Genomic DNA, 57,671 nt, shown 5'->3' with positions numbered 1-57,671 from the left:
CCGGTGCTCGAAACCTGCTGCTTCGGCCTTTCGGCAAGATTCGTGTCAGCCATGGCTGTTCCTCCATGCGTGTAGGGTTCCACTGCGAAGGCGCGGGACCTCTTCAACCACGTTGCCGAGGTGCGGACGTTAACGTGGATCAATGCCGGAGCCGTTTCCACGGTGCACGCTGCCGGTGATGGGGCGGCACACCCCTGAGCTTCGGGAGGATGCCATGATCAAGCACGTTCTGGTGCCCGTCGATGGGTCGCCGCTGGACGACCCTGCGCTTTCCGTCGCGTTCAGTCTCGCCCGTCCCTTCGGAGCGCATGTGGAAGCGTTGCACGCCCGATGGGATCCGCGGCAGAGTGCTCCGCTGGCAGGTTCGGGCCTGACCGCGGACATGATCGCCGGCATATTGGAGGAGTCCGACCGCATGCTGCGCGAAGCGGCGGAGAACGCCCGCAGCGCCTTCCACCGGTTGGCGTCCCAGGCCGGCGCGGAGCAGGTGGAGCGGTCGCGAGGCGGAGAGGTGATCACCGCCTGGTGGAGGGAATTGACGGGCCGGCCGGACCGGATTTTGGTGCAGGAGGGCCGCTATGCCGACCTGATTGTCCTGTGCCAGGCACCGACGAACCCGTCCCGTGTCTCGTTCGTCGAGACTGGTCTGTTCGAGACCGGGCGACCGCTGGTCCTGGCCGCTCCGAACGCCGTGGCGGACGGATTGCGGTTGGTCGCCGTTGCCTGGAACGGCAGCCCCAGCTCCGTACGGGCGGTGGGCGCCGCGTTGCCCCTCTTGCGCATCGCCACGACGGTAACGGTGCTGACGGTATCCGAGGATGGTGTTGGCCGGTCCACGATGCCGGGTGAAGCCGCCCGCCTCGCCGAGCACCTGTCGTGGCACGGCATCGACGCGCTCGTCCGGCCGATCGAACGCCAGGGCCGTTCGGTGGGCGAAGCCCTGGCGGATGGGGCGGCGGAACTGGGCGCCGGGCTCCTGGTGATGGGCGGCTATGGCCACACCCGAATCCGCGAGATGATCCTCGGCGGTGTCACCCGCTATATGACGAACAACGCGCCCGGCTGTTCCGTCTTCATGGTCCACTGAGCCGATCCGCTTGGGCTTTGCGCTTGCGCGAGAGCGGGCGAACCGACGGCCGCACCATGGGTGGCGGACCTCGGAACTTCTACCTCGGCCAAACGGTGGGGAGAAGGCGTCTTTGACAGGGCACTTAACAACTAAAAGTAAATTACAACCCTCCCGGGCACGGGGTGTTCGCGCAACGGCTATGGTCGGTTGGTAGCCGACGGGCGTGTGTTGCTGGCGGCACCCCATTGCAGGCATCGATCCATTCACGCTTCTCACGCCAACCAAAGGCGGCGCTTTAACCTGGGTTAACCGCACTCCCGTGGAACCGTTGTCTAATGGTGTCGGCTTTGTGTGGAGGTCACCATGACGGCATCCGCTTCATCTCCGCGACCTCTGACCTACGACGATATCATTGCTACGGTCGGACGTATCGACGCTGCCAGTGTCGTCGCCATTCTGGACGCGGGAGCCAATCCGGAGGAGTTGGCCGAGGCCTTCGCGTGGTACAGCCTGAGCGACGATGTCGTGTCGGAAGTCCGCCGCTCGCTGAGCGGCCGGGCCGAGCGTGTCTACCGCATTCTCATCGGCGACGATGAGTTCCCGGACGAACGCTAGCGCGGCACACAGGAGGCAAGGCACATGCCGCGACAAAGCGGATGGTGCATCGCGTGGCCGGCCCGATGGATGGTCGGCGGTGTGGCCGTGCTGTCGTTGGTGGCCGCTTGCACCCTGGGTAGCGCCGGCAACACGTCGCGGGACGGAATGCCCACGCTCGCCCCCATGCTGGAACGGGTTCTTCCAGGGGTGGTCAGCATCGCAGCGAGCGGGCCGCTCTCGGCGGAGGAGATGGCCCTGGTGCGCGACCCCGAGTTCCGCCGCATGTTCGGCCTTCCCAAGCGCGTGCGGCCGGAGGAGCGGAACTTCCTCAATCAGGGTTCCGGCATCGTCATCGATGCATCCGGCGGCGTCATTCTCACCACCCACCACCTTGTCGACGGGGCCGACGTGATCAAGGTCCAACTGGCTGACACCCGACGTCTTGCCGCCCTGCTGGTCGGTGCCGACGCGGCCAGTGACATCGCGGTGATCCGCGTCGAAGCGAGCGACCTCGTTGCGGTTCCGCTGGGTAACTCCGACGAGCTGCGTGTGGGTGATTACGTCGTGGCCATCGGGAACCCGTTCGGTCTCGCCCAGACGGCGACGCTCGGGATCGTCAGCGGCCTTGGGGTGCGAGTTCCCGGAGAACCCGACACTGCCCTCATCCAGACCGACGCATCCATCAATCCGGGCAACTCCGGCGGAGCCTTGGTGAACCTCAAGGGCGAACTGGTCGGCATCAACGACAGCGTGATCGGGTCCGTCATCAGCAACAGCGGCATCGGCTTTGCCATCCCGATCACCCCGGCGACACGCGTCATCGACGGGTTCCTCCGCCACGATGCCGCCCAGTCCCACGAGGATTCACGATGATCCCTCCGTTCCGCGACCGGGCCGACGCCGGCCGGCGATTGGCCAAGCGCCTGATGGGTTACAAGACCGGCCTTCCGGTCGTGCTCGCCTTGCCACGCGGCGGCGTGGCCGTTGCGCATCCGGTGGCGGTCGCGCTCGGCGCGCCGCTCGATGTCGTGCTCGTGCGCAAGATTGGAACACCCCTCCAACCAGAGCTGGCCGCCGGAGCCGTCGCCGAGGGCGATCCACCGGAACTGGTGATCAACGACGAGATCGGTGGCGCCATTTCGCCGGCATGGTTCAAGGCGGAAGCCGACCGACAGATCAAGGAGATCGCGCGGCGGCGCGGGCGGTATCTCGGCACGCGCGCCCGCGCAGCCATTGCGGGGCGCACCGCCATCGTCATCGACGACGGTATTGCTACCGGCGCCACCATGCGGGCTGCCTTGCGCGCCGTACGGAAAGCCCAGCCGGCCCGGATGGTGCTGGCGGTGCCGGTGGCGCCGCCGGGGGTGATCGCGCGGCTTCGCGACGAGGTCGATGAGGTGATCTGCCTGACCATATCGGAACTCTTCGGAGCGGTCGGTCAGTACTACAAGAGCTTTCCCCAGCTTGACGATGCCGAGGTCGTCGCGCTGCTGGACGATGCCGCCTCCCGGTTCAGCCCGTGACCTTGCCAGGCTCCGACTGCCTTGAACCGATGGGGTGATGACGGCTGCCCGCTGGTGGACCCAAGCGGCCGATTCCGGTGACACTAGCCTGCGGTGGATGTGGCAATGGCCCGCTCCCTACCCTTGGCCACACCGTGCGCGGAAATGGAGAGTGCCGATGAGTGCCTGGACGCTGCGCGAAGGGTCGCCCTCGCCACTTGGTGCTTCTTATGTCCTGCAAGATGACGCCTACAACTTCGCCCTTTACTCCAAGCACGCCACGGCCGTCACTTTGTTGCTTTTCTCCGCACAGAACCCGATCGATCCGATCGTCACCCATCACTTTGATCCCCGTTCCAACAAGAGCGGGCGCGTCTGGCACTGCCGGCTGCCTGCGACTGTGGTCGACGGTGCCGCCTACTATGCCTATCGCGTTGAAGGACCAAGCGCCTTTCCGGACGGGCAGCGGTTCGATCCCGATAAGATTCTGCTTGATCCCTATGCCATGGCTGTTTTCTTTCCGCCCGGGTTCAGCCGCGAGGCGGCCCGCCATCCTGGGCCCAATCTCGGCCGCGCCCCGCTCGGCGTCCTCCGCGCCGCTGCGTCCGGCTTCGATTGGTCGGGTGACCATTCTCCACGGCACACCCATGGCACGATCATCTACGAGTTGCATGTCCGTGGCTTCACCCAGCGGGCGAACTCGGGTGTTTCCACCGAACGACGGGGCACCTTCGCAGGTCTGATCGATAAAATCCCGTATCTGCAGAAGCTCGGCGTCACGGTGGTCGAACTCATGCCGGTGTTCCAGTTCGATCCCCACGAGGGGAACTATTGGGGATACATGCCGCTTAATTTTTTCGCTCTCCACCACGGCTATGCGGCGCATAACGAGCCGGGAGGGCGGCTTGATGAGTTCCGGGCGTTGGTCAAGGCACTGCACGCAGCCGACATCGAGATCGTTCTCGACGTGGTCTACAACCATACCGTCGAGGGCGACGAGAGCGGTCCGACCTACAGCTTCCGTGGCGTGGACAACACCACCTACTACCTTCTGACCGACGACCGCGGTCATTACCGCAACGACAGCGGCACCGGCAACGTCCTGCACACAGCCAATCGCTACGTCGCCGGCATGGTCATGGACAGCCTGCACCATTGGGCCAACGGATTCCGGATCGACGGCTTCCGCTTCGATCTCGCTTCGCTGTTCACGCGGCGCGCCGACGGATCGATCGACCTCGATGATCCACCGGTCATCAGCGCCATCCACACGCACTCCGACCTGGCTCGCCTGCGCCTGATCGCCGAGGCATGGGATATGGCCAGCTATCAGCTTGGCCGCTCGTTTCCTGGAACCACCTGGCTGCAATGGAACGATGCCTTCCGCAACGACGTGCGATCCTTCGTTCGTGGCGATCAGGGATCGGTCAGCGGCCTGATGCGCCGTCTCGGTGGCAGTGACGACCTTTTCCCCGATACATCAGAGGACGCCTATCACGCGTACCAGAGCATCAACTTCGTGACATGCCACGACGGCTTCTGCCTGTACGATCTGGTCAGCTATGACCGGAAACACAACGAGGCGAATGGCGAAGACAACCGCGATGGCCGTGATGACAACCGCTCCTGGAACTGCGGATGGGAGGGGGACGACGGCGTGCCCGAGGCGGTTGCCCGGCTGCGTCAGCGTCAGGCGAAAAACCTGTTCTGCCTGCTGATGCTGGCCAACGGCACGCCGATGTTCATGGCAGGCGACGAGTTTCTGAATTCCCAACGCGGCAACAACAATCCCTACAACCAGGACAACGAGACGACCTGGCTCGACTGGGATCTTCTGCAAACCAACGCCAGCTTCCACAGATTTTGCACGGCAATGATCGCGTTCCGCAAAGCCCATCCTTCACTGGGCCGCAGCCGCAGCTGGCGCCAGGATGTCACGTGGCATGGGGCAATCGGTGCCCTCGACCTCTCGGCCGAAACGCGGACGCTCGCCTTTCTCCTGGACGGAAGCGCGGAAGCGGATGTGGATTTCTACGTGATGATCGATGCCGGGTCGGCGGAGGTGGAATTTCTCATCCAGGATCCGAAACCACGCCGCTGGCGCCGGGTGATCGACACGGCTCGGGACAGCCCCGAGGACATCCTGTCCCTCGACGATGCAGTCCCCATTGGGGAGCAGGGTCATTCCGTAAAGGCTCGATCCGAGGTCGTGCTCGCTGACTGTTAAGGCGTTGACGCGGGCCTTTCCTCTTCTGGCCGTGGTCGTCATACGGCGGACTTCCCTGTGCCGTGCCGAGAAACGGCCCGGAACCTGCCCGGATTTCGGTTCGATGGACGATGCACGGGCTCCGTACTGTCACTGTTCCCCAGAGCCAGCGCTTGTTCGAGCCCGTCTCCATCAGTGCTGAAAGACGCGATTTCATTGTTTACATACTGTTGTGCGCCGAACCGGCCATCAGGGGGCGGCGGGATCGCTTTCCTGGCTGGCGGTAGCTTGCCCCAGGAAGTCGCGCAGGATGGTCTGCAGGTCAGCCAGGGACGCTTGCATCCGGTCGGGGTCTTCCGACCGACAGGCGAGGCACACGGCGCGAGCGGCCGCAACGATGCCGGTGTAGCCGAACATTCCCGCAGTACCGACCAGTTGGTGGGAGACGTCGTAAAGCTCCGTCGGGTCTTTGGCACCTCGCGAGAGAACATCCAGGGCGTCATTGACCCTTTCGATGAACATCTTCAACATAGCGGTGGCCTGCTCGGCACCGACCGACGCAGCGATGCTTCCCGGCCGGGGCCACAGCGATGCGGCATCCGGTCGGCATTCGCCGGGTGGCCCGCTTCGCATGGTTCCGGAATCGCTTGAGCACCGCAGCAGGCTGGCGACGGCTTGCAGAAGTTCTTCCGTCTCGAACGGCTTGGCGAAGTGTCCGTTCAACCCGGCCGCCAGACAGTTCGCCACGTCCTCATGGAACGCATCGGCGGAGAGGGCCAGGATCGGAATCCGCCCGCGCTCGCCCGGCATGGCGCGGATGGCGCGGGTGGCGGCAAGGCCGTCCATGCCCGGCAGATGGATGTCCATCAGCACGATGGCAAACGGTTCCCGCTCCACCGCCGCCACCGCCTCCTCGCCAGTCCCGGCGGTGCTCACGCCGTATCCGGCCTGCTCCAGGATCGTCCGGGTCAGCGCCTGGGTGATCGGGTTGTCCTCGACCACCAGGATCCGGGTGCCTGGCGGCGGGCACACATTCGCCTTCGGCGGCCGGCCAGGCAGCTCCGACGGGGCTTTTGCAACGGACAGAGGCACCGTGAAGCGGAAGGTGCTCCCATGTCCTTCTCTGCTGTCGAAGCCGATGGTCCCGCCCATCATCTCCACCAGCGCCTTGCAGACCGCCAAGCCCAACCCTGTACCGCCATGAGTCCGCGTCGTCGATGTGTCGGCCTGGCCGAAGCGCTTGAACAGCCGGTCGGAGCGGCTCGCCGGGATCCCGATTCCTGTGTCGCGGACGCTGACCTGCAAGTTCGCCCGCTCGCCGCCAGCCGGTCTCAGCGCGACCGAGAGGCACACCTCGCCACGTTCGGTGAATTTGACGGCGTTGTTCAGCAGGTTTCCGATCACCTGCTGCAACCGTGTCGGATCGCCATTCACCCGACCGATGGAATCCGGCGCGAATTCCGTCCGCAGAACGAGGCCCTTGGACTCCGCCATCGGCTTCACCAACGCCATGCAGCGATCGATCAGGCTTTCGATGTCGAACCCGATCGACTCCAGCGTGACATGGCCGCCTTCGATCTTGGAGTAATCCAGGATGTCGTTGATGATATTGAGCAGGATACGACCGCTGCTGACCTGGAGCTTCACCCATCCCATCTGCCGCGGGGTGAGGTCCGACTTCATCAGCAACTCGGAGAAACCGAGGATGCCAGTGAGCGGAGTGCGCAACTCGTGGCTGATTATTGCCATGAATGCCGACTTTTCATCGCTTTCCCGATGGGCCTGGGTCAGGCCGCTGGACAGGGTCTCCGTTCGCGCTTCCAGTCCACGGACCTTCAACCAGACGACCAGAGCCACCGCGGCGACGAGAACAAGAAGGATGAGCCCGCCATTGGCGATGAATCGCAGCCAGACCGGTCGGTAGGACTGCTCCGCGACGGAAACGGGAATGGCCATGGCCAGATGCCAGCCGGTCTCTCCCAGGGGGCTGGTTGCCAAGTACGAGGGGCGGCCATCCTTGGTGACAGACCTTTGGATACCAGTGCGCCCGATCCGGATCGTCTCCATGAGATCGGGGGTCGCCGGTGTGCCGATGAAGATTTCTCCCTGTTCGCTGCGTGCCGCGATCATGAGGGTGCGGTCGAGAAGGGCCGCAACCCACCCCTTGGCGGTGATGCTCGATCGCAGCAGGTCGACAAAGATCAGAGGGTCGCTCATCCCTGTCATGACGTAAGCGACTCCGCCGCCTTGGAAGACCGGAACCTGCAAGGGAATCTTCCCTGCGGTCAGGTTGCCGATCTCCGGCTTGCCGGATGACCAGACGGGTGACGGTTCACCCACGTCCGTACCCCCGGCTGCCGACGCGGTCGGCGGCCCGCTGAAGTCGAAGATTGTCCGCTCCCGATCATGCAACATGATGCCATGGATGGACGGGTGAAGCTGTTGGGCCAGTTCAGCCCGTGCCTGAAGCGTGTCCATAACGTCCGCGTCCGTCGTCTGAGCCATGGCCAAGCCGGTGAGAAAAGACGTCTCGCGCTGGATCAGTTGCTCAATAGAATTGACTGTATCTTCAAGTTCATCCTCGAGATGGGTTCCGAGGATTTCCTGGTGCAATTGTTCCACCGTGATCAACAGGAGTAGAGCATAGGCGGCCAATGGCAACAAAGCTGCAGAAATCCAACGCGAACGCATGGCGTCGGCTCCATTGTTTGGATAAAATTTCCTTATCAAAATGTATGTGTTTGAATCAATAGGCTGTTTGACGTATATAAACTAGAAATTTATCTTGGCCGTCTGGGCAGTGAAGACTTTACTGAAAGGATGCGACGAAGAGTCTCAGAACAACATTTTCTTGATATCCATTATATAAAATTAATCTAATATATTAATTCTGTGGAGAATGCCGTTTACGTGATGAATTTTCTGACTTATTGGATGAATCTCGTTGACCCAGGTTAAGCGGGTGCAATGAAATCGGGTTTGTGGGCGTCGGAAGGAATATGGCAGGCCTTCTTGATCCAGGCTCCCTGTCAGTGTTCATTGGGCACGGATCCCGCCTGGGCCGCCCAGGCCCAAGGGAGGACGGCCCCGACCGGACGAACGCGTCGCGCCGACCGCCATCCTGTTCGAGCCGCAAACCGGCAAGCGCATAGAGAACTGGCTTCCGGACGAGTTCCGCATTGATCCTCGGCCTTGCTGTGCGGAACAACGGGCGGTCGCTGCCGGCATTCCAGATTGCCGCCGCCTGCGGTGGCCCACGCAGGCAGTGGCGGCGTGCGCGTGGCTTGTGCTGGTCGTCGCGTCTTGGCTGACCAGTCTCCCGCCGCCTGGTCGCGGAAGCGCTGGCGGCGATACACACCAACATGATCGGCCCACGGTGATGGTCACGGCGACTGTACGGCAGGGCCGTCGATGCTGGACCGCATAATATTGCCCGGTCATGCCGGGGAGAACGTCTTGAAATTCGCCGTCTCCGGAAGTGACGGGGGGCTCATGCGTAACCCGTCGTAACGTTCACCTCGACCCATTTGTCCATTCACGTGATTACTGGAACTCTGCTACCGGAAGGCGACCTTGACGTCGAGGTTGTCGAGATCGAGAGGCAGGCCGACGACGTCAAAGGCGGGACCGAGCCTGTCGACAAGGGGATCGAGGTACGCTTCGCCGGAACGGCGGCATTTCGCCGCCGCCATGAGCCCTGCGTCGATCAGCGGCTCCGCCGGCCCGGTGGTCCCGACGACCACCCAGCCGACGAGCGACGTGCGGTCGGTGCGGACGACATCCACGGCCCGCCGGTACGGGACGAGGCCGCCGATTACCACGACGGGAAGCAGAAAGGCTGGGTCCATGAGGTCGCCGCGGCGGACCTCGACGCCTGCGACATGGGTCCGGGCGCCGCCAAGGCCGCGCAGGAAGGCGCGCATGTAGGAATCAATCAGAGCCACCGACTTGGGGCGCCAACCCGGCTTGACCTTGGTCCCCTGGGGTAGGCGGATCGGTTCACCCACCAACATGGGATCGTCCCACTCCGGAAGCAGCTCATGCATGGGGGGCCTCCCGCATTTCGACAACGCGCTCGACCTGGCGGCACAGAATGCGCAACGAGCGGTGTTGGGCGAGTGCCTCCCGCAGTGCCGCCATCTCCTCACCGTCCAGACGGTGCCAGCGGCGGTCGAGGCCGCGTGCCGCGGCGAGGTCGTCCAGGATCGAGGCGATCAACGGTTCGGCGTGGCTGGCATTCGGTTGCGGCACCCGCAAGACCCGCAGGCGGGAGCGCAACGGACCAGGCAGCGGCTCGATGCTGTTGGCGGTGCAGATCCAGCTCACCGCCGAGGCGTCGATCTCGCCGACCTACGGATCGAGCCAGCGGCGGCTCGTTTCCGGTTCCAGGAGGCCGAGCAGACCGTCCCAGAGACTTCCATTGTGGCGCGATGTCCCGACCTTCTCCAGTTCGTCCACAACAAGGCCGGGATTGGCCTTGCGATGGCGGAGGAACGCTTCCGCAACGACGCTGCCGTGCCCCGTCGACCACCCCTTGGCGGTTCCGAGGAGCCGCGCGTCGGCAGTCCCGCCGACCGGGGCGACGGTGTAGGGCAGGCCGAGGCGCTCGAAGACACGGCGCGCGAGCCGTGACTTGCCGGTACCCGCCTCGCCGACAAGGAGTGTGGGGCGGAGACGCAGCGCGCCATCGCGCGAGCAGCATCGAAAACGCCAATGAGAAAAGGATATTCGTCGCGCCACATCGGCCCGTCTCCGCGTCCAGAAAAGAATGCAGCGGGCGTGACGCCGTGTAATCTCGCGGATGGCCTCGTCGTCCATCACACCCCCGCTGAAGGCTTGGGCATCGCATCGGTGAATTCGCGACCGGATTGATGCTGGCCTGCCCCGGAGCAAGCCACGAGCCGTCGCAACTCGGTACGGACAAACTCGCCGATCAAAGAGAAACCGACTCTCTTGCTTTCCCCGAGCCCATACCAAGGCGAGGAGCAATCCACGGGAGGGAGGGCATCATGGGAGCGATCATCCAGGCGATCATCCGGGGCATGGCGGCGGCGGCCAAAGGCGCCCGGTTCGGCGCGCGCGGTCTGGCAGGCCGGACGCACGGTCATGGACGCATCGGGTCGCGTGGTCCAGGAGGTCGGACAGTGGATCATCCGTCCCTTCGGGGGTGGTGGTGGAGGCGACGGGTACGACGAATTGGCCGAGGCCGGGGCGGAAGCCGGACATGTCGCCGCCAACGTGCAGGAGGTGTTCCGGGAACTCAGGGCCGAGGAGAAGGGCCGGTTCGATCCCGATGCGGAACGGCACGAGCAGGACTGGCGGAAGGCGGCGCGGGCGTGCTACCGGCGAGCCTTGTACATCTGCGGCGATCTCCGGGCAGAGCCCCGGCTGCACACGCTGCCCCAGGGACTGCGTGACCGGGTGATGCCACTGCTGGCCGGAATGACAGAGGTCGAGGCGGCCGGGATCAAGGCTGGCGGGATGGATGCCGCCGCGGTCTACGGACGGGTGGATCGACGCCAGCGGCAGCAACGTTCCCGTCCCCTTCTCGCGGTGGACAACGCCTTGGAGCCGCGCGTCGGTGGACTGGCCCGGTGTGCGTGAGACATGTCCGATAGCGTGATGTTGGGGCGGCGACCAACCCGGTCGCCGCCCTCCCGTTTCTGATCGTGCCCGTCAATGGTTGCCGCGCGCCGTGACGAGCTCGCCCTCGAGATCGTCGATCTCGTCCCGCAGATCGTCCACCAAGCGCTCGAGCTGCGCGGCCCGGTGACGCTCGTCGCGCAACGCCACCAGCAGCGTCTCGATGACGGCGCCCTGATCCGCCAGGGCCCGGATCACCGCCGCGTCCGCTGTCCGGCGACTGGCCGCCGCAGCATTCGCGCGGGCACGGGCGGCGGACGCTTCCGCTGCGCTGAACGCGGCCAGGGCCAGGGTCTCGGCGAAGGCGACGGCATTCATCATGGTGGCTTCCTCCGTTGCTGCCGTGTATCGTGAACGATCATCATTCGGTTGTAGACGAATTTTGAGTGACTACGTCGACGTGCGGGCCTGCCGACTGCGCATGACGCGATTGGATGCCGGGGGAGTCAGAGTTCGTTTGGACTGGTCAGGTTCCAATGAGCCTCCAGCATGGCGGCGGTTCCGGTCTGTCCGTCACTCGGTACCGTGACGGTTTATCGATATCGCTCCGGCTTGGTCTCCCCCGTTACATCCTTGCTCTGAAACGAACTGGTGGATCTCGGAAACGAAGATGCAGACGTCGCGTGGCGCGCCTCATGGCCGCTCTGACGCGTGAACTCGCCGACCGTCCCGCAACGACTGTTCTCACGCACAGCTTGGCGCGACGGCTTCCCGTCCGCGATACTCGTGTGGCTCCAGCCATCTGGCACAACGCATGGACGCGTTCCGCGCGCCGGCCGGCTGCCGCGATTGACAGCCGAGGTTGACGTTTCGGAAACTCATTGGCGACTGCGTAAACGAATTACGGCGATCCGGAATCGATCCGATGACAGTTGGAAACAGGTTCACCGATGTCGGAAACGGACAATCGGAACTCATGTTCGGTCGTGGGCACGTTGCCCTGGATTGGGGAAGACTCGGTCTTGACCTGAATAGATGGAAGGGCGGCGACGTCGTCAGCTTTTATGTTCTATGAAGATAAATATCCACGTGGTATCGGATTATTTAATAAATGCAAAATAGAAAATATTGTCTAAAATTCTTCAATAATGATACTTATACTCTGTATAAGTATGGAAAACAACAAAAGCACCGTAAAATTTAACGACTTCGTAGTGTCAATCTGAGTTAAATTGATATATTGAGTTCGAAAATATTGGGGCATTATCAAATTTATCCCGTCATCTCCTTTTAATTCCTGTGACGCAGGACAAAAATAACCACAATGTATCGGGAGGAGGGTCGTCACAGGTCTTCCGCGAGCATGTTTTGACACGCTTCTATGGTTCCAGCACATAGTGGCCTGGTGCGGGGCACAGGGCCGGGTAACCCCGTTCCGGCGCACCAAGTATCGATGAGGCGGGCAACTCGTTGGTGGAGTGGCGGGCAAGCCAGTCCGCCCAGGCCGTCCACCACGAGCCCGGTTCCGCCGGTGTCGTTGCCAGCCATGTGTCGGGATCCACATAACGTGCGTCGGCATCACGCTCAGTTCGCCGGAAGATGCCGTCGGGTCGATTGCGCCCGGTGGCGATGCCGGCATTGTGCCCTCCACCGGTCAGCACGAAACTGACTGCCGTGTCGCTCAACAGGTGGATCTTGTAGACCGAACGCCAGGGGGCGACGTGGTCCCGTTCCGTCGCCACGGCGAAGATGGGAGTGCGGATGTCGGTCACCGCCACCGGCCGACCGTCCACGCGGTAGCGCCCTTCCGCCAGATCATTGTCGAGCAGGAGGTGGCGCATGTATTCGGAGTGCATCCGGTAGGGCAGCCGCGTGCCATCAGCGTTCCAGGCCATCAGGTCGTTCACCGGCGACCGCTCGCCCAGCAGATACTGGCGGACGATGCGGGACCAGATGAGATCGTTGGAGCGCAGCATCTGGAAGGCGCCGGCCATCTGGTCGATATCAAGATAGCCGGCATCCCACATGGCGTCCTCGAGATAGGCGACCTGACTCTCGTTGATGAACAGCATCAGCTCACCGGCCTCGGTGAAGTCGGTCTGTGCCGCCAGCAGGGTCACCGTCGCCAGCCGCTGGTCATCGTCGCGCGCCATGGCAGCGGCGGTGACCGCGAGCAGCGTGCCGCCCAGGCAATAGCCGCAGGCGTGCACCAGCCGACCCCCGCAGATCGCGGCGATGGCGTCCAGCGCCGCCATGGGTCCAAGCCTGCGGTAGTCGTCCAGCCCGACGTCGCGGAACTCCGTCCCCGGATTGCGCCAGGAAATGATGAAAACGGTGAAGCCGCTCTCGACCAGGAAGCGGACCAGCGAATTCTCCGGGGAAAGGTCGAGGATGTAGTATTTCATGATCCAGGCCGGCACGATCAGCACCGGCTCGGTATGCACGGTTCCGGTGGCCGGGGCGTATTGGATCAGCTCCATCAGTTCGTTGCGGAAGACGACCTGCCCCGCCGTCACGGCAACGTTGCGCCCGACCTGGAAAGCGTCGAGCCCGACCGGACGGCGTCCGGTCATCAACCGCATCGCGTCTTCCAGACAGTTGCGCGCCCCCTGGACGAAGTTCATGCCCGAGTTGGCATACGCGGCGCGGACGACCTCCGGATTGGTGAGGGGATGGTTGGAGGGCGCCAGCACGTCCAGCATCTGGCGGGTGACGAAGGGCACGATGCGCGCGTTCTCTCGGGCAATACCGGGAATGTCCGTGGTGGCGTTGTGCACCCATTGCTGCAGCAGCAGGAACGACTGGGCGTACAGGGAAAAGGGGAAGGCACGCCAGTCGGCGTCCACAAAGCGGCGGTCGGCCGGCAGTGGCGTGATGCACGGCGGGGCGTCCGGGTCCAGGCCGGAGGATGCCATGTGGACGAGAAGCCGCATCGACTTGCGCAGCGCCTTGTCGACCAGTTCGGCCTGCTTGCCCGGCGCATTGGCGAGGTGCACCGCCCAATCGGCGAAGGCCAGCATCGTGGCGGCCGGTGACACCGACAGTGTGAACCGGCTTTGCCAAGCATGCGCCAGGCGGTCGATGAGGTCACCGCGCACGGGCAGATAGGAGTAGCCGTAGACCGGGCTGCGTGCCCTCTCCGGGGCCGTACGGTCGGCTCGAGACACGGCCGGTGTCGACGGCGGGGCGGGAGGAACCGCTGTCGCGGTGATCGGCGATTGTTCAGGCAACGACAGAGCGTCCATGATCGTCGTCCTCCCGCGTCACCGGCTGGTTCTCCTGGTGCCGGACGTAGTGCGCCAACACCATTTTCAGGATTCCGGCCCGGCGTGTATCGCGTGCCGCCATGGCGGCGGTGATGTCGTCCTCGATCATGTGGCGGATGGTTCGCCGACCCTGGGGCGTCTGTTCAAGATAGGCGCCCAGCTCTGTGGCGACGATCTCGGGCAGGTGCTCGTGTGCGGCGATGGCGTCGATTTCCTCTTCCGTCAAACCGCTCAGTGCAATGCAGTCCTCGATGGTGATCAGCAGCATGGCGTGTCCTCCGTGCCGGGAGCCACCAGTGTCCCCGGCGTGGCAAGAGGCGCCTTAATCCAGGTTAGTGCCGCGGAGAATCATCCCGGTCACGCACGGATTTATGGCGGGGAGTCCGGAAGGCCGTGGATGTCGATGGCGACGCCGTACCACAGGATCGCCTCGGTTCCGTCGTCGTAGTGCGGCTCCGCCCGCTCGACGTGCCATCGATAGGTGCCGTCCGCCATGCGCAGCCGGTAACGGCCTTCGAACGGCACGTTCAGCAGGACGCTTTCGCGCCATCGCTCGCGGACCGGGGCGTGATCGTCCGGATGCAGGGCCGCTCCCCAGCGGCTGTCTCCATCCCGGACCGGATCCAGGCCGGTCAGGTTGTAGTAGCGCTGGTTGCGGTAGTCACAGCGACCGTCGGCACGATATACGAAAACCATGGCAGGGATGCGGTCGGCGTCGAACAGGGTTCGGTCGCTGGTTCCGGCACCGTCGCCGAAAAGAGGGGCGTTTGTCTTGTCATCGCCGGTCATGGCCTCGTCAACACTCCCTGGGCGGGCGGTTCGCGCCGGTTCATTGGTCTGACAACATTCGGCGCCTTGGAGACCAAATGTGCCAGTGCGTGCGAGACCGCTGCTCGGATAACATACGAGGCGAGTCGTGCAGAAGGTGGCTTTGACGGCACTTTGGGGTGCGCCATAGTTTCGCCCGCGTGGAACGATGCCGACAACATCGCAAGGGCGCACGAAGGACCCTGCATGAACTCCCCCTGCCTGACCTGCGATCTTCGCCGCAAACCGCTGTTCGAGCAACTCACGGATGATGAACTGACGGACATCATGCATTCGCGGTCGGGACAGGTCTCAATGCCGCCGAAGCAAGACATTGCGCCGTCGCCGCGCATCGGCGACGCTGTGTGCACCCTGATAGCCGGCTGGGCGTTCAAGTACCGCCGCCTGCCGAACGGCAGCCGGCAGATTCTCGACATCCTATTGCCAGGCGAGGCGATCGGCCTGGAAAAGGCACTGACCGGCATCATGGACCATCACGTGCAGTCGCTGACGCCGGTGACTGTTTGCGTGCTGGACAATGGCGCGGTGCAGGACCACCTGATCGGCCGTCCCACGCGATACCGGACGTTGATCCGCACGCTCTTCGCCAAGGAGCGACGTTATGAAAACCGCCTTGCTGCGATCGGCCGGCTGACGGCTCCGCAGCGCATTGGCTATCTGATGCTGGAGATCTTCGACCGTGTGCGCGATCTCGGCATCGGCAACGGGTCTTGGGTGCATTTTCCCTTGCAGCGGCAGCACATCGCGGATTCGCTGGGGCTTTCGGGTACCCATGTGAACCGGTCGTTGACGGAATTGAGGGATCGTGGGCTGGCCACGCTGGGCAGCAACATGCTGGTCATCCACAACCGTGACGCTCTGATTTCCTTCGCCTGCTACACCACGTCCGAGCCCACCGGGTGCCAGTTCATCCTGTGAGGCGCGCCACTGGCACATGTGTGCCGGCGTCAGCCGAATGGATGCTGCAAGTGCAAAAGGCCGGGTGAATCATCTGCTGCTCCCATGCTCTATTCAAGATCTCAGGTGCGGTCATCTCCGGTCAATGGGCCGCGCAGTATGCGGTCGAATAATTGCCGTCAGGTTCTGTGAAAACAGAGGATGTTTTAGGAGACACGCGTCATGAATTATCAGTTTTCGTGCTTCGGCACGCTTATGGATGGCGATGATGAAGGCCTCCAGCTCGAGCGCATTCTGATCATGGTGCGCGGCATGGAACAGATTTTGAAGGAGTTCAAAGCCGCCTTCACACTGGAGATCCGCGATGTGCGCACGAACACAATCGTGTTCCACTCGTTCCATTTCGTCGACCGGACCTGAACGGCCGTCAGCGGACAGCCGGAAGCCATGTCGCTGCACCCTGTCCAATGTTCAAAGACGCGGTTTAGGGATATCCATCAGAAATTGATCAACGTGCTGACCATTGTGACTCCGCAATGTCCGCGGCAACGTGCCGCTCTGTGCCAAGTCTATAAGACGGTTGATCCGATCAGTCTACGTTTCGGACCCTATGAGTCTATCTTTTGTTGATTGTGGGGATGTGGGCCAACTAAATCTTGTTATTATCGAGTTTAAGACAATTTTAATGTTCGGATCTTGAACAAGTATTTCGCATCTATTAAGAATCATATTACGAACCCAAAATTGAAATTTCGTGACAGAGGTCGTATACTTAGTTTGTTTGCAGATGAAGCGTCCCTTCCGAGGGGCGAGGAGATGGCGGATGTTGGACATTCGCAAATTGTTCGCGCTGTTCGTCCTGGCGGCGATGCCGATTTTCGCGTTTGAAATCCAAGGGAAAATTCGGCTTCGCGATGATCGCCGCCAGGAAATCGAGGCAGAAGCATCGCGCCTCCTGAATCTCATCGATATCGAGGCGCAGCGGACGTTCGACGGCATCCGGCAGATTCTTGCCACGCTGGTGCGAACAGACGTGCCGAATCTCGCACCGGAGCGTTGCCGGGATATCCTGAATCGGCTGAAGAAGGATTATTCCGAACATCTGGCGGTCGCCTTCGTGGACGATCATGGTGTGATGCGCTGCGCCAGCGCCCCGGCGTTGTTGGGCATGCAGGCCAACGCCTTTCCATCGCCCGGCGAGGCGACGGCGGCGGACAGTTTCGCGATCGGGGCTCTTGTCGTATCGCCGGCAACGGGACGGCCGGCCCTGACTTTTTCCCTGACCTTCCGTAATGCCGAAGGTACGCGTGTGGGCGAGGCTGTCGCCGTGCTCGACACCGCATGGCTGGAGCACCTGATCGCGCTGCTGCCCTGGCCTGACAACGCCGCCATCATGCTCACCGATCGCAATCGCGTGGTGCTTGCCCGTCTTCCGGAACGGCCGGGTGTGGTCGGGGCACCGGTCGCCACGTCCTGCCATCATCTGTTGGACGCCGAGGGCCCCGGTGTTGCGCGGATCGTCGGCATCGACGGCACCCCCCGCATTCTCGCCTATTCGCCCATCAAGTCCGGCACGAGTGGCACCTACACGGGCGTCGCCGTCGCTGTCGACGACGGGATGGACGGCGTGGACGACGCGGTAATGCGCTCGATGGTGGCCTTCTCCGTCATACTGCTGCTGTGCGCTGGCGGGGCGGCCTGCGCGGTGCGCAAGTACTGCCGCGTGCGCGAGCAGGCCAACGCGACACAGCGGAAGATGGCCGACGTACTGTCCACCATCACCGACGCGGTGGCGGAGGTGGATCGCGACTGGCGCATCACCTACGCCAACGCACGTGCGCTGGCGTTGGTGCCGGATGGCGTGGAGCTGGCCGGGACTCTCCTTTGGGGACACGTTCCGGAGGTGTCCGACACGGCCGTCCGGGAGCTCTGCCAGCGCGCGATGGACGAGCACAAGACCATCGAGTTCGAATTCTTCGGCCGGTGCACGGGGCAGTGGTACCTCGTCCGCGGGTTTCCGTCCCGGGAAGGGATGACGTTCTATCTGAAGGATGTGACCGAGCGGAAGGGCGCGGAGGCCGCGGTGCGGCATTCCGCCGAACAGCTCCGGCTGGCCGTGAGCGCCGCCGACGCCGGCACCTTCGACGTCGACCTGCGAACCGGGGAAGGAAGCGCGTCGCCCGACGCGTGCCTCATGCACGGACTCTCGCCCGCCGACGCCGGCTCCTTCGCTCGGGAATGGCAACGTCATCTGCATCCCGACGACCGCGACGCCGCGATGACGGAGCACGACCGCGTGATCGCCGAGGCCTGCGCCCATTTCATTCGGGAGTATCGGGTGGTGCACGGTGACGGTCGGACGCATTGGATTTCGACGCGGGGAAGCGTCCTTCGGCAAGTCGACGGATCACCGCAACGGGTGGTCGGCATCACCCTCGACGTGACGGGCCGTCGGCAACGGGAGGAAGCGTTGCAGGCCGCCATGAAGCGCGCCGAACAGGCGTCGCAGGCCAAGGCCCGTTTCATCGCCGTGGCCAGCCATGACCTGCGTCAGCCCCTTCAGTCGCTGTTCTTCTTCATGGAGGTGCTGCGCAGCCAGAACGTGGACGAGCGGACGGAGCGTTGCATGGCCGTGATCGAGAGCAACCTGACGACGCTCAGGGAACTGCTGGATGGTCTGCTCGATCTCTCCCGCCTGGATGCCGGCGGGGTCGAGGTCCATATCAATTCGTTCGCGCTCGACGGTCTCCTGACCGAAATCGCCACCGCATACACACCCGTGGTCCGGGGCAAGGGGCTCGAATTCCGGGCATTGCTGCACGGCGATGCGACAGTGCGCAGCGACCGGGTGCTGGTCGGGCGCATGGTGCGGAACCTGATTGAGAACGCCATCCGCTACACGTCCGAAGGGAACGTCACGCTGTCAAGTCACCAGATTCCGGCTGGCGTCGAGATCCGCGTCACTGACACCGGCATCGGCATTCCAGCCGATCAACTCGACCTCATTTTCGAGGAGTTCCATCAAGTGGACACCGCCGGGCGGCGGCGCGGGCAGGGGTTGGGGCTGGGATTGTCAATCGTTCAGCGACTGTCCGGGATGCTCGACCATCCCGTGTCCGTGTCGTCGGAGGTGGCGGTGGGGACCACGTTCACCATCCTCATTCCCTCAGTTGCGATGATCGGCGATCCCGCGCATCCGGTCGAAGACGACCGTCTGGTGGGCTGACCGCCTTGCCCCCGTTTCCGACAGCAAACTCATTCCAGGTTGGCGACGCGCTCGCCGACCGTGTGGTTTCGACCTGTTGGGTTGGCAGCGCTTTCATTCGGACGATGTCTGAATATTCCATTGCGCAGGCTTCATGCGCATTGCTGCTGAACCAACTACCGATAAACCCCCCTTCCTACAGCGATCCGCGCCATCAATCCAGATTTATGACACAGTAGAACTAGAAGCGCAGCCGCCGCAGCCGCAGCGCGTTGCCGATCACCGACACCGAGCTCAGCGCCATGGCGGCGGCGGCGATGACGGGGCTGAGCGTCCAGCCGAACAGCGGGTAGAAGACCCCCGCCGCGACCGGAACCCCCAACGCGTTGTAGACGAACGCGAGGAACAGGTTCTGCCGGATGTTCCGCATCGTCGCCCGGCTCAGCACCCGCGCCCGCGCGATGCCCGCGAGGTCGCCCTTCACCAGCGTCACCCCGGCGCTCTGGATCGCGACCTCCGTGCCGGTGCCCATGGCCACGCCGACGTCGGCCTCGGCGAGCGCCGGTGCATCGTTCACGCCGTCGCCCGCCATCGCCACCACCCGCCCTTCGGCCTTCAGGCGCCGGACGACCTGGTGCTTCTGGTCCGGCAGCACCTCGGCCTCGACCTCGTCGATGCCCAGGCGCCGCGCCACCGCCTCGGCCGTCGTCCGGTTGTCGCCGGTCAGCATCACGATGCGCACGCCGTCCGCCCGCAGCGTCGCCAGCGCCTGCGGCGTGCTCGCCTTGATCGGGTCGGCGACCGCGATGACGCCGCCCGGCCGGCCATCCACCGCGGCGTACAGCGCCGTCGCGCCCTCGCGCCGCAGCTCGTCGGCGCGTGCCTCCAGATCGCCCAGCGCAACACCCCGGTCGCGCATCATCACGGCGTTGCCCAGCGCCACCGCGCGCCCGCCGACCGTTCCGGCCACGCCCTTGCCGGTCACGGAGCCGAAATCGGCGACGTCCCGCAGCGGCAGGCCCCGCTCCCCGGCGGAGGCGACGATGGCGGCCGCCAGCGGATGCTCGCTCGACCGCTCCAGGCTCGCCGCCAACGACAGCAGCTCCGCCTCGTCGACGCCCGGTGCCGGAACCACGGCGGTCACCTTCGGCTTGCCCTCGGTCAGGGTGCCGGTCTTGTCGACGACCAGCGTGTCTACCTTCTCGAACCGCTCCAGGGACGCCGCGTCCTTGATCAGCACGCCCGCCGTGGCGCCCTTCCCCACCCCGACCATGATCGACATCGGCGTCGCCAGCCCCAGAGCACAGGGGCACGCGATGATGAGCACCGACACCGCCGCGATCAGCGCGTACGCGAAGGCGGGCTGCGGCCCCCACACCATCCAGCCGGCAAAGGCCAGGACGGCGACGACGATGACGGCCGGGACGAAGTAACCGGACACCACGTCGGCCATGCGCTGGATCGGCGCGCGGCTGCGCTGCGCCTCGGCGACCATGGTCACGATGCGCGACAGCATGGTGTCCGAGCCGACCTTGTCGGCGCGCATCACCAAGGCGCCGGTCTGGTTCACGGTTCCACCGATCACCGTCGCCCCCGGCTCCTTCCCGACCGGCATGCTTTCGCCGGTCACCATGGACTCGTCCACGGCGCTGCGGCCCTCCAGCACCTCGCCGTCCACCGGCACGCCCTCGCCGGGGCGGACCCGCAGCCGGTCGCCGACATGAATGACGTCGAGCGTCACCTCCTCGTCCTCGCCGTCGGGGCGGATGCGGCGCGCGGTGTTGGGAGCCAGGTTCAGCAGCGCCCGGATGGCGCCGCCGGTCTGCTCGCGGGCGCGCAGCTCGAGCACCTGCCCCAGCAGCACCAGCACGGTGATGATGGCGGCCGCTTCGTAATAGACCGCGACCAGCCCCTCGGCGTTCCGAAACCCGGCGGGGAAAATGCCGGGCAGGAATGTGGCGACCAAGCTGAACAGGTAGGCCACCCCGACGCCCAACGCGATCAGGCTGAACATGTTCAGCCTGCGGTTCGCGAACGACCTCCAGCCCCGCTCCAACAGCGGCCAGCCCGCCCACAGAACCACCGGCGTCGCCAGCAGGAACTGGAGCCACAGGGAAACCTGCGGCGGGATCAGCGCGTGGAGCCCCAGACCGGGAAGGTGGGCGCCGAGTTCGAGCAGGACGAGCGGCACCGTGAAGACCGTGCCAACCCGGAACCGGCGCGTCATGTCGACGAGTTCGGGGTTCGGACCTTCCCCGACGTTGGCGCCGACCGGCTCCAACGCCATGCCGCAGATGGGGCAGTTGCCCGGACCCTCCTGGCGGATCTCCGGGTGCATCGGGCAGGTGTGGATCACGCCCTTCCGCGGCGATGCCGGCACCGCCGTCTCGGGCGCGGCAGGCTCGGCCTCCGGCTTCAGGTACTGCTCGGGGGCCGCGACGAACCTGTCGTGACAGCGCGCCGAGCAGAAGTGGAAGGTCCGGCCGCCGTGCCCGGCGTGGTGGTCGGTCCGCCCGGGATCGACCATCATGCCGCACACCGGGTCCTTCACCTTGGCGTCGCCGGCGTTTCCGGCATGGTGGTCGTGCCCGCCGCGATGATGGTCGTGATGGTGCGCGTGGCTGCGGTGCTGGTCGCTCATGTCGGCTTCCTCCATTCGCATGCCCGGCGGCGGTCCGGCGCCCTTGGCGCCCCCGGTACGCGGCATGGCGGATCGTCCGGCCGGGCTCCACCGTCCAAGGACAGGAAGGCCGGGGCCCCCGTGAATGCCGCCGGCGCCCGCCTCTCACTTGCCGGCCCGCCCGCTCATCGCGGCGTGGCGACGGCGTGTCTCCTCGGCCCAGGTGCTCTTGATGAAGGCGAGCACCGCCCGGATCTCGGCGTCGCTCAGCACGTCGCCGAAGGCGGGCATGTCGCTCTCGTACCCGGCCGGGGCGAACGCGGCGATGCCCTGCTTCGTAATCCTGAACAGGTCGGCGTCCGGGTGGTGCCAGGTGTGTCCGGAGGCGTCGTGCGGCGGTGCCGGCAGGCGCCCGTCCGGTTTGCGGCTCCGCCAGTCCGGCTGGCCCTCGAGCTGCGCGCCGTGGCACGACGCGCACCGCTCGGCGTAGACCGCCTTGCCCCGGGCGACCTGCGCGGCGTCGTTCGGGTCGGCGCCCGCGCCCGAGCCGGCGGACATGACCACGGTCGCCACGACGACCGCCGCGCCCAGCGCCGACCCGACAGCGACCTTCAGCGTCATGGATGTCCGCATCCCGGTCCCGGCGTCACACGGTGTCCACGCCCCACGTCAGTGGCCGGCGTAGATCGTGTTGCCCTCCGGCGTGCCGAAGACGATGACGTCGTAGGGCTGGCCGGGCATGTCCATGCCGGGCGAGGACTGCGGCATGCCGGGTGCGCTCAGGCCCTTCGCCTTCGGACGTTTGGCGAGCAGCCGGCGGATGTCGCCGGCGGGCACGTGGCCCTCGACGACGTAGCCGTCCACGACCGCCGTGTGGCAGGACATCAGGGTGTCCGGCACGCCGTTGGCGGCCTTCACCGGGTCGACATCCTCGATGGTGTGGACCTTCAGGGTAAAGCCCGCGGCTTCCATGTGCTTCACCCAGCCACCGCAGCACCCGCAGGCCGGCGACTTCCAGACCTCGACCTCCTGGGCAGCGGCCGGGGTGCCGCCACCGGAGATGGTCACGCCACCCAGAACGGCCGCGCCGAGCAGGACCGCGCCGAACACCGCCGCCGGAACGCCGCCGCTTCGCTTCTTCGCCATGTCGATCTCCATTGAACCTGTTCGATGTGCGGCGGGAGCGCGGCACTGCCCGCTCCCGCCCTGCGCCCCGGATTCAGTGGCCCGTGCGGCCCATCTCGAACCGGGCCTGCACCGGCTTCCGACCCGGCATGGTCAGCGCGGTCACGACCTTCACGCTGTCGTGCGCGCCGCCGAGGTTCGCCCGCCCCTTCAGGGCGTTGCCGCCCGCCGGCTCCAGCACGACCTTCTGGGTCTGCCTGTCCGCCAGGATGGTGGCTTCGGCCTTGGCCCCGGTCACGTCCACCGGTTTGTCGGCGGCGTCCGTGACGTACAGCACGACATCGTTGCCTTTGAGGACGAGTTCGGTGTGGTACGGCCCGGCGTCGGTCCGCTGGCCGCCGTTCGCGCCGATCCTGGGGCCGTCGGCGAGGGCCACGGCCGGAACGGCGAACAGGACGGTGGCAAGGGCGAAAGTCGAGAACTTCATGTGCGCTTCTCCGCGGGACGATGGAAAGGGTCAGTACGCCTCGGCCGGATGCAGCGAACCGGCCTGGGCTTCGACCAGACGGTTCAGCGGCTTCCCGCCGAGCTTGAGGAAGAGGACCGGGGTCAGGACCGTGTCGAGCAGGGTCGCGCTGGCGAGACCGCCGAAGATGGTGACGGCCACCGGGTGCAGGATCTCCTTGCCCGGCGCGTCGGCGCCGATCATCAGCGGAACGAGCGCGACACCGGCCGACAGCGCGGTCATCAGCACCGGCGTCAGCCGCTCCTGGCTGCCTCGAATGACCATGGCCCGCCCGAAGGCCTCGCCCTCGTGCAGGACCAGGTTGATGTAGTGGCTGATCTTCAGGATGCCGTTGCGCGTCGAGATGCCGGTCAGCGTGATGAAGCCGATCATCGAGGCGACGGACAGCGGCTGTCCGGCGATCCACAGCGCGGCGACGCTGCCGATCAGGGCCAGCGGCACGTTTCCCATGATGATCAGCGCCAGCACGGCCGAGCGGTAGCGGCTGTAGAGGACCAGGAAGATCATCGCCAGGGACACCATCGACAGCGCGGCGATGGTCTTGGACGCCTCCTCCTGTGCCTGGAAGGTGCCTTCCAGGCTGGTGAAGTATCCGGGCGGGAGCTGCGACCCGGCGACCACGCCGCGGATGCCCGCGACGATCCGCGCCATGTCCGTCCGGCCGTCGCCGTTGCCGAGGATGACGATGCGGCGCTTGCCGTTCTCCCGCAGGATCTGGTTGGGCCCGTCCGTCTCCTCCACCGAGGCGAACATGCTGAGCGGCACCCGGCCCGCCGGGGTTTCGACCAGCAGGTTCGCCAGCCCGCTGGTGGTGCGGTCCTCGTCCGACAGGCGCAGCACCACGTCGAAGCGCCGCGTCCCGTCCACGATCTCCGACACCACGCGGCCGTTGGACAGGCTCTCCAGCGCCTCCGTGGTCATGGCCGGGGTGACGCCGAACAGCGCCGCGCGCTCGTAGTCCACCACGACCTGCACCTGCGGGATGCGGACCTGCTTCTCGATCTGGAGGTCGACCAGCCCGGGCACGCCCGCGAGCGTCTGCTGGAGCTGCCCGGCGAGGTTGCGCAGCGTGTCCAGGTCCTCTCCGTAGATCTTCAGGGCGATCTGGGCGCGGACGCCGGACAGCATGTGGTCGAGCCGGTGGGAGATCGGTTGACCGATGTTCACCGACACCGGCAGGGCCGCCAGCCGGGCGCGCACGTCGGCCAGAACCTCCGCCCGGCTGCGTTCCGAGGGCACGAGGTCGACATCGATCTCGCTGGAGTGGACCCCCTCGGCGTGCTCGTCCAGCTCGGCGCGGCCGGTGCGGCGGCCGACCGACTTCACCTCCGGCACCCGCATGATGAGCGTCTCGGCGGCCTGGCCGACCCGGTTGGCCTCGGCCAGCGAGATGCCGGGATTGAGGACGATGGAGATGGTCAGCGTGCCCTCGTTGAAGGGCGGAAGGAAGGCCCGCGGCAGGCCGGGCACGGTCGCCGCGGCGATCACGACGGTGGTGCCGACGGCGGCGAACAGCGTGCGCGGGTTGGCGAAGGCCCAGCCCAGCAGCCGGGCGTTCACGGCCTTCAGCCGCCGCACCAGCCAGCTCTCGTGCTCCTCCAGCCGTTTCAGGCGCGGCAGCAGGTAGTAGGACAGCACCGGGGTCACCGTGATGGCGGTGACGAGGCTCGCCAGGATCGAGACGATGTAGGCCACGCCCAGGGGCGCGAACAGCCGCCCCTCGATGCCGGACAGCGCGAACAGCGGCACGAAGACCAGGATGATGATGACGGTGGCGTAGACGATGCCCGAGCGCACCTCCTGCGAGGCCGAGGCGACCACCTCCAGGACGGGACGCGGGCTTTCCGCCCGCCGGTTCTCGCCGAGGCGCCGGTAGATGTTCTCCACGTCCACCACGGCGTCGTCCACCAGCTCGCCGATGGCGATGGCGAGGCCCCCCAAGGTCATGGTGTTGATGGACATGCCGAACGCCTTGAACACCAGCACGGTGATCAGGATCGAGATCGGAATGGCGGTGAGCGAGATGAAGGTCGTCCGCACGTTCAGCAGGAACAGGAAGAGGATGACGGCGACCACCGCCGCCGCCTCCAGCAGCACCGTCTCCACGTTGCCGATGGAGGTCCGGATGAAGTTGGCCTGCTTGAACAGGATCTCGTCGGCGTGGACGCCCTTCGGCAGGAACGGCGTCAGGTCCGCCAACGCCTTCTCGACCTCCGCGGTGAGACCGGTGGTGTCGGCGCCGGGTTGCTTCTGCACGGACAGGATGACCGCGGGCTTGCCGTTGACCCCGGCGTCGCCGCGCTTCACGCGGGCGGCGAAGTCCACCGCCGCGACCTGGTGAAGCAGGATGGGCTGGCCGGTCCTGTAGGCGACGACGAGGTTGCGCAAATCCTCCAGCCGGGTCGTCCGGCCGATGTTGCGGATCAGGTACTCCTCGGAGTGCTGGTCGATGAAGCCGCCGCCGGTGTTGGCCGAGAACTGCCGCAGCGCCGCCACCAGATCGTCGGTCGTGATCTCCAGGTCGTGCAGGCGCGCCGGGTCCGGGGCGATGCGGTACTGTTTGATCTCGCCGCCGATGGGAATGACCTGGCTGACGCCGGGGATGGCGAGCAGGCGCGGCCGCACCACCCAGTCCGCGAGCTCGCGCACCTGCATCGGGCCCACGCCGTCGCCGGACATGGCGATGAGCATGATCTCCCCCATGATGGACGAGATGGGTCCCATCTGCGGGCGGACGTTCGGCGGCAGTTGCCCCTGGACGATGGCAAGGCGTTCCGCGACCTGCTGGCGGTTGCGGTAGATGTCGGTGCCCCAGTCGAACTCGACGAAGACGATGGACAGGCCGACGCCGGAGACCGACCGCACGCGGGTGATGCCCGGCATGCCGTTCATCGAGGTCTCGAGCGGGAAGGTGACCAGTTGCTCGACCTCCTCCGGCGCCAGGCCCTCGGCCTCGGTCATCAGCGTGACCGTGGGCTTGTTCAGGTCGGGGAAGACGTCGATCGGCAGATCCTTGAGGACGAACGAGCCGTAGACGACCAGCAGCGCGGCGGCGGCGAGCACGAACAGGCGGTTGCGCAGGCTGGTGTTGACGAGGACGTTGAACATGACGGGCGGCTCCTCACCGGACCTGGTTGAGGAGACCGGCGCCGTCGGTCACGATGCGCGCCTCCGGTTCGACGCCCGCGAGAACCAGCACGGTGTTGGCGTCGACCGGCTGCGTGCGCACCGGCCGGGCGACGAAGCGTTGCGGCGACTCGTGCTGCCAGACGATCGGCTGACCGCTGCCGCTGCGCACGACGCTTTTGCGGGGCAGCACGATACCGGACGCCATGCCCTGGATTTGCGCGACGATGCGCACCGGCTGGCCGACGGCCAGTCCTTGGGGCGGGGCGATGATCCGGAACAGCAGCGGGATGGCCTGCTGACGCAGCGCCAGACTGTGGCCGAGGTGCTCCAGCGCCAGAGTCACGCCGTCGGCGGTCGTCGCCGACGCCATGTGGACGGTGTTCGCGACCCGGGGATCGAAGGCGACGGCCTCGATCATCAGGCGTGCGGGATCGACGATCTCGAAGAGGACCTGATCGCGGCCGTCGATGACCTGTCCGACCTTCACGTTGTTCGCGGTCACGATGCCGGAGATGGGCGCGCGCAGCGCCTCCTTGGTGGTCAGGGTCGGCGACAGGGCGGCCCGGCGCTTGCGCAGGCCGTTGAGGGTGGCCTCGGCCTCCTCGATGTCGCGCTGGGGAACGCTCCCTTCCAGCTTCCTCAGGCGCTGGAGGCGGGATTCGGCGATGACGAGCTCCTGCTCGACGATGGCGATCTGCTGCTGGATGCCGCTCCGGTCGACGATGTTCACCGCCGCAGCGATGTAGGCCAGGATCTGCCCGGCCTCGACCCGCTGGCCGACGTAGGGCAGTCCCTTGTCGCCCGGTTCGATGCGGCCGATCTGCGTGGCTTGGACATGGCCGCCGCCGTTCGGGTCGGCGGCGATCTGGCCGATCAGCTGGACCGTCCGCGCCGCCTCCTGCGACCTGGCGACCGTCGTACGGATCGACAGCAGGCGTTGCGATGGCTTCGGCACGTACAGGCTGCCGTCCGGCAGGCGCCGCGGACTCTCCGATGCACCGGTCGGCGCCGTGGACGGGATAGCCGCGGGGGACTTGCCCTTGTCATCCTGGCCGTGGTCCTCGTCGCCGTGGGCGAAGGCGGTGCCGCCGGCCAGCAGCAGGCCGAGCCCGATCAGGACCGCCCCGGCAACCGCGCGCGGACGCCCGCGCTGGGTCAGGGCGACGGTGGTCAGCACGCCGAGCAGGAAGACCATCGCGGCGCCGAGCAGCAGGCCGGAATCCTGACGCACCCGCGCGAGCACGTCGGAGACGCCGCCGCGGGTTCCGGTGGCCGTCGCCACGGCCGCGGTCGCCGGAATCTCCAAGGTTCCGATCAGCAGGTCGGACGCATCGGCGGCGGTGATCGAGACGGTGAGATCGTGTGCTCCGGGCTTCGACAGCCACCCGGCTTCGAGCCGGTACACGCCTTCCTCTCCGGACACCGGGGATGCGGTCATGGCCTCACCATCCGCGGTGATCTCGACGACGGCGCCGTTCACCGGTTCGTTGGTGGTGAAGCGGTCCAGGTAGACGAGCAAGATCCTTCCCTGGGCGACCGCGACCAGCTCGAAGTCCGCGGAGGACGTCTCCAGGGTGGGGGCGGCCATCGCGACGACCGGTTTCGGCTCCTCGCCACCGTGCGCGTGCCCTTCGTGGGCCAGGACGGGGGCTGCGACCGACGCGGTGACGCTCGCGGCGACCGCGGCGGCGGCAAGAAGGCGCCGGACGCTCATGGCAGACCTCCGGGTGACTGGTTCGAACGGGCATGGCGGGCCGGACGGATCGCCGCTTCGACGGTCCAGGGTGCCATCAGCCCTCGCCTCCGGCACCCGTGCCGCCTTTGCCCGTTCCACCGTGCCCGTGGGCGACGTGGAGGAGCGACAGGTACAGGGCCGCCGAAGCGGCCGTTCCGAGTCCGGCCGGGCCGGTCCAGGTCCGGCACCGGGGCGTGCCCGGCTCCGGCCCGTGGTGGGTGTGTCCGTAGTGCGTCATGGCCGCCTCCTCACATCGCGCCCATGGGGCCGGTGAGCAGCGTGTCCGCGAGCTTCTTCTGCCCGTCGGTCAGCACGGCGTAAAGCGGTTCGGCGGCCGCCGCGAGGGCTTTCACGGCGTCGAGCCGGGCGGAGAGCGCCTTCTGCTGGAACGCCAGGCGGTCGGGCCAGGAGGACGGCATGCCGCCCCTGGTCATCCGCTCGTGCACCGCCCGATGGGCGTTGGCGCTCGCCCGAAGGGCATCGGCGAAGGCGTTCCACGGCTGCGCCTGGGCGTCGGTGATCCCGAGTTCGGCCTTCAGGAAGGCGATGCGGCCTTCGACGTGCTCGAAGGGCAAGCCCATCGCGCCCTGCTGCCCCATCATCGTCCGGTGCATCGAGGACATCATGCCGGACTCCATCATGCCGGGCCCAGTCATACCGGGCCCCGTCATACCGGATTGGCCGTCCTGCTGGCACGACATGCCGCCCATCATCGGGCGCATCCGGTCCATGTTCATCATCATGCCGGGCTTCGCGCCCGGAGTCGGGTGCGTGGGGGTGGCCTGGGCCGGAGCCGGAGCCGGCTGGGCCTGCGTCGTGGCCGCGGCGCCGTCGGGATGATGGGCGTCGTGGTCCTGGTTGGTGGTGGTCTGGGCCTGGGCGACCGACATCATGGCGGTCAGCGCGAGTGCCGGGAGCATCTTGTGGATGAGGGACGACATGGCGTCCTCCTTCTGAACATCGGGTTCGAGCCATCCCGGACGGACTCCAAGCCGGAGCGCCGGGGACGCAAAAGCCAAGCGCACGAGGGCCGGACCCGCGTCCTTCTCCAAGCCGAGGCTCGGGTCGGGCGCGGGCAGACTCGTGGCGTCAGATGGTCAGAGCGGAGGGCGGAGGGCCGGGTCGATGCCGATTCCGTCCGGCGTGGCCAGGACAGGCAGATGCACGGACGTATCCGGACGCGGGATAAACGCCTCGACCACCACCGCGGGGAGGCCGCCGTGCATGGTGACGCACTGGGCGACGCTACAGCAGGCCCCCTCATCCAACAGGCCGAGATCCCCGCAGGGGGCTTGCTCGTGCTCGTGGTCGGAAACACTGACGACAGAGTCACCCATATCGTCAGCCAGGACGTGTTCGTGCGGTGCCGGAGCCTGGTGGTGAGGCAGGAGGCTGGCGTGGCCCGGAACGGCATAGACGAGCAGCGTGGCCAGCATCAGCAGGCTCACCACCACCCTCCTCACCGTCGACCGTGTTCCGCGCCACATGGCGATTGCCTCATCCGGTGCAGGTCGTGCGACACCGGAGTGCCCAGCGACCTATCCGGAAGACTAGAACCATTCCCTGGTTCCCGCAACCTGGCACCTCGAAAAACCATGAGGCTCGAGCTGATGTGGTGGACGGCCCTTCCACCTTCTTGAATCGGGTGCAAGCTGCTGCCGTCGAAGAAACCAGCTCGGAGGGGCCGCCCATGGACGTGCTGGTGCGGCAGCGAACCACGCTGATCAACGGGTTGCACGGGCACCTTGCAGGGTTCGGGATGATTGCGGCCAAAGGCCATGGGGGCGTGAAGGTGTTTTGATCGCCACGACTGGCCACTGCGGTTGGTCTTGGCGGCTGGTCCGAAAACCCGCTTCGAAGGGAGCTCAGATCCAGACCGCCGGAAGCGTGAACCGTCGGAGGTTGCTAGTCCCCACACCCACAGCCCAAGCGACCGGCCATTTTCACCCGTGCGTCCTCTGCGCAGCAGGCATTCAGATCGGCGGGAGCGGGGCCGCCACAGCAAACGCCCGTGGCGTCCTCGACCGAATCCGCACCGGGGTCGGAGCTGCAGACGCCGGTCTCGGGCAAGTCCAATTGCACGTCATGGGCAGCTTCAAGATCCCCTGCAAGGAAGGCGGCGATGGAGCGGACCTGCTCGTAACCGGTCGCCATCAGGAAGGTGGGTGCGCGGCCGTAGCTCTTGATGCCCACCGTGTAGAAGCCGGGCTCGGGGTGGGAGAGCTCGCGCACGCCGTGCGGCCGTACCGTGCCGCAACTGTGCAGGTTGGGGTCGATCAGCGGGCCGAGCGCCTCCGTGCACTCCAGCCATGGGTCAAGCTTCAGGCGCAGCTCGCGCAGCGGTGTCAGATCGGGGCGCTGGCCGGTTGCCACGATGACCTCGTCCACCGCGTCGATGCGTCGCCCGTCGTCGCTCCCGAGCGTCAGCTGTCCGTTCACCAGGGAGACCTCGGCCGCCCGGAAGCCGGCGACCGGTTCGAGGCTGCCGCTGGCGTGGAGGTTGCCGAGCGCCGTGCCAAGGGCGCCGCGCGCCGCCAGCGCGTCGGCGTCGCCGCCGCCGAAGGCCCGCCGCAGATCGGTGCCGCGCACCGCCCATACCACCCTCGTGCCGGGCTCCTGCACCGCCAGCCGTGCGAGATCCAGAAGGGCGTTCGCCGCGGAGTGGCCGGAGCCCACGACCACCGTCCGGCGACCGGCGTAGCGGCCCCGCAAGCTCCCCAGCACATCGGGAATGCCGTACTGGATCCGGTCCCTGTGGGCCGCCTCCCCCTTCGCCGGAAGACCGTTGGCGCCCATGGGATTGGGTGTGGACCAAGTGCCGGACGCATCGAGGATCGCGGCCGCCTGGAATTCGAGCTCGCCATCGGGGGTGGTGACGCGGATCACGAAGGGCGACGAGTCACGCCCGGCGGTCTTCACCTTGTCCATGCGCTGGCGGCTGACCGCCACCACGCAGTGGCCGAGCCGAAGGTGCGCGGACAATGCCGGCAAGGACGCCAGGGGCTGGAGGTACGACTCGACGATCTCGCGTCCGGTCGGCACCTCATCGGGGTCGGGCGCGATCCAGCCCGACCGTTCGAGCAGGGTCCTGGCTGCACGGTCGATGTTGTACCGCCAGGGCGAGAAGACCCGTACGTGCCCCCAATCGCGCATGTTGGCCGCCACCGCGGGCGCCGCCTCCAGCACCAGCGGGACCAGCCCGCGAGCCAGCAGATGAGCGGCGGCGGCCAGCCCGACCGGCCCGGCCCCGATCACGGCAACAGGAAGTGAGGTGTCGATCATGATGTCACTCCTTTCGGGAATCAGGGAAAGGCCTCATGTATTCGATATTCCCAAGAATACAGGAATATTGACCGGCGATCATGCAAGCCGCCCCCCGCGGGTGAAGGCTGCACGGTTCCCACGGCGCGCGGCCATGGATCGAATTTCAATGATCATTGGAATAGCAGGGCGGCAAAGAGCCGTCAATCCGAATTTCGATCATCGTCGAAATACTGGAGCCTGCGCGCGAGCGGCGGTCACGGGGATCCGGCCATCAGCGTCGCCCGCCGTGGAACCCTACGCTGTCTTCCCGCCGCTCATCGCCGTGGCGGCGAGGCTCTGCGCCTCGGTCGCCGCCTTCAGGGACGCCTCGCGGCGCTCGCTGTAGCGGTCGGTCAGGTATTCGCTCCGGTCGCGGACGAGGAGGGTGAACTTGAACAGCTCCTCCACGACATCGACGACCCGGTCGTAGTAGGGCGAGGGCTTCATCCGGCCCTGATCGTCGAACTCCTGGAACGCCTTGGCGACCGACGACTGGTTCGGGATGGTCACCATGCGCATCCAGCGGCCGAGCACCCGCATCGCGTTGACCGCGTTGAACGACTGCGATCCGCCCGAGACCTGCATGACGGCAAGCGTACGCCCCTGGGTCGGTCGGACACCGCCGCTCTCCAGCGGCAGCCAGTCGATCTGGCACTTCAGGACGCCGGTGAGGGTGCCGTGCCGCTCCGGGCTGACCCAGACCTGCCCCTCGGACCATTGGGACAGCGCCCGCAGTTCGGCGACCTTGGGATGGTCGGCGGGCACGCTGTCGGGCAGCGGCAGGTCGCGCGGATCGAAGATCCTCGTCTCGGCACCCATGCGGCGAAGGAGGCGGGCGGCCTCCTCGGCCAGGAAGCGGCTGTACGAGCGCTCGCGCAGGGAGCCGTAGAGCAGCAGGATGCGCGGTGGGTGCGTGGAAACGCACTCCGGGGTGAGTTTCCCCAGGTCGGGCAGGTCGAGGAAACGCTCGTCCAGGCTGGGAAACGGGTCGTTCCCGGAACCGTCAACGTCGGACACGGTCTCGCCTCCCTCTCTACGCCCGTCCGGCGCGCTCGTACCAGGGCCTGGTGGCCTTCACGATCGTCACCACGGACAGCATCACAGGCACCTCCACCAGCACCCCGACCACGGTCGCCAGCGCCGCCCCCGATCCCAGCCCGAACAGGCTGATGGCGGCGGCAACGGCGAGCTCGAAGAAGTTGGAGGCGCCGATCAGCGCAGCCGGGGCCGCCACGCACCAGGCCACGCCGAAGCGGCGCGAGAGCCAGTAGGCGAGGCCGGCGTTGAAGTAGACCTGGATCAGGATGGGCACGGCCAGCAGCAGGATGACCAGCGGCTGCGCCAGGATCCGCTCGCCCTGGAAGCCGAACAGCAGCACCAGCGTTGTCAGCAGCGCCACCAGCGAAACCGGCTGGATCAGGTCCAGGGTGCGCTTCAGCGCGCCGTCGCCGCCGGTGGCCAGCAGCTGGCGGCGCCAAAGCTGGGCCGCGCCCACCGGGATCACGATGTAGAGCGCCACCGACAGCAGCAGCGTGTCCCACGGCACCGTGATCGACGCCACACCCAGCAGCAGCCCTACCAGCGGGGCGAAGGCGAAGACCATGATGATGTCGTTGAGCGCGACCTGGCTCAGCGTGTAATGCGGCTCCCCCTCGCACAGGTTCGACCAGACGAAGACCATGGCCGTGCACGGCGCCGCGGCCAGCAGGATGAGGCCCGCGATGTAGGACGGAATCTGGTCCTGGGGCAGCAGCGGCGCGAACAGGTGGCCGATGAACAGGGTGCCGAGCAGCGCCATCGAGAAGGGCTTGACCGCCCAGTTGATGAACAGCGTCACCCCGACGCCGCGCCAGTGCTCCCTGACCTGCCCAAGGGCGCCGAGGTCGATCTTCAGCAGCATCGGCACGATCATCAGCCAGATCAGCACCGCCACCGGCAGGTTGACATTCGCCAGCTCGGCCGCCGCGATCGTCCGGAACAGGCCCGGCACCAGATGGCCGAGCCCGATCCCGACCACGATGCACAGCGCCACCCAGACGCTCAGGTATCGTTCGAAGGTGCTCATGGGAGGGCGGGCCGCCGGGGCAGCCCTGCCGTCGCTGGAGACGTCAGCCGTCATGGTTCCTGTCCTGATTCAGAGAATGCGGTTCCCGGACCCGTCCACGACGCGCTCGCCGTCCTCCTTCGTGAAGGGGCCGCGTTGCGGGTCGGGGAGGATGTCCAGCACCGCCTCCGACGGGCGGCACAGGCGCACCCCGAGCGGCGTCACGACGATGGGCCGGTTGATGAGGCTGGGGTGCGCCATCATGGCGTCGAGCAGCTGGCCGTCGGTCAGCGACGGGTCGTCCAGCCCGAGCTCGTCGAAGGGCGTGCCCTTGCGGCGCAGCACCTCGCGCAGCGGAACGCCCATGCGGCGGACGAGGTCGGCCAGCGCCTCGCGGTCGGGTGGCGTCTTCAGATACTCGATGACGGTCGGCTCGACACCGCTGTTGCGGATCAGGCCCAGCGTGTTGCGCGACGTTCCGCACTCCGGGTTGTGGTAGATGGTGACGTCGGTCATTGGAGCACCCTCGTTGGCTATCGCCGGTGTCGGGGCGCACACTCTTCCGAACCGAACCGCATTCGTTGGTCTTCCGCAGCAGTTCTCGACCAGAAAGCCGATGAGGCCGTCCATCCGCGTGAAGTCGGCGGAGTAGATCAGCGACCGGCCCTCACGCTGCTGCATGATCAGGCCGGCGTGGGTGAGCTGGTTCAGATGGAACGAAAGGGTGGCCGGGGTCACGCCCAGCGTTTCGGCGATGGCGCCCGCGGCGCGCCCTTCAGGACCCGATTGGACCAGCAGGCGGAAGATGTCCAGGCGGGTTTCCTGCGACAAGGCGGTCAAGGCGGCCAGAACGGCCTTCTTCTCCAATGTGAAGCCCTCACGCAGCGGTCATGGAACAGCCATATATTTTTATTCTTCCATAACCATCAAAATATAGCGCGCGAGCGGCGGTGTCAACAACCGGCGCCGCGATGTTCAGCGCCGGCTCAGGCCCAAACCGGAACCGCCGGGCCGCTCATTCGGCCCTGCACCCCTTGGCGTCGGCACAGCATTCCTCGGTCATGAAGCTGAGCACGGCCTGCATGACCGCGTAGTTCGCGCGGCAGATCAGCGTCGTGCCGCGCCGTTCCTGGGTGACCAGATCGACCAGGACCAGCTTGCGCAGGTGATGCGACAAGGTCGTGAGCGGGATGCCGACACGCTTTTGCAGATCGCCGACGGCCAGCCCGTCCCCGCCGGCGCGGACGAGATGCCGATAGATCTCCAGCCGGGTGACATGCCCAAGCGCTTCAAGCCGTTCCGCGGTGCGTTCGATGGTCATTCTCCGAAGATGACCCGGCGCTCCGCGTGATTCAACGTTGTTCGTGGAAATACGGAAATCGCACCGCGCGTCCCGGCACGTTGGGTGGGGTGCACGTCCGGAAGCCCGATCAGGGGCTGTCGGACAGGGCCGCCAGTCCGGCGGACGCCGGCATCCGCGGGCGTGTGGCCGGAAGCAGAAGCGTGACCAGGAACGAGGCGAAGACCAACGCGGCCGCCACCGCGAGGCAACCGGCCAACCCGCCGAACTGATAGGACAGGCCGCTGAGCAGCGAGCCCGCCAGCCGTCCGCCGGCGTTGGCCATGTAGTAGAAGCCGACGTTCAGCGCCACCTTGTCGGCGTCGGTGTAGGCCAGGATCAGGTAGGAATGGACCGACGAGTTCACCGCGAAGGCCACGCCGAACAGGCCGAGCCCGATGACGACGCTGAGCGCCGGATCGAAGCCGGCGGCAAGGGCGGCCGCCAATCCGATCGGGATGAGCATCAGGACCAGGGCCCAGATGCGCGCCGCCTTCACCTCGGCGGACACACCGTCCGGTGACCGTGCGACGAAGCCCGGCGCCGATGCCTGCACCACGCCGTAGCCGATCACCCAGGCCGCCAGAAAGCTGCCGACCTCCGCTGCGGACCAGCCGAGCCGGTCGGTCAGGAAGACCGGCACGCCCACCACGAACCACACGTCGCGCGCACCGAACAGGAAGAAGCGCGCTGCCGACAGCAGGTTGATGGCCGGCGTCTTCGAGAGGAGCTGGGTGAATTTCACCTTGGCCTTGGACCGGCCGAAATCGCCCCGCAGCAGCGTCACCGAGGCGACCAGCACCACGGCCAGCCCACCGGCCATGGCCCACAACCCCGCCCGGAACCCCATGGTGGAGAGCAGCAGGCCGCCAAGGAAGAATCCCACCCCCTTCAGCGCGTTCTTGGAGCCGGTCAGCAACGCCACCCAGCGGAACAGGGCGCCGCTCTTGTCGTCCGGCACGACGAGCTTGATGGCGCTCTTGGAACTCATCTTCGTGAGGTCCTTGGCAATGCCCGCCAAGCCTTGCGCCGCCACCACATAGGCGACCGACAGCGCCAGCGTCCATCCGGGATCGACCAGCGACAGCATGACGAGTGCCGCAACCTGCAACGCCAGCCCGGCGAACAGGGTGACCTTCAGCCCCAGCCGGCTGCCGATCCATCCGCCGATCAGATTCGTCACGATGCCGAAGAACTCGTACAGAACGAACAGGAAGGCGAGCTGGAACGGCGTGTACCCCAGCGCGTGGAAGTGCAGAAGCACCAGCATGCGCAGCGCGCCGTCGGTGAGGGTGAACCCCCAGTACGCGGCGGTGACGATCACGTAGTTGCGCAGGTCCGCCTTGCCGGCTTCCATGGCGGTCAGATCTCCAGCGAGCGGGCGACCTTGGCGGCCAATTCCGCCAGGCGGTGGGCGTAGCCCATTTCGTTGTCGTACCAGCCGATCAGTTTCACCTGCGTGCCGTCCACCACCATGGTCGAGAGCGCGTCGATCACGGCCGAGCGCGGGTCCGAACGGAAGTCGACGGACACCAGCGGGCGCTCCTCATAGCCCAGGATGCCTGTCAACGGCCCCTGGGCGGCGTCGCGGAACAGGGCGTTGACCTCCTCGGCCGTCGTCGGTCGCGCCATCTCGAAGACCGCGTCGGTGATGGAGGCGTTGAGCAGCGGCACCCGCACCGCCATGCCGCTCAGCTTCCCCTTCAGCTCCGGGTAGATGAGCGTGATCGCGGTGGCCGACCCCGTCGAGGTCGGTATCAGGGACATCAGCGCCGAACGCGCCCGGCGCAGGTCCTTGTGCGGGGCGTCCACGACGACCTGGGTGTTGGTCACGTCGTGGATGGTGGTGATCACGCCGTGGCGGATGCCGATCGCCTCGTGCACCACCTTCACCATCGGAGCCAGGCAGTTGGTGGTGCAGGACGCCGCGGTGACGAGGTCGTGGCGGGCCGGGTCATAGCCGTGGTCGTTGATGCCCATCACGATGTTGAGCGCGCCCGGCGTCTTGACCGGGGCCGCCACCACAACCTTGCGCGCTCCGTTTTCGAAGTGGGGGCGGTTCGACTCGGTCGTGACGAACCTGCCCGAACTTTCGATCACCAGATCCACACCCAGATCCCGCCACGGGATGTCCGCCGGCCGTGCATGCCGGGTGAAGCCGATCCGTCGTCCTGCGACGGCGAGACCCTCGTCCTTCACGGCGACCGGTGTCGGCCACCGGCCATGCACGCTGTCGAACTCCAGAAGATGGGCGGCGGCCTCCGGCCCACCCTTGACCTCGTTTATGTGCACGATCTCGAACAGGCTGCGGTCGAAAGCGGCCCGGCAGGCCAGCCGCCCCATTCGGCCGAACCCGTTGATGCCGACGCGGATGGCCATGCCGATGCCTCCCGATGTGCGTTGTCGTGGTCAGCCGGCCGCCAACTCGCTGTCGGACAGGCGGACCTTTCCGATCTCGGCGAGCCGGTTCTTCAGGCTCAGCCGATCAAGGCCCTCGAGGCGGAGATTGGCGAAAATCTTGATGCGGTTGTCGAGTTCCAGGTAAGCGCGCTTGAACGCCTGGAGCTTCTTTTCCTCCGGACCTTCGAAAGCGACCGGGTCCTCGATTCCCCAATGGGCCGTCATCGGCTGCCCCGGCCAAACCGGGCAGGGTTCACCGGCCGCCTGATCGCAGACGGTGAACACGAAGTCCAGCTCCGGCGCCCCCGGTGCGGCGAATTCGTTCCAGTTCTTCGAGCGCAGGTTGTCCGTCTTGAAATTCAGTCGGCCCAGCAACTCCAGCGTCATCGGGTGCACCGTGCCGCGCGGCATGCTGCCGGCGCTGTAGGCGACGAAACGGCCCTGGCCCCAGCGGGTCAGCGCACACTCCGCCATGATGCTGCGCGCCGAGTTCCCCGTGCACAGGAACAGGACGTTGTACGGCCTCGTCGGCTTCTGATGGATCGGCATGGAATCGTTCCTTATGGCGGGAGAGGAACAGTCGGGATGTTCGGCGCGCCGGCCGGGCGGACAGGCAGCGTCGGCCAGAACGGACAGGGAAGGGCCGCAGACCTCCGGGTGACCCTGGCAGCAGTCTTCCGTCAGGAAGACCAGGAGGTCGCGCATGCCGTCGAACTGCGCCTGGTAGATGATCGATCGACCAGACCGGCGCGGTGTCACCAGCCCGGCCTGGGACAAAAGGGCCAGGTGGCTGGACAATGTGTTCGGCGGCACACCGACGGTGCGCGCGATGTCGCCAGCCGGCATTCCGTTCCCGCCCGCCCGAATGAGCAGACGGAACACGTCCAGCCGGGTGTCCTGGGCGAGAGCCGCAAGCGCGGCGATGGCGGCCTTCTTGTCCATAATTCGGGAAATATCGAATCATTCCGGCGCTGTCAAGAACCCACGGAGCGCTCCAAGTCCGCGGCGATCCGGTGTCCGGCACCGCCGGGTTGTCGGACACCGTACCGGCACGCGTCCATCCGCATCCTTGCGACTCCGATCGCGTCACTGATAGTATGCAAGACGAGCGAATGGAGCCGAGGATGCTCCCGTCGCGCTGCGTACCGGGGCGTCCCCAACCGGACCGGCAGGGAGGAAGACATGCCGAGCCGGCAGGCTCCGAGGCATGATGCGGGTGGCACGGTGCCCTGCCGCCGGTCGATGCTGCGCGGGCTTGGTGCCGCCATCCTGTCGGCGCTCCCGGCGATGGCGCTGGCGGTTCCCTCCGACGCGTCGCCCCTGCGCATTGGCCTGACCCCGGTCTTTCTGGACTCGGACACCGAACTCCTCACCGCGCTCGAGCGGTTTCTGACGGGCCGGCTCGGGCGTCCGGTCGCGCTGGTGAAGCGCCGCACCTACCAGGAGATCACCACGCTGCTGCTGACCGGACAGGTCGATGCCGCCTGGATCTGCGGCTTTCCCTTCGTGCAGTTCCGCGACCAGCTCTCCCTGGTCGCGGTTCCCGTCTACCGCGGGCGTCCGTTGTACCAGTCCTACGTCATCGCGCAGACGGACGGTCCGGCCGCCGGTTTGGACGGGCTGCGCGGGCATGTGCACGCCTTCTCCGATCCGGACAGCAACTCGGGCTTCCTGGTCACGCGCTATCTCCTGGCGATCATGAAGGAGACACCGGCCAGTTTCTTCCGGCGCAGCTTCTTCACCTACGGGCACCGCAACGTCGTGCGCGCCGTGGCCAGCGGGCTGGCCCAAAGCGGCAGCGTGGACGGCTATGTCTGGGACGTCATGGCGGAGACCGAGCCCGGCCTGGTTGCCGGGACCCGTGTCCTGCACCGGTCGGACTGGCTCGGTTTTCCGCCGATCGCCTGCCTCGCCGGGCGGCGGGACGCTCCGGAGATCCGGATGATCGGGGAGGCGCTGCTGGGCATGCCGTCCGACCCCGTCGGGCGCGCGGTGCTGCGCACGCTGCGCCTCGACGGGTTCGTCGTCACGGCCCCGTCGCTGTTCGATCCGATCGCCGCCATGAACGACTTCGTGAGGGTGCACGCATGAGGCGCGTCCGCCTGCCCGCCTCGCCCCGTGCCTGGCCGCTGACCGTGACGGTGCCGCTGCTTGTCGCCGTGCTCATGGCGATGGTGGGCGCGATGGCCTCCTACTCGGTGCTGGCACGACTGACGGCCGACCAGGAACTGCACCTGCGCCAGCTCGCCGCCGCGCATCTCGACGCCCTCGCCCTGGCGCTCCAGCCGCATGTGGCGCGCCAGGACGTGTGGGAGACCTTCGACATTCTCGACCGGGTGCGCCGGGGGGACGGCGGCGGCACCATCCGGCTCCTCGTCGTCACGCTTCCCGACGCCACGGTGCTGGCCGCCACCGACCCGCGGCTGCTTCCGGTCGGGACCAGCCTCCCGCCCGAGTTGCGGGAACGGCTCGACCCGGGCGCCGACCTCGTCATCGACGGCGAGCGCGGCCTCGCGTGGTTCCATCGTCCGATCGGCGGCGGGGCCGCGCTCGGCCACGTCCTGACCGAGATCGACATGGCCCCGCTGATCGCCGTCCGGTGGGAGGTGCTGGGAACCCTCGCCGGGGTCAATGGCGGGCTGATCCTCCTGTTCGCCGCGGCGGGCTATGGGCTGGTCGCCCGGATCCTGCGGCCGCTCGGCATCCTCGACCAGTATGTGGAGCGGGTGCGCACCGGGACGGCCGAGCCGATCCCCCGCCGCTTCATCGCCGGCGAGCGCAACGAGTTCGGCCGCCTGTTCCACCGCTTCAACGCCATGGCGCGCGCGGTCGCCGAGCGTGAGGCGCTGGCCGCCCGCCTGGCCGACGAGGAGAAGCTGGCGCTGCTCGGACGGCTCGCCTCCGGCATGGCGCACGAGGTCAACAACCCGCTCGGCGGCATGCTGACGGCGGTGGACACGCTCAAGCGCCACGGTGACGACGCCGCCGTGCGCCAACGCTCGACCGCCTTGCTGGAACGCGGGCTGCGCGGGATCGGCAACGTGGTGCGCGCCGCGCTCGTCGCCTACAAGGAGCCGCCCGGTGCCGTGGCGACCACGCCCGAGGATCTGGACGACCTCCGCTTCCTCATCGCCCATGAGGCGCAGCGCCGCCACGTGACGCTCGCGTGGGAGAACCGTCTGGACGGGCCGATGCCCGCCGATGGCGCGGCGGTGCGCCAGATGACCCTGAACCTGCTGCTGAACGCCTGCCGCGCCTCGCCGCCGGGAGGAACCGTCGCGATGACGGCCGTCGCCCTGGACCATGGGCTGGCCGTTACGGTCCAGGACGACGGGGCGGGCCTGCCCGCGGAAGACGCCGAGCTGCTGCGCGGCAAAGGGGCGGCGCCGCTGCCGCAGGGCGGGCGGGGGCTGGGGCTGTGGACGGTCGCCCGGCTGCTCGACCGGGTGGGCGGCGGGGTCGAGGTCGGCCGCGGGCCGGCGGGCGGGACCAGGGTGACCGTGTTCGTTCCATTCCCGGACGGGAGACGGGCCGATGCCGCGGCATGACCTTCCACGCGTCGCCATCGTCGAGGACGACCCGATCATGGGAGAGTCGCTGGTGGAGCGGCTGTCGCTCGAAGGCTACCGCCCGCTCTGGCTGACCACCGGTGCTGCGGCGCTGGAGTGGTTCGGCGCGCAGCGTCCCGACCTCCTGCTCTGTGACATCCGGCTGCCGGACATGACCGGCGAGGAGCTGTTCCAGGCCCTGCTCCCGCGGCTGGGCGGCACGCCGGTGATGTTCATGACCGGCTTCGGCGACATTGGTCAGGCGGTGCGCCTCGTCCGCGCCGGGGCTGACGACTACCTCACGAAGCCCTTCGTGGTGGAGGAGTTCCTGGCGCGCATCGCCGAACTCCTGCGCGGTCGCAGCCCCGACGATCCGGACGCGGCGCTCGGGAGGTCGCCGGCGATCCGGCAGGTCGAACATCTGCTCCGCCGGGTGGCGGACGTGGACAGCACGCTGCTGATCTCCGGAGAGAGCGGCGTCGGCAAGGAGGTGGCGGCCGCTTTCGTCCACCGGATCTCCCGGCGGGCGCCATCGCCCTTCATGGCCGTGAACTGCGCGGCCATTCCCCCCGACCTCATCGACAGCGAGCTGTTCGGGCACGAGAAGGGCGCGTTCACCGGGGCGCACGCGCTCCACCGCGGCTATGCCGAGCGCGCCGGCAACGGTGTGCTCTTCCTCGACGAGGTCGGCGAGCTGCCGCACCCGGTCCAGGCCAAGCTTCTCCGGCTGGTGCAGGAGCGGGTGTTCTTCCGGGTCGGCGGCGAGAAGCCCCTTCCGTTCCAGGCCCGTCTGGTCTGCGCCACCAACGCGGACCTGGACGGCCTCGTGCGCGCCGGGACATTCCGTCGGGACCTGTACTATCGCCTCAACGTCATTCCGGTCGCGGTGCCGCCGCTGCGGGAGCGGCCGGACGACGTGCTGCCGCTGCTGCAGGCCTATCTGCACCAGTATGCCGAGGCATTCGGGCGCCCCGCCCAGCGGCTGACGCCGCAGGCGGAGGCCGCCGCCCTGGAGCACGACTGGCCCGGCAACGTCCGGGAGCTGCGCAACCGGATCGAGCGGGCGGTGGTCCTGGCGACCGGCCCCTGGATCAGCGCCAACGACCTGTTTCCCGAGCGGCACGTGGTGGACCGCTTCGGCACCGGCACCGGATGGCCGCCGCTGATGGCGGTTCGCGACGAGAGCGAGCGATCGCACATCCTGGTGACCCTGCGCCGTGCCGACGGACAACTCGGCAGGGCCGCCGACCTGCTCGGCGTCGGGCGCACGACGCTGTGGGAGAAGATGCGGCGCCTCGGGATCGCGGCGGAACAAACGGAGTAGCCGCTGCCCCGCGCACCGGGGATCCGGGAACCCGAACAGGCCGCGACCGGCGTTCCGGGGTTCACCGGCCCCGATGTTCGGGAAATCGAACATGCGGGCGCCTCCCAACCGCCGATTCCAAGGGGTCCCGGCGCAAACGTCCTCTCTGGCACGCCGGGTGCTATGTGCGCCGGACAACGACAAGACCAGGGGAGGACACCCGATGAAGGAATGCCCGAAACTCGTGGAACTCGGCCGCCGCCAGTTCCTCGGCCGCGGCGCGTTGGCCGCCGCCGGCGCCGCGGCCGTCACCGCGGTGCCATCCGGCGCGGCCCGCGCGGCGCTGCCCGCCGCCCGGGTCGATTATCCCACCAGCCGCCTTGCCAACATCAAGGACCTGAAGGTCAACGAGCCGATGCCGATCCACTATCCGGACATGGACTCGCCGGGTGTGCTGGTGAAGCTCGGCGCCCGGGTGCCGGGCGGGGCCGGACCGGACGGCGATCTCGTCGCCTACTCGACCCTGTGCCCGCACAAGGGCTACCCGCTCGCCTACGACGCCAAGGACCGGACGCTGAACTGCCCCGGTCACTTCTCGCGCTTCGACTGCGAGAAGGAAGGCCAGCAGGTGTGGGGCCACGCCACCCAGAATCTGCCGATGTTCCGTCTGACCGTGGATGCCAAGGGCGACATCAGCGCCGTCGGCGCGGACGAGCTGATTTACGGCCGCACCCGCAACGTGCTGCAGGGCTGAAGGGAGAGGACCGGACCATGACCTACAAGCGCGGCATCGACCAGCTTCCCATCCCGCCCAAGGACGCCCGCGTGCAGAACGTCGTCTGCGACTTCTGCATCGTCGGCTGCGGCTACAAGGCGATCTCCTGGCCCATCGACCGGCAGGGCGGGGCACGCCCCGACCAGAATGTCTTCGGCGAGGATCTGGCCCAGCAGCAGGGGGCGGAAAGCGCGTCCTGGTACAGCCCCTCCATGTACAACGTCGTCTCCCAGAACGGGAAGCTCGTCCATCTCGTCATCAAGCCCGACAAGGCGTGCGAGGTGAACGGGGGCCTGAGCTCCGTGCGCGGCGGTCGCATGGGCGAGACGCGGGTCTCCGAGCAGACCGGCACCATGCAGGCGCGCCTGGGCCATCCCATGGTGTGGCGCTATTCGCAGATGATGCCGACCTCCTGGGAGGACTCGCTGGCCCTGGTCGCCGACGTCACCCGGCGCGTGATCGAGGAGATGGGCGAGGACGGGGTGATCGTCTCGGCCTTCGACCATGGTGGTGCCGCCGGCGGGTACGAGAACACCTGGGGCACCGGCAAGCTCTACTTCGATGCGATGAAGGTGAAGAACATCCGCATCCACAACCGGCCGGCCTACAACTCCGAGGTTCACGCCAGCCGCGACATGGGCGTGGGCGAGCTCAACAACTGCTACGAGGACGCCGAGCTCGCCGACACCATCTTCGTCGTCGGCGCCAACCCGCTGGAGAACCAGACCAACTACTTCCTGGCGCACTGGGTGCCCAACCTGCGCGGCGACACGCTCGACAAGAAGAGGCAGCTGCTGGCGGGCGAGGCGCACGCCGCCGGCCGCATCATCATCGTCGACCCGCGGCGCACGGTGTCGGTGAACGCCTGCGAGACGGTGGCCGACAGGAACAACGTCCTCCATCTCGCCATCAACCCCGGCACCGACCTTGTGCTTCTCAACGCGCTGCTGACCGAGGTCGTCGCCCGCGGCTGGCACGCGAAGGACTTCATCGCCCAGCACACCAAAGGGTTCGACGAGGCCGCCACGGCCAACAAGGTCTCCATCGACGACGCGGCGTCCATCACCGGGCTTCCGGCCGCCGACATCCGCAAGGCGGCGCAGTGGATCGCCGAGCCGAAGGCGGACGGCAAGCGGCGCCGCACCATGATGGCCTACGAGAAGGGCCTCATCTGGGGCAACGACAACTACCGCACCAACGCGGCGATGGTGAACCTGGCGCTGGCCACCCACAGTATCGGCCGCGAAGGCACGGGCTGCGTGCGTCTCGGTGGCCACCAGGAGGGCTATGTGCGACCGTCCGACGCCCATGTCGGGCGCCCGGCCGCCTATGTCGACCAGCTCCTCATCGGCGGGCAGGGCGGCGTCCACCACATCTGGGCGGTCGATCATTTCAAGTCGACCCTGAACGCCGAGGAGTTCCGCCGCGTCTACCGCCGCCGCACCAACATGGTGAAGGAGGCGATGGACAGCGTTCCCTACGGCGACCGCGCGGCGCAGCTCGAACAGATCGTCGCCGCCATCAAGCGCGGCGGCCTGTTCAGCGTGGTGGTCGATATCCTCCCCACCCAGATCGGCGAGGCGGCGCATGTCTGGTTGCCGGCCGCCACCGCGGGCGAGATGAACCTGACCTCGATGAACGGCGAGCGCCGCCTGCGGCTGACCGAGCGCTACATGGACCCGCCGGGCGAGGCGATGCCCGACGCGCTGATCGCCGCACGTCTGGGCAATGCCATGGAGGAGTCGTTCCGCCGCGCGGGCAACGAGACGTATGCCGCCCAGTTCAAGGGCAAGTTCGGCTGGAAGACCGAAGAGGACGCCTTCATGGATGGTTACAACCAGAATGCGGAGGGAGGCCGGTTCGTCACCTACGAGCGTCTGCGCGCCATGGGCACCAACGGCGTGCACGAGCCGGTGGTCGGCTTCGAGAACGGCAGACTGATCGGGACGAAGCGGCTCTACACCGATGGAAAGTTCAAGACCGACGACGGCCGGGCCAAATTCATGAAGACCGAATGGCGCGGCCTCGAGGTGGCCGGCCGCGCCCAGCAGAAGGAGAAGTATGCGTTCCTGATCAACAACGGCCGCAACAACCTGGTCTGGCAGAATGCCTTCTACGACGTGCACACGCCGTTCGTCCGCGAGCGCATGCCCATCGCACCCATCGAGATGAACCCCGGCGACATGGCGAAGCTGGGGCTGGCGGCGGGTGACCTGGTGGAGGTCTACAACGATGTCGGCTCGACCCAGGCGATGGTCTACCCGACGCCGACGGCGAAGCCCGGCCAGGCCTTCATGCTGTTCATCGCCCCCACCGGCCAGGTCGGCAACGTGATCAGCAAGGGGACCAACGAGTTCATGATCCCCAACTACAAGAACGTCTGGGCCAACATCCGGCGCATCGGCCACACACCGGGGGCCGAGGGGATGAGCTTCAAGAGCATCGAGTATCCCAAGGATCTGTAGGTCGGCATCGATGGACGGTCGTGGAGGGGGGCCGGAGCACTCCTCCACCACCGCGGCTGACCGCGGTTTCCGGGTACCAGAGCTTGACGAAGGTTTGGACCCCCAAGACGTCGGAGAGCGACCCCGAGGAGGTCAGGATGGGATCGGGTGGCCTGCGCTCGAGCAGGCCGCCTCGAGGATCCGACATGTCCGACGACCCGCACACCGGCAATACCGACGGCGCCCGAAGGCTTCCATTGAGGCTGGGTCGCTCCACCTGTTTGGGGAAGGAAAGCAAGGTTCACCGGCGGCTGTCCGGCAGGTCGAGCCTGTCCGACGTCACGCGGCCTGGATGATCTTCTTTCTGGCCATGGGGGCGGTGTCAGCGAAGGTCTGCATCGGCGAGCGTCCAAAACACCATCGCCCCTGATGGTGTCTGACTTCGTTGTATTCCCGTATCCAAGTCGGCCTGCAACTGGTCGATTGTCGCGTGAAACCGCCTCCGGAAGGCGACTCGGTGGAACTTGTCCAAGACGGGCCTGGGTCTCGTCCGGGGTTCCGCCGCCGAGCGCCGAGTGCGGTCGGTCGGTGTTGTCGTCGGTGATCCAGCGGCCGATCCCGGCCCTGGCCTCGCTGCCCGTTTCGAAGGCATGGAGGTAGACACATTCGTATGTCATCGATCGCCACAGCCGCTCGATGAACACGTTGTCCATCCACCGGCCGCGCCCGTCCATCGACACCCGGATGCCGGCCGCGGTCAAGAGGCCGGTGAAGCGTGGGCTGGTGAACTGGCTGCCCTGATCGGTGTTGAAGATGTCCGGTCGGCCATAGTGCGCCATCGCCTCCTCCACGGCCTCCATGCAGAACTCGACATCCATGGTGTTCGACAGCCGCCATGCCAGAACACGGCGGGATGCCCAGTCGATGACGGCGGCCAGGTACAGGAAGCCGCGGCGCATGGGGATGTGCGTGATATCGCTGCACCACACGTGGTCGGGGCGGTCGATGGTGAGGTTGCCCAGCAGGTACGGCCGGATCTTGTGCTCCGGATGCGGCACGCTCGTCTTCGGGCGCTGGTGGACCGCCCGCAGGCCCATCCGTGCCATCAGGCGGCGAACCCGCTTGCGGTTGACCTCGTGGCCATGCCGGCGCAGATGCCGGGTCATCTGCCGGCTCGCCTTTGGCCGGCCCTTAGTGGCTCGACCGGCTGATCGAAACCAGCTCGCACCGCCGGGTGATCGCCAAACCCGGATGATCCGGCTCGATCAGCTCCCGCCCCCGGCCGACGCTCATCGACCGGAGGCCTTGCGCAAAAAATCCCGCTCCACGACCAGCTGGCCGATCATGGCGTGCAGCTTCTCCACCTCGCCCTGATGGCTGGCTTCGGCCCCCTCCGCCTTGCCGGAGAACACCCCGGCCATCCCCTCGACCGCCCGCTTCTTCCAGGCGTTGATCAGCGTCTGGCGCACCCCAAGCTTGGCGATGAGCTGCGACACCGTCAGATCGCCGCGGATCGCCTCCAGCACCACCTTCGCCTTGTACTCTGCCGAATACCGCTTCCGACTCCCCGTCATTCTCGGGTCCGTCCTCTCTCTGGGCGAACCAAGCTTATCCGACTGTCCGGCGATCGGAGACCATTTCAGTTCCCGGCGGACCGTTCCCGCCGCTCCGCCTCCTCGATCGCCGATCACCGTCGACGCTCAAGCGGCACGGCGAACCAAAACCGGAGATTTTTCCCCGGAGATGGATTACGAACGGTACGTCATACGTAGGCAAACTGTGTCGTGACTGGCGCGACGGAATCGATGGATGGCGATGGCGGGTCGGGCTGGGGCCTCCCGTCCAGGGAGGCGTGATCTGACGGTCCGGTTTTCAAAGGAACAGCCGCGGTGATGAGGACGGCCCTGGATACCCGTCCCGTGTTCCACGTCGCCGGTGCGCTGATGTCGGTTCTCGCCGTGGCCATGCTGGCAGCCCTGCTGGTGGAGATCGGAGCCGGCGGCGGGGAGTGGATGGCCTTTGCCGCGTCCGCGGGGATCACACTGTTCTGCGGCGTGCTTCTGATGCTGATGAACCGGACGGAACGGGTGGCGCTGACACTGCGCCAGACCTTCCTGCTGACCTCGGTATCCTGGGTTCTGGTTGGCGCCTTCGCGACACTGCCCTTCCGGCTGTCGGACCAGCTCGACCTGTCGACGGCCGACGCCGTCTTCGAGGCGATGTCGGGGCTGACGGCGACCGGGGCCACGGTGATCGTCGGGCTCGACACGCTCTCGCCGGGGTTGCTGCTTTGGCGCTCGCTGCTGCAATGGATGGGCGGGATCGGGATCATCGCCATGGGGATCGCCGTCCTGCCGGTGCTCCGGGTCGGCGGTATGCAGCTGTTCCGCTCCGAATCGTCGGAGCGGTACGAGAAGGTGGTGCCGCGCGCCAGCGAGCTCGTGGCCGCCGTGATGTGGATCTACTCGCTGCTGACGCTGTGTTGCGCGGCGTGCCTGGCACTGGCGGGGATGAGCCCGTTCGACGCGGTGAACCATGCCATGACCACACTGTCCACCGCCGGATTCTCCACCCGCGACGCCTCGATCGGCGACTGGAACAACCCGGTGATCGAGTGGATCCTGGTGGTGTTCATGATGGCGGGCGGCGTGCCGATGGCGCGCTTCGTCAGCGCGCTGCGCGGCGACCTGGGCCCGATCTGGCGCGACACCCAGGTGCGCTGGTATCTCGGCTTCATGGCGGTGGTGTCGCTCGTCATGGCCGCGTGGCTGTACGCCACGCTGGACCTGCCGGTGGACGACGCCGTCCGGCTGTCCACGTTCAACGTGGTTTCGGTGGTCACCACGACCGGCTTCGTTTCCGGCGACTACGGCCTGTGGGGGCCGACCGCGATCATGGTGTTCCTGATCCTCAGCACGATCGGCGGCTGCACCGGCTCGACCACCGGCGGCATCAAGATCTTCCGGTTCGAGGTGCTGTTCATGGTGCTGCGGGTGCAGATTCATCGCCTGTACACACCGCACCGGGTGCTGCCGCTGCGCTACAACGACCGTTCCGTGGACGCCGATGTCATGATCTCGGTGATGAGCTTCGGCTTCGTCTACATGGCATCGATCTTCCTCGTGGCCCTGGCGCTCGGCGGCTTCGGGCTCGATCTGGTCACCGCGTTGTCCGGGGCGGCGTCGGCGATCGGCAACATCGGCCCCGGCCTTGGTCCCATCATCGGACCGTCCGGCACCTTCCAACCGCTGCCGGACAACGCCAAATGGCTGTTGTCCGGCGCCATGCTGCTGGGCCGGCTGGAGTTCTTCACACTGCTGGTGCTCTTCGGACGGGCTTTCTGGCGGGGATGATCCCGCCTGGACATCCCGCCCGCGCACGGGCGGTAATGTCTCCTCGACAGGCCGATATTGTCACCCAACCCGGTGGGCGTGATCTGGCGGCGCGACGGGCGTCACGGATCTCCAACGCGCCCGCATCCTGTGTCGCCGCACCGGATTCCGTGCCGGTGCCTCAAGAATCGACAGGGCGCACAGCGAAGGTGTGCCGCGACAGGATTCATGAGTTTCGGTTTGTGCTAAATTTCTGATTTATCATGCGTAGGTGACTGAAAAAGTGGAATGAAACGACAGAATTCAAGAGACTGCTGTTGGGTATCGACAACATTCTTGAGATCAACGATAGCTTGTGTAAGGAGAAATTGTTGCGATTGTACTCCCACGTCGCTGCGGAACCGATGCGGCCATCAGAAGCCTTGCTTCGCGCCGTCGTTCACTCCCTGTCGCCGGCTGGCACGACAAGGCCGTATCGGCGTAGACCGATTTGTGCTTCGTCAATCCCAACGCACCGGAGCGATCCGTTGAGTAGTTCTCTCACGGTATTGACAGCGGCAGCGCCTCGGAAATCGGCATGAAAGGCAGTTGTCGATGTAGGTCCTACTTTTCCCTCTACAGACGCTCTGTGGCGTTGCACGGCCTCCGCCACCGCATCCAGGAAACGTTCCAACTCCCTGCTTCCGAAGAAGTATGATTGTTGTTTGTTTGTATTTCCGACGATGTCGACGATCATTCCTGCGTTCACGATGGCCCAGAACGCTATTGGAGAAACGCCGAGCATTGCGGCCGCCTCGGAGCTTCTCATTACCCGCCCGGCCGACGCGACCGCTTCAACGACAAGCGTTCTGCTCAGCACGGGTTCACCATCCAACTCAAACTTCGACAGGCGTCGGCATGCACCCGATTTCCGAAGCCTGTCCCTTTCGACACCCATCATGACGGCTGCCTCGTCCATGGTGATGACGTCGGGCTCCCTGAGCGTACGGCGCACTGGGTCCGAGTCCTCCATGATGCGTTTCTGGAAGGCATCCCGTAGGCTCTCCGGGACTTCCCGGGCCAGCTCGAGCAGACGCCCGATGACATACGGGCGTTCATTCTTCGATGCAATTCCTTCCAGGTTCAGCAACCGGGAAGGCCAATCGACACAGGCATCATATGCGTCGTTGAGCGTCAGGTGGACGTCCTCAATCCAGCCAGACCGGATCGCCCTCTTCCGAATGTGATGCGACATGACGAGCAGGTGGAGCAACTTCAGTGAGCCCACTTCGTCAAACGCGGAAAACGGCAACCGCGCCCGCGCCCCGGCCGCCTCGTCCATGAACTCCGACTGACCAAGCAGGCCGTAGATGAGAGCCGTCCCCCGAAGTTGTTCCGGCGGGACGGAGGTTGAGCGCATACGCCGGAGGTTGGCGCCGCAAGCGTGACATGCCCAAGGATCGAGACCGGACCATGCAAGCTCATGGCCACATCTGGCGCACCGGATGACCAGTCGCTTGCGATGCAGGGGGCATGCCGATACAAGCGAGATGTCCCAAATGCAGCGGTGGTGCTCGGACTCCTCCAGACAATCCGGGCAGAACCTCTTCCATTTCCAGTTGACGAGACGGACCGGGACGGTCAAGCCCGCCAGCCGAAGCATCGTATGATCGCCCGGTATGTAGTACGACAGTAGAGCGGCGGCGTCGCGGTCCACACCCATCACATCTGCAAGCTGACCGATAGACCGCAGTGCGGGTCCGTGGGTGACGGGACAGGCGTCGGCTATGCGGGCGAGGTCGGCGATGGTGATGCAGTTCCGATGGGCGACCCGCCCCATGTAACCGAGCATGCTCTCCCCGGGGAGAGGGGCGCTCCGGAAACGCAATCGTCTGGTCATGAACCTTTCCTGGCATGCACGACACGTTGCACTCCAGGATCGCTTCCGACTGTGAACGGCAAGTTATGCGGTATGCCGAATTCTGTGACGGCAATGTTCGGGGAGCCGCCTTTTGGTTCCGCATGGGCGATGTGGCGTACAACGCGGTCAGTGCTGCCCTCTTCCTGCGGCGACGGCCTTGTGCACGAGTTTGTGCAGCAGGTTGAGGGCGGGCGTGCGACGGGGACGGTCCTCGGGCAGGCGGTAGCCACGCCTGTGCAGATCGCAAACCGAAGTCGGCCAATCCTGGAGCGCCTGCACACCCGCGGTCACGATGGCGGCGACCCTCTCCGGGCCGGCCCGCACTACCGACGCCACGCGCCTATGGCCGTCCCAACCCTCGGCGGAAGCGCCGAGCGAGAGGGTGATCCTGAAGAGGTCCGATGGTCCGCACCCGGCGAAGTCTTGATGAAGCGACGGCGGCGGACCTTCCCGGATGACGGAACGCAGGAATGCGAGGGCGGCGATCTCCTCATCCGGTGCGGGACGGATTGCGGCGTCGCGAAACCGCGCCCTGCATTGACAACCTCCGACGGACGGGTAATCCCATCCGGGTTCCGCACCGCACAACGGGCACGAAACCAGGAGGCGGTGGCGGTGCCGAAGGCAGGCGGTTGCCAGGGCGAAGTCCCATTCACCCCGGTGGTGGGGCGCCTCCCGCAAGCAAGCGGGGCAGGCCCGCCTTGCCGCCAACCAGATGAAGTCGCGGTGGACCATTCCCTCGAGAAAGCGGTGGTGACCACGGGGTCCGGCAGGAGGGTATGCCATAAGGTCGAGGCATTCCTGCGCCACGCCGGAAAACGTCGCCAAAGGCAGCAACGATGCGCCCGAGACGGCGCCTCCCGGCTGGCGGACCCCGGCGAGTACGGCGAATTCGCAAGCATTGCGGAATCCTGCCCGGGCCGCCAGCCGCAGTATGAAGCCGGGCAGGCTTTCACCCTCGGCCGGGGCGACCCTGAGGCGAAGGCGCCGCATTGCCCGTTCCTCCTACGCCCGGAAGTCGTCGTCGGCACGCCGCTTCCGGACGGGACGGCTACCGGCCGGGACAGGATCGGGGGCGGCGAACGGCGACGGGTCAGGCGTGCCGCCAATGAACGGATTGACGCCCCTCTTCACGAATTTCTTCTTCTCGTGGGCCCGGGCAAAATGATCCAGGCCGATCCGGTCGGCTCCTTCGCGAGCAGCCATGACGCCCGCGATTTCCACCAACGTTGCGACGTGGCCGATCAGGCCGCCCGACGCGACATGGAGGCGCGCCGCCATCCCGGCCTCGGACAGTCCGGACCTCGCGAATGGCAACTCTCCGTCCATGTCGTGGAGCAGGGCGCGGAAGGTGTCGCGCTGGTCCTCGGCGTACCAGTCGAATGGCCGGAGTTCATGCACTGCCAACAGGCGGCCGCAAAGCTCCTCGTGGGCCTCGAAGATCCTCGTGGCGGAGCAGGTGCCGGATGCGACGATGCAGAACTCGCCCTCGTTGATCAGGTCTTTCAGAAGCGTGGCCCCGGCGATCAATCCGTTGTCGCCTCCGCCGCTTGCCATCTGATGAATTTCGTCGATGAACATGAGGCGTACGCCAAGCTGGCGGACATAATGCAAGACGACGTCCATCATGTCGAACAGGCGGCTCCGGCGGGGTCCTGCGACGCCAGGATACCCGAGCTTGTCCGCCATGCGCTCAACCAGGTTCTTCGGCGTACAGGGGTAGGGTGCCTTGAAGTAGACCACTTCCTGACGGTCGCCGTCCGGTCCTACCACCGGGGGATGGGCGTTCACGTAGTCCAGAATCAGGTGGGTCTTGCCGGATCGCGGTGGGCCATAAAGGAGCAGACAACCGGCCTCGCCGTGGCTGTTGTCCCGATGGTGAAGCCATTCGAAGTCTTTTCGCACAACCTCAAGCCCGTCATACAGCACGAACCAAGCGTGGATCGCTGACACCTTCTTCGCTCGTGCGTCCTTTTCGTCGTCAACGGCCATCGGTTTGTCCTCCGCGGTTGGCGGGATCGGTCTTCCGGATGGTGGACTTCTTCCAACTACGCGGTGTCGGCGGGGTGTCCGCGATGGTCTCCCGGTCCGAAGCAGGTTCCGGCTGCGGCCCCGGCAGGTCGCTTCCATCGGCAGGCTTGGTGGACGCGGGGGCCGTTGTTCCTGCCGGGGCCATTCCCACGCCTGCGAAGCGGGCGATCCGGTCCAACCGGATTCTGGCGCCTTTGGCCCGGTGTTCGTCCGCTTGACGGCGTAGATAGTCGAGCGCGGCCAAGGCGGTTTCGTCACCGCCTGCCCGGTGTGCCCGCGCCTTCTTGAGCGCACAGGAGCGCGTCCACTGGAAAAGGGTGATCTGGTGGGGAAAATCTGGATCGATGGGGCCCACTTCCAGCGCCTCGCCCGTGACCGGATGGATGACCTGGACGGTGTGGACATCGAGCGGATCGACCCGGATGCGGACCTTGTCGCCGCGTTTGAAGCTGGGCAAGGCACGGATGTCCGCCACCACCGGGCCGTTCCACCAGAGATTCTTCCACCGGATTCCCTTCTTGACCGGCGTGGCGACATCGATGATCCGGAGGACGTCGAGCGCCTTCATCGACGTGGGGCGGCGCGGCGGACGCCGTGCCTCGGCCGCCAGCCAACGGCGGATCGGGACGTCGCCGATCCCTTCGTGGACCTGGTTGTGATAGACGTCGAGAAGCCAGTGGTGGAACCGGGCGACCAGGACGCCGAAGGGGATGCAGGCCGGGCCGGCAGCTTCCGCTCCGCCCGGCTTGCGGATGGACGGGTTGACGGTTCCGGAGACGCGGTGGCTGACCTCCTCGTTGGCTGTGCGGAAGAACCGTTCGATCTTGCCCTTGAACTCCGGGCAGTCGACCGGCGCCCATTCGATCCGGAAGCCAAGCTGGAGGGCCGCCTCCTTGAGGCTGTTGCCGAGGAATTCCGGCCCGTTGTCGTTGACGACCATGTCGGGAACCCCCCAGCACGGATACTCCGTCCTGACGTCGGGATACTGCTGTTTCACGTAGGCTTTGGGCGTCATCATGTGCCGCAGGCAGAGCATCAGCGAAACCGTCGACGGACTTTCGAACCCGATGTGGAAGCCCACGATGCAACGGCTGTGGCGGTCGATCGCGGCGGTGATCCAAGGACGGCCGAGCTCCACCTTCGTGTCGTCGGCGAGCACGACGAGGTCGAGCCGCGTGTGGTCGATCTCGACCACCTCCATGATGCCATCGGGCTCCGGCCCCTTCATGACGGGCTTGAAGACCGCGTCGGCAGCTTTGCGTCCCTTCCTTTTCAGCAGCCTGTCGCGCTGGTCGAGTGCCTCGATGTGCCGCTGGATGGTTCGCAGGCTGGGGCATGCGAGGTGCCCGTCCGGCCCGTGTCGGCCGTTCCATGCCACGACCTCTCGGTGCAGGGCCGCGTGCACATGCTTGGCCTTGTTCTGGCTCCGGTTCATGTAGACTTCATCGATGAGGTCCTTGAGCCTGTCCCTCAGGAACGGGTGCAGCGTGCTGCAGTCCGGTCCGCGCTTGTGGTACTTGGGCAGCAGGATGCGGACGTCCCCGGTCCCGGCCCGTTCCCACAGCGCCAGCCAACGGCTGAGCGTGTTCCAGGCGGGAGGCGACATGTCGCCGATCTCCCCGGCGGTTTGGTCGATCATCGGACCCAAGCCGGCCCGTGTCCGTGAAGGCTCTCCCGCGGCGTGGTAGGCCCGGATGTACGCGTGCCGCCGCTCCGCCTCGCGCCGCATGGTCACCGGAACAGCGCCGTAGTCGGCGCGTAGCAGCGCCTTCGTATCGGCGTCGAGCGCCTTTATCGGGTCCTCGACGCGGAGAATACGACCCTCCGCGAACCCGACTTCGAACTCCACCTCGGTCAAGGCGCGGATCGCGCCGCTTTCGGGTTGTTCCAGGTACAAGGACATGGCGCCGTCGGGGTGCCGGTTCGCCTTCCTGATCATCTTCAGGACGACTCCGTCCACCTCGAAGAACTGGTCCCGCCGCAACCGCTCGGCCGCGATCATGCCAGCCTCCCGTCGCCGGAGACTGCCAAGACCGGGGTGTCCGGCCCGAGGGGCGAGTCCATCTGGACGCGCACGCAACCTCGGGCCGTCAGGGCCAGGACGATGCCCCATGCTCCGCCGTCGCCGCCGAGCGCCGCGTGCAGGTCGCCCAGGCTGGAGGCGCGGCCCTCGGCGACGGCGACGGCGATGCGGACGACCGCTTCGGGCGGCACTTCGACGCGCTGGTGCCGGAGCAGAAGTTTGGCGTTGTCGAGCCGGGGCTGAGCCTTCAATTCCCCGTCCGTGACGACCCGGAACTCCACGCCTTTTGCCGCGTACAACCCCTTCAGGGCGGCGGCAGCGATGACGTTTTCCTCCAGGGCAGCCTCGGCGGTGGTCAGGGCGGCGAGCGCCATGCGGCGGTCCCGAAGATGCACGTCGAGGTCGGAGCGGAATGTCCGTTCCCCGCCGTCGAGGCTGAAGGTCACGGAGGACGTCTCGCGCGTGTAGGAGACGACGTCGGGATCGACCTCCAACAGGGTCAGCAGGTCGACGAGCCAGTATCGGCCAAAGGTGACCATGCACCCGGCCTTGAGGCTGGGGAACGCGAGCACGGGCCGGCGGTCGCCTTTGGGCTTCGAGGCGCGGGACGGGGCGGGCTTGCGTGCGAGTTTGCGAAGACGCGGGCGGGACGAGGACACGCGCTCGCGGCTCGCGTCGGGCGACGCGGCGGGATGGAACTTTCGCATCGGAGGCCAGTCCTGAGGGAGCGTGGGACGCCGTCGGCGCGGTGCGGGACGGCAGGCTCGGGGCGGCGGACTAGGCCGATATTATTCGGGAAATGAGGCAGCATCCCGCTGTTGCGGGAAGGTCGGACACGCGGTGATCGAGCGCACGACTATTCATGGTTCCCTGGATACCAGGACTGAAGAAAATTGTCAACATAGGTTGCGCTCCTCTGAAAGGATACGCGCTCCAGGCCGTTCCCGTGCAGGCCATGCTGGGCGTGGCTGGTGTCCCGCAAAGGTCAGGAGATCCAGTCCAGAATCACCCCCAGTGGGCGTGGCACCCGGAGAAGGCGGCCCCCGGGAAGGGTGAGCACGCATTCGTCGCCACCGTCGTCTATCTCGCTGATCCCGATGACCGCAGTCGCACGCAGGGCATGGAAGCGCCCGTCTGCATCCTTCAGGACGAGGTAGCCGCCCCGGCGTCGGCCCTCAGGGTCTTCCATGACGATCTCCGTATCCGACATGGGCCGGGTGGCGTCTGGCACCAAACTCAGGCATTGGTTCCTCCAAGTTGATCGCGGAGGGATAATGTTCCTTGTTTGTTCCAGTGGCAACGCCGGCTTTGGCCATATCCGTCGGGTTTGGGTCGATGGCCCCATGCATCGGCGACGTCCATGTACGACTGCGTACGTTCTCCGCGCCCGGAAGGCCGGACGCGGGTTCACTTGGCATTGGCAGGTGGAGGCGGATGCGACCTTTCCTGGGGCAGCCTTGCTGCGCATGGCACTGAATGTGCGGAGGCGGATCGGTTTTGCGCCCACCCGCCTCCGGCACGGGCCGCGAAGCCTGGAGCGTTCACGTGCCCTCTGCCAAAATTAGACACCCATCGCCTGCGATAGTATTTCTTCCCACTTGTCCATGTCCCTTTCCGTCGCGAACCAGATGGCGGTTGTCGGGTTGTTTTCATCCCGGAGCTTGAACTGGATTTTGAACAAGGACTTATGGCCGCCCTGCTCAAACCAGACAGGTTGCCAACCGCGAATCATGTCGCGGTCATAGATGTGAAGACGCTTGCCGGGCTCCGCCAGCGCGATCTTCCCGGTTCCGGCAGAGATCGCAATGATCGAGGCGAATCCGTCGTACACCTTGTCGAAATTAATCCCGCTCCCCTTCAAGGCGGCGAGATTCTCCGCGTGGATTTTCTTTTTCCCACCGGCCAGCAGGTAGTAGGCGAGATAAACGATGCCGCCCAGCAGGAGCAGCAGCGCGAACCCGCCGATGTTGTCATTCATTGAAGTCCTCCGATGCTTGCCCGCCACGTTGTCCGCCCACCACCGCTTGGCCTTGGTGAAGCATCCAGTCGCCCATTCACGTGGTGAAGGCGTTGGATACGGAGATGCTTCGACACCTTTCCCGTCCATGGCCTTCTGCTTTTCGCCGTAGGGCATATCCGCGGAGGTTGGCGGTTGCCAACCCGATACACTAGATATCCTAGTTATAAGAAGGAAAAGTTCATGGACGGCGGCGGCGGGCCACAGGCACACCCGCTTTCATGGAAGGACTTGGCGACCGATTGCGGGTACGAGCGCTGGCGTTGGGGCTGAGCGATGCCGAGGTGGCGCGCCGGAGCGGCCTCGATTCGCGACGATACGGGCACTACGTGCGCGGGCTGCATGAGCCTGACTTGGGGACGTTGGTGCGGATCGCCGAGGTGTTGGGGACGACGCCTGACGGCCTGCTTCTCTCCGCTCCGCGTCCGATGTCGGTCGGCAGGGAGTTGCCCGAACGGGTCGCTCGCATGGCGCGTCTGCTCGCGATGGCGGACGTGCTCGACGACGATGACCTCGACTTGGCTGCCGAACAGGTGGAAGCGCTGGTCCGGCATCGCCGGACACGCGCCGATCAAGAAGATCGGCCATAGGTGTTCTTCTGAAAGTGGAGATCGGCCCAGGTTTTCGGACGGCTGCCCGCTTGGATCGTGGTGTGCTTGGTATGTATCCGGATGGCGGCCATCTCAGCCTCCACTAACGAAACGTGGAGATCTCCGCGACAAGCGTCCCGAACGCAGCCGTGACACAGCTTGGATATCTCCCCGGCGAGTGCGGCGGCCTCTTTGTCGGAAAGCTGAAAGACCCGGGGCGGCGAGCAGCCCCTTGACGACGGACAGTCCCGTCAGAGCCATAAGGTTGGCGGTGTACATGCCGCCACCTTCTCCGTTTGAAGACATCACCCCCCGCACTGGTGTCCGCCCTCTG

At 66.3% G+C, this 57,671-nt stretch carries 49 protein-coding genes and 1 pseudogene (1 of these 50 running past the window's edge); 16 read left to right on the top strand and 34 right to left on the bottom strand.

Going from position 1 to position 57,671, the window contains the following annotated elements; all coding sequences use genetic code 11:
- Positions 1-53: the beginning of an Hsp20/alpha crystallin family protein gene (locus HL658_RS20130; protein WP_180283934.1), read on the bottom strand. Its footprint begins 502 nt before the window's first position; only the first 53 of its 555 coding nucleotides appear in the window; the start codon lies at positions 51-53; its stop codon lies off the left edge, out of view.
- Positions 54-214: 161 nt separating this feature from the next.
- Between HL658_RS20130 and HL658_RS20125 the strand changes: the two genes are divergently transcribed.
- From HL658_RS20125 to HL658_RS20105, 5 genes are all read left to right on the top strand, one after another.
- Positions 215-1,087: a universal stress protein gene (locus HL658_RS20125; RefSeq protein WP_180283935.1), complete on the top strand. Its 873-nt coding sequence runs from the start codon at positions 215-217 to the stop codon at positions 1,085-1,087.
- A gap of 345 nt (positions 1,088-1,432) precedes the next feature.
- Positions 1,433-1,684, top strand: a complete 252-nt coding sequence (locus tag HL658_RS20120; RefSeq protein ID WP_180283936.1) for a hypothetical protein — start codon at positions 1,433-1,435, stop codon at positions 1,682-1,684.
- Between the two features lie 24 nt (positions 1,685-1,708).
- Positions 1,709-2,539, top strand: a complete 831-nt coding sequence (locus tag HL658_RS20115; protein WP_180283937.1) for a trypsin-like peptidase domain-containing protein — start codon at positions 1,709-1,711, stop codon at positions 2,537-2,539.
- A complete protein-coding gene (locus HL658_RS20110) occupies positions 2,536-3,189 on the top strand; it encodes a phosphoribosyltransferase (protein ID WP_180283938.1) in 654 nt (217 codons plus the stop codon). The genes HL658_RS20115 and HL658_RS20110 overlap by 4 nt, the downstream gene beginning before the upstream one ends.
- A gap of 157 nt (positions 3,190-3,346) precedes the next feature.
- Positions 3,347-5,395, top strand: coding sequence for a glycogen debranching protein (locus tag HL658_RS20105; RefSeq protein ID WP_246337736.1), 2,049 nt, complete (start codon positions 3,347-3,349; stop codon positions 5,393-5,395).
- Positions 5,396-5,623: 228 nt separating this feature from the next.
- Here HL658_RS20105 and HL658_RS20100 read toward each other — a convergent pair whose 3' ends face one another.
- From HL658_RS20100 to HL658_RS20080, 5 genes are all read right to left on the bottom strand, one after another.
- Positions 5,624-8,065 (bottom strand): hybrid sensor histidine kinase/response regulator, encoded by a 2,442-nt coding sequence (locus HL658_RS20100; RefSeq protein ID WP_180283939.1) that lies wholly within the window; start codon positions 8,063-8,065, stop codon positions 5,624-5,626.
- An 866-nt stretch (positions 8,066-8,931) separates the two neighbouring features.
- The gene (locus tag HL658_RS20095; protein ID WP_180283940.1) at positions 8,932-9,420 is read right to left on the bottom strand and encodes a hypothetical protein; all 489 of its coding nucleotides are present in this window, start codon (positions 9,418-9,420) and stop codon (positions 8,932-8,934) included.
- Positions 9,413-9,700, bottom strand: coding sequence for a hypothetical protein (locus tag HL658_RS20090; RefSeq protein WP_180283941.1), 288 nt, complete (start codon positions 9,698-9,700; stop codon positions 9,413-9,415). The genes HL658_RS20095 and HL658_RS20090 overlap by 8 nt, the downstream gene beginning before the upstream one ends.
- A 24-nt stretch (positions 9,701-9,724) precedes the next feature.
- Positions 9,725-10,192: an AAA family ATPase gene (locus tag HL658_RS20085; RefSeq protein WP_180283942.1), complete on the bottom strand. Its 468-nt coding sequence runs from the start codon at positions 10,190-10,192 to the stop codon at positions 9,725-9,727.
- On the bottom strand, positions 10,192-10,482 hold the full coding sequence (locus HL658_RS20080) for a hypothetical protein (RefSeq protein ID WP_180283943.1): 291 nt from the start codon (positions 10,480-10,482) through the stop codon (positions 10,192-10,194). Before HL658_RS20080 ends, HL658_RS20085 begins: the two co-directional genes overlap by 1 nt.
- Here HL658_RS20080 and HL658_RS20075 point away from each other — a divergent pair.
- Positions 10,481-10,978, top strand: coding sequence for a hypothetical protein (locus HL658_RS20075; protein ID WP_180283944.1), 498 nt, complete (start codon positions 10,481-10,483; stop codon positions 10,976-10,978). The two genes, HL658_RS20080 and HL658_RS20075, sit on opposite strands and share 2 nt — an antisense overlap.
- Positions 10,979-11,050: 72 nt before the next feature.
- Here the strand turns inward: HL658_RS20075 and HL658_RS20070 are convergent, their stop codons facing one another.
- From HL658_RS20070 to HL658_RS20055, 4 genes are all read right to left on the bottom strand, one after another.
- Positions 11,051-11,338: a hypothetical protein gene (locus HL658_RS20070; protein ID WP_180283945.1), complete on the bottom strand. Its 288-nt coding sequence runs from the start codon at positions 11,336-11,338 to the stop codon at positions 11,051-11,053.
- A gap of 998 nt (positions 11,339-12,336) precedes the next feature.
- A complete protein-coding gene (locus tag HL658_RS20065; protein ID WP_180283946.1) occupies positions 12,337-14,202 on the bottom strand; it encodes a PHA/PHB synthase family protein in 1,866 nt (621 codons plus the stop codon).
- Positions 14,180-14,491: a hypothetical protein gene (locus HL658_RS20060; protein WP_180283906.1), complete on the bottom strand. Its 312-nt coding sequence runs from the start codon at positions 14,489-14,491 to the stop codon at positions 14,180-14,182. The genes HL658_RS20065 and HL658_RS20060 overlap by 23 nt, the downstream gene beginning before the upstream one ends.
- A gap of 101 nt (positions 14,492-14,592) precedes the next feature.
- Positions 14,593-15,012 (bottom strand): PAS domain-containing protein, encoded by a 420-nt coding sequence (locus tag HL658_RS20055; protein WP_180283947.1) that lies wholly within the window; start codon positions 15,010-15,012, stop codon positions 14,593-14,595.
- 225 nt (positions 15,013-15,237) lie between these two features.
- Here HL658_RS20055 and HL658_RS20050 point away from each other — a divergent pair, with 225 nt between their 5' ends.
- The 3 genes from HL658_RS20050 (at position 15,238) to HL658_RS20040 (ending at position 19,174) form a co-directional block, all read left to right on the top strand.
- Positions 15,238-15,969: a Crp/Fnr family transcriptional regulator gene (locus tag HL658_RS20050; protein ID WP_180283948.1), complete on the top strand. Its 732-nt coding sequence runs from the start codon at positions 15,238-15,240 to the stop codon at positions 15,967-15,969.
- Positions 15,970-16,170: 201 nt separating this feature from the next.
- Positions 16,171-16,368 carry a hypothetical protein gene (locus tag HL658_RS20045; RefSeq protein WP_180283949.1) on the top strand — a complete coding sequence of 66 codons (198 nt, stop codon included), beginning with the start codon at positions 16,171-16,173 and terminating at the stop codon, positions 16,366-16,368.
- A gap of 403 nt (positions 16,369-16,771) precedes the next feature.
- A complete protein-coding gene (locus HL658_RS20040) occupies positions 16,772-19,174 on the top strand; it encodes an ATP-binding protein (RefSeq protein WP_180283950.1) in 2,403 nt (800 codons plus the stop codon).
- 220 nt (positions 19,175-19,394) lie between these two features.
- Here HL658_RS20040 and HL658_RS20035 read toward each other — a convergent pair whose 3' ends face one another.
- From HL658_RS20035 to HL658_RS38225, 16 genes are all read right to left on the bottom strand, one after another.
- Positions 19,395-21,794, bottom strand: a complete 2,400-nt coding sequence (locus HL658_RS20035; RefSeq protein WP_180283951.1) for a heavy metal translocating P-type ATPase — start codon at positions 21,792-21,794, stop codon at positions 19,395-19,397.
- Positions 21,795-21,938: 144 nt separating this feature from the next.
- A complete protein-coding gene (locus HL658_RS20030; RefSeq protein ID WP_180283952.1) occupies positions 21,939-22,394 on the bottom strand; it encodes a c-type cytochrome in 456 nt (151 codons plus the stop codon).
- A gap of 48 nt (positions 22,395-22,442) precedes the next feature.
- On the bottom strand, positions 22,443-22,919 hold the full coding sequence (locus HL658_RS20025) for a DUF411 domain-containing protein (protein WP_180283953.1): 477 nt from the start codon (positions 22,917-22,919) through the stop codon (positions 22,443-22,445).
- A gap of 73 nt (positions 22,920-22,992) precedes the next feature.
- Positions 22,993-23,385: a hypothetical protein gene (locus tag HL658_RS20020; RefSeq protein ID WP_180283954.1), complete on the bottom strand. Its 393-nt coding sequence runs from the start codon at positions 23,383-23,385 to the stop codon at positions 22,993-22,995.
- Positions 23,386-23,415: 30 nt separating this feature from the next.
- Entirely contained in the window at positions 23,416-26,532 is a 3,117-nt protein-coding gene (locus HL658_RS20015; RefSeq protein ID WP_180283955.1) for an efflux RND transporter permease subunit, read from the bottom strand.
- A gap of 13 nt (positions 26,533-26,545) precedes the next feature.
- Positions 26,546-28,267, bottom strand: a complete 1,722-nt coding sequence (locus tag HL658_RS20010) for an efflux RND transporter periplasmic adaptor subunit (RefSeq protein WP_180283956.1) — start codon at positions 28,265-28,267, stop codon at positions 26,546-26,548.
- A 269-nt stretch (positions 28,268-28,536) separates the two neighbouring features.
- The gene (locus HL658_RS20005; RefSeq protein ID WP_180283958.1) at positions 28,537-29,229 is read right to left on the bottom strand and encodes a Spy/CpxP family protein refolding chaperone; all 693 of its coding nucleotides are present in this window, start codon (positions 29,227-29,229) and stop codon (positions 28,537-28,539) included.
- 156 nt (positions 29,230-29,385) lie between these two features.
- Positions 29,386-29,736 (bottom strand): hypothetical protein, encoded by a 351-nt coding sequence (locus HL658_RS20000; protein WP_180283959.1) that lies wholly within the window; start codon positions 29,734-29,736, stop codon positions 29,386-29,388.
- Positions 29,737-30,193: 457 nt separating this feature from the next.
- On the bottom strand, positions 30,194-31,570 hold the full coding sequence (locus HL658_RS19995) for an NAD(P)-binding domain-containing protein (protein WP_180283960.1): 1,377 nt from the start codon (positions 31,568-31,570) through the stop codon (positions 30,194-30,196).
- A 276-nt stretch (positions 31,571-31,846) separates the two neighbouring features.
- A complete protein-coding gene (arsH, locus tag HL658_RS19990; RefSeq protein ID WP_343055220.1) occupies positions 31,847-32,608 on the bottom strand; it encodes an arsenical resistance protein ArsH in 762 nt (253 codons plus the stop codon).
- A gap of 16 nt (positions 32,609-32,624) precedes the next feature.
- Positions 32,625-33,656, bottom strand: a complete 1,032-nt coding sequence (gene arsB / locus HL658_RS19985; protein WP_180284166.1) for an ACR3 family arsenite efflux transporter — start codon at positions 33,654-33,656, stop codon at positions 32,625-32,627.
- A 69-nt stretch (positions 33,657-33,725) separates the two neighbouring features.
- On the bottom strand, positions 33,726-34,502 hold the full coding sequence (arsC, locus tag HL658_RS38230; RefSeq protein ID WP_180283961.1) for an arsenate reductase (glutaredoxin): 777 nt from the start codon (positions 34,500-34,502) through the stop codon (positions 33,726-33,728).
- A gap of 148 nt (positions 34,503-34,650) precedes the next feature.
- A complete protein-coding gene (locus tag HL658_RS19975; RefSeq protein WP_180283962.1) occupies positions 34,651-34,956 on the bottom strand; it encodes an ArsR/SmtB family transcription factor in 306 nt (101 codons plus the stop codon).
- Positions 34,957-35,065: 109 nt separating this feature from the next.
- On the bottom strand, positions 35,066-36,331 hold the full coding sequence (gene arsJ, locus HL658_RS19970; RefSeq protein ID WP_180283963.1) for an organoarsenical effux MFS transporter ArsJ: 1,266 nt from the start codon (positions 36,329-36,331) through the stop codon (positions 35,066-35,068).
- A 5-nt stretch (positions 36,332-36,336) separates the two neighbouring features.
- On the bottom strand, positions 36,337-37,353 hold the full coding sequence (locus HL658_RS19965) for an ArsJ-associated glyceraldehyde-3-phosphate dehydrogenase (RefSeq protein ID WP_180283964.1): 1,017 nt from the start codon (positions 37,351-37,353) through the stop codon (positions 36,337-36,339).
- A gap of 30 nt (positions 37,354-37,383) precedes the next feature.
- Positions 37,384-38,316, bottom strand: a complete 933-nt coding sequence (locus tag HL658_RS38225; protein WP_180283965.1) for a metalloregulator ArsR/SmtB family transcription factor — start codon at positions 38,314-38,316, stop codon at positions 37,384-37,386.
- 240 nt (positions 38,317-38,556) lie between these two features.
- On the opposite strand from HL658_RS38225, the gene HL658_RS19955 reads away from it, so the two are divergent.
- The 5 genes from HL658_RS19955 (at position 38,557) to HL658_RS19935 (ending at position 45,465) form a co-directional block, all read left to right on the top strand.
- Positions 38,557-39,465 carry a substrate-binding domain-containing protein gene (locus tag HL658_RS19955; RefSeq protein WP_180283966.1) on the top strand — a complete coding sequence of 303 codons (909 nt, stop codon included), beginning with the start codon at positions 38,557-38,559 and terminating at the stop codon, positions 39,463-39,465.
- Complete coding sequence (locus tag HL658_RS19950) at positions 39,462-40,922, top strand: sensor histidine kinase (RefSeq protein WP_180283967.1); 1,461 nt, start codon at positions 39,462-39,464, stop codon at positions 40,920-40,922. Before HL658_RS19955 ends, HL658_RS19950 begins: the two co-directional genes overlap by 4 nt.
- A complete protein-coding gene (locus HL658_RS19945) occupies positions 40,909-42,246 on the top strand; it encodes a sigma-54-dependent transcriptional regulator (protein ID WP_180283968.1) in 1,338 nt (445 codons plus the stop codon). Before HL658_RS19950 ends, HL658_RS19945 begins: the two co-directional genes overlap by 14 nt.
- Positions 42,247-42,448: 202 nt before the next feature.
- Positions 42,449-42,979, top strand: a complete 531-nt coding sequence (locus HL658_RS19940) for an arsenate reductase (azurin) small subunit (RefSeq protein ID WP_180283969.1) — start codon at positions 42,449-42,451, stop codon at positions 42,977-42,979.
- A gap of 17 nt (positions 42,980-42,996) precedes the next feature.
- Positions 42,997-45,465, top strand: coding sequence for an arsenate reductase (azurin) large subunit (locus HL658_RS19935; protein WP_180283970.1), 2,469 nt, complete (start codon positions 42,997-42,999; stop codon positions 45,463-45,465).
- A gap of 524 nt (positions 45,466-45,989) precedes the next feature.
- Here the strand turns inward: HL658_RS19935 and HL658_RS19930 are convergent.
- A pseudogene (locus HL658_RS19930) lies at positions 45,990-47,018 on the bottom strand (IS3 family transposase); the annotation flags it as partial.
- Between the two features lie 318 nt (positions 47,019-47,336).
- Between HL658_RS19930 and HL658_RS19925 the strand changes: the two are divergent.
- Complete coding sequence (locus HL658_RS19925; protein ID WP_180283971.1) at positions 47,337-48,797, top strand: TrkH family potassium uptake protein; 1,461 nt, start codon at positions 47,337-47,339, stop codon at positions 48,795-48,797.
- A gap of 418 nt (positions 48,798-49,215) precedes the next feature.
- Here the strand turns inward: HL658_RS19925 and HL658_RS19920 are convergent, their stop codons facing one another.
- From HL658_RS19920 to HL658_RS19890, 7 genes are all read right to left on the bottom strand, one after another.
- Positions 49,216-50,655, bottom strand: a complete 1,440-nt coding sequence (locus tag HL658_RS19920; protein ID WP_281378833.1) for a TniQ family protein — start codon at positions 50,653-50,655, stop codon at positions 49,216-49,218.
- Between the two features lie 147 nt (positions 50,656-50,802).
- Positions 50,803-51,669 (bottom strand): TniQ family protein, encoded by an 867-nt coding sequence (locus HL658_RS38220; protein ID WP_180283973.1) that lies wholly within the window; start codon positions 51,667-51,669, stop codon positions 50,803-50,805.
- Between the two features lie 12 nt (positions 51,670-51,681).
- The gene (locus HL658_RS19910; RefSeq protein WP_180283974.1) at positions 51,682-52,668 is read right to left on the bottom strand and encodes a TniB family NTP-binding protein; all 987 of its coding nucleotides are present in this window, start codon (positions 52,666-52,668) and stop codon (positions 51,682-51,684) included.
- Positions 52,658-54,709: a DDE-type integrase/transposase/recombinase gene (locus HL658_RS19905; RefSeq protein ID WP_180283975.1), complete on the bottom strand. Its 2,052-nt coding sequence runs from the start codon at positions 54,707-54,709 to the stop codon at positions 52,658-52,660. Before HL658_RS19905 ends, HL658_RS19910 begins: the two co-directional genes overlap by 11 nt.
- Positions 54,706-55,437, bottom strand: a complete 732-nt coding sequence (locus HL658_RS19900) for a hypothetical protein (RefSeq protein ID WP_180283976.1) — start codon at positions 55,435-55,437, stop codon at positions 54,706-54,708. Before HL658_RS19900 ends, HL658_RS19905 begins: the two co-directional genes overlap by 4 nt.
- 278 nt (positions 55,438-55,715) lie before the next feature.
- Positions 55,716-55,919, bottom strand: coding sequence for a hypothetical protein (locus HL658_RS19895; protein ID WP_180283977.1), 204 nt, complete (start codon positions 55,917-55,919; stop codon positions 55,716-55,718).
- A 372-nt stretch (positions 55,920-56,291) separates the two neighbouring features.
- On the bottom strand, positions 56,292-56,708 hold the full coding sequence (locus tag HL658_RS19890) for a hypothetical protein (RefSeq protein WP_180283978.1): 417 nt from the start codon (positions 56,706-56,708) through the stop codon (positions 56,292-56,294).
- 260 nt (positions 56,709-56,968) lie between these two features.
- On the opposite strand from HL658_RS19890, the gene HL658_RS19885 reads away from it, so the two are divergent.
- Positions 56,969-57,337, top strand: coding sequence for a helix-turn-helix domain-containing protein (locus tag HL658_RS19885; protein ID WP_180283979.1), 369 nt, complete (start codon positions 56,969-56,971; stop codon positions 57,335-57,337).
- Positions 57,338-57,671 lie beyond the last annotated feature (334 nt).

It is taken from the genome of Azospirillum oleiclasticum (assembly GCF_013423485.1).
GTDB classification, from domain to species: Bacteria; Pseudomonadota; Alphaproteobacteria; order Azospirillales; family Azospirillaceae; genus Azospirillum; species Azospirillum oleiclasticum.
Note: the sequence above shows the minus strand (reverse complement) of the source record. Positions and strands in the feature narration are given on the sequence as shown.

Excerpts from the sequence above, each read along its gene's own strand:
- HL658_RS20065 (WP_180283946.1), bottom strand. The coding sequence starts at position 14,202 with ATGGACGCTCTGTCGTTGCCTGAACAATCGCCGATCACCGCGACAGCG.
- HL658_RS19995 (WP_180283960.1), bottom strand. The coding sequence starts at position 31,570 with ATGATCGACACCTCACTTCCTGTTGCCGTGATCGGGGCCGGGCCGGTC.
- HL658_RS20070 (WP_180283945.1), bottom strand. The coding sequence starts at position 11,338 with ATGATGAATGCCGTCGCCTTCGCCGAGACCCTGGCCCTGGCCGCGTTC.
- HL658_RS20030 (WP_180283952.1), bottom strand. The coding sequence starts at position 22,394 with ATGACGCTGAAGGTCGCTGTCGGGTCGGCGCTGGGCGCGGCGGTCGTC.
- HL658_RS20020 (WP_180283954.1), bottom strand. The coding sequence starts at position 23,385 with ATGAAGTTCTCGACTTTCGCCCTTGCCACCGTCCTGTTCGCCGTTCCG.
- HL658_RS19925 (WP_180283971.1), top strand. The coding sequence starts at position 47,337 with ATGAGGACGGCCCTGGATACCCGTCCCGTGTTCCACGTCGCCGGTGCG.
- HL658_RS19920 (WP_281378833.1), bottom strand. The coding sequence starts at position 50,655 with ATGACCAGACGATTGCGTTTCCGGAGCGCCCCTCTCCCCGGGGAGAGC.
- HL658_RS20055 (WP_180283947.1), bottom strand. The coding sequence starts at position 15,012 with ATGACCGGCGATGACAAGACAAACGCCCCTCTTTTCGGCGACGGTGCC.
- HL658_RS38220 (WP_180283973.1), bottom strand. The coding sequence starts at position 51,669 with ATGCGGCGCCTTCGCCTCAGGGTCGCCCCGGCCGAGGGTGAAAGCCTG.
- HL658_RS19965 (WP_180283964.1), bottom strand. The coding sequence starts at position 37,353 with ATGGCCATCCGCGTCGGCATCAACGGGTTCGGCCGAATGGGGCGGCTG.
- HL658_RS20015 (WP_180283955.1), bottom strand. The coding sequence starts at position 26,532 with ATGTTCAACGTCCTCGTCAACACCAGCCTGCGCAACCGCCTGTTCGTG.
- HL658_RS20115 (WP_180283937.1), top strand. The coding sequence starts at position 1,709 with ATGCCGCGACAAAGCGGATGGTGCATCGCGTGGCCGGCCCGATGGATG.
- HL658_RS20010 (WP_180283956.1), bottom strand. The coding sequence starts at position 28,267 with ATGAGCGTCCGGCGCCTTCTTGCCGCCGCCGCGGTCGCCGCGAGCGTC.
- HL658_RS20060 (WP_180283906.1), bottom strand. The coding sequence starts at position 14,491 with ATGCTGCTGATCACCATCGAGGACTGCATTGCACTGAGCGGTTTGACG.
- HL658_RS20125 (WP_180283935.1), top strand. The coding sequence starts at position 215 with ATGATCAAGCACGTTCTGGTGCCCGTCGATGGGTCGCCGCTGGACGAC.
- HL658_RS20105 (WP_246337736.1), top strand. The coding sequence starts at position 3,347 with ATGAGTGCCTGGACGCTGCGCGAAGGGTCGCCCTCGCCACTTGGTGCT.
- HL658_RS19950 (WP_180283967.1), top strand. The coding sequence starts at position 39,462 with ATGAGGCGCGTCCGCCTGCCCGCCTCGCCCCGTGCCTGGCCGCTGACC.
- HL658_RS19955 (WP_180283966.1), top strand. The coding sequence starts at position 38,557 with ATGCCGAGCCGGCAGGCTCCGAGGCATGATGCGGGTGGCACGGTGCCC.
- HL658_RS20050 (WP_180283948.1), top strand. The coding sequence starts at position 15,238 with ATGAACTCCCCCTGCCTGACCTGCGATCTTCGCCGCAAACCGCTGTTC.
- HL658_RS19945 (WP_180283968.1), top strand. The coding sequence starts at position 40,909 with ATGCCGCGGCATGACCTTCCACGCGTCGCCATCGTCGAGGACGACCCG.
- HL658_RS19975 (WP_180283962.1), bottom strand. The coding sequence starts at position 34,956 with ATGACCATCGAACGCACCGCGGAACGGCTTGAAGCGCTTGGGCATGTC.
- HL658_RS20075 (WP_180283944.1), top strand. The coding sequence starts at position 10,481 with ATGGACGCATCGGGTCGCGTGGTCCAGGAGGTCGGACAGTGGATCATC.
- HL658_RS20040 (WP_180283950.1), top strand. The coding sequence starts at position 16,772 with ATGTTGGACATTCGCAAATTGTTCGCGCTGTTCGTCCTGGCGGCGATG.
- HL658_RS38225 (WP_180283965.1), bottom strand. The coding sequence starts at position 38,316 with ATGGACAAGAAGGCCGCCATCGCCGCGCTTGCGGCTCTCGCCCAGGAC.
- HL658_RS19900 (WP_180283976.1), bottom strand. The coding sequence starts at position 55,437 with ATGCGAAAGTTCCATCCCGCCGCGTCGCCCGACGCGAGCCGCGAGCGC.
- HL658_RS19895 (WP_180283977.1), bottom strand. The coding sequence starts at position 55,919 with ATGGAAGACCCTGAGGGCCGACGCCGGGGCGGCTACCTCGTCCTGAAG.
- HL658_RS19885 (WP_180283979.1), top strand. The coding sequence starts at position 56,969 with ATGGAAGGACTTGGCGACCGATTGCGGGTACGAGCGCTGGCGTTGGGG.
- HL658_RS20110 (WP_180283938.1), top strand. The coding sequence starts at position 2,536 with ATGATCCCTCCGTTCCGCGACCGGGCCGACGCCGGCCGGCGATTGGCC.
- HL658_RS20005 (WP_180283958.1), bottom strand. The coding sequence starts at position 29,229 with ATGTCGTCCCTCATCCACAAGATGCTCCCGGCACTCGCGCTGACCGCC.
- HL658_RS19940 (WP_180283969.1), top strand. The coding sequence starts at position 42,449 with ATGAAGGAATGCCCGAAACTCGTGGAACTCGGCCGCCGCCAGTTCCTC.
- HL658_RS19910 (WP_180283974.1), bottom strand. The coding sequence starts at position 52,668 with ATGGCCGTTGACGACGAAAAGGACGCACGAGCGAAGAAGGTGTCAGCG.
- HL658_RS19935 (WP_180283970.1), top strand. The coding sequence starts at position 42,997 with ATGACCTACAAGCGCGGCATCGACCAGCTTCCCATCCCGCCCAAGGAC.
- arsB (WP_180284166.1), bottom strand. The coding sequence starts at position 33,656 with ATGAGCACCTTCGAACGATACCTGAGCGTCTGGGTGGCGCTGTGCATC.
- HL658_RS20095 (WP_180283940.1), bottom strand. The coding sequence starts at position 9,420 with ATGCATGAGCTGCTTCCGGAGTGGGACGATCCCATGTTGGTGGGTGAA.
- HL658_RS20045 (WP_180283949.1), top strand. The coding sequence starts at position 16,171 with ATGAATTATCAGTTTTCGTGCTTCGGCACGCTTATGGATGGCGATGAT.
- HL658_RS20080 (WP_180283943.1), bottom strand. The coding sequence starts at position 10,482 with ATGACCGTGCGTCCGGCCTGCCAGACCGCGCGCGCCGAACCGGGCGCC.
- arsJ (WP_180283963.1), bottom strand. The coding sequence starts at position 36,331 with ATGGAAGCCGGCAAGGCGGACCTGCGCAACTACGTGATCGTCACCGCC.
- HL658_RS20025 (WP_180283953.1), bottom strand. The coding sequence starts at position 22,919 with ATGGCGAAGAAGCGAAGCGGCGGCGTTCCGGCGGCGGTGTTCGGCGCG.
- HL658_RS20085 (WP_180283942.1), bottom strand. The coding sequence starts at position 10,192 with ATGGACGACGAGGCCATCCGCGAGATTACACGGCGTCACGCCCGCTGC.
- HL658_RS19890 (WP_180283978.1), bottom strand. The coding sequence starts at position 56,708 with ATGAATGACAACATCGGCGGGTTCGCGCTGCTGCTCCTGCTGGGCGGC.
- HL658_RS19905 (WP_180283975.1), bottom strand. The coding sequence starts at position 54,709 with ATGATCGCGGCCGAGCGGTTGCGGCGGGACCAGTTCTTCGAGGTGGAC.
- HL658_RS20100 (WP_180283939.1), bottom strand. The coding sequence starts at position 8,065 with ATGCGTTCGCGTTGGATTTCTGCAGCTTTGTTGCCATTGGCCGCCTAT.
- HL658_RS20120 (WP_180283936.1), top strand. The coding sequence starts at position 1,433 with ATGACGGCATCCGCTTCATCTCCGCGACCTCTGACCTACGACGATATC.
- HL658_RS20035 (WP_180283951.1), bottom strand. The coding sequence starts at position 21,794 with ATGAGCGACCAGCACCGCAGCCACGCGCACCATCACGACCATCATCGC.